Origin of the sequence: Acetobacterium tundrae (assembly GCF_008086615.1) — a bacterium.
Taxonomy (GTDB): domain Bacteria; phylum Bacillota; class Clostridia; order Eubacteriales; family Eubacteriaceae; genus Acetobacterium; species Acetobacterium tundrae.
The window spans coordinates 1-57671 of sequence record NZ_RXYB01000019.1 but is presented as its reverse complement, the minus strand read 5'-3'; the positions used below and the strand labels follow the sequence as shown (position 1 = coordinate 57671).

Genomic DNA, 57671 nt, shown 5'->3' with positions numbered 1-57671 from the left:
CAATGTAAATTCGGTCTCCGCCTTTAAAAGCTTCAGTCATTTGTGCCTTATCATCATAATTTGCCTCTTTTATGATAACGTCTTTTTCTTCCCAGTCTTTCGTTCTTTCTGGTCGTAAACGATTTAAATCCGGACATGTAAAAATAAGTTGATCTCCAGATACTTCTTTTAACATATTGGAAGCTACTCTTCCACCTAATTGTCCATCTGCTCCTGTAACAATATAACGCATGTTTTACCTCCATTAGTGGTGATTTAAGAGATTAATCAAATAATGAACTCGAGTTGCAATCCCAATTTGAACCATTCCTTTAATTAATGTCTTCATTGGTGACAGCATAACATGGTTTTTATTGGAACTGAAATTGAAATATGTTATCATTAATAAAAAATGCTTATAAATTCAGGAGGTAACGATTCATGCATATTAAACAAATCGAATGTTTTGTTCATTTGGCTGAAACCCTTAATTTTTCCAGAACTGCTGAATTTTTGTTTATCACCCAACCCACAGTTACCCATCAGATAAATAGCCTGGAAGATGAACTCGGATTAAAATTATTCGTCCGAACCAAACGAAAAGTCGAACTGACTCCGGCTGGTATTTCTTTTTATAATGATATGAAAGAAGTGCTTACAAAAACAAACATCGCCATTGCCAAAGCGAAGCAATTCGCACACACATTTGAATCGAACATATCCATTGGCTATGAGGGAAATGTAGAAGTTAAGTATCTTCCCGCCATTCTAAGAGCCTTTAGAGCTAAGTTTTCTCATGCCCATATCTACTTAAAAATAGCTGATCACAAAGAGAAAAGAAATCTGTTTACCAATAATAATTTTGATTTGATTTTCGCAGTAAAGGAAAGTATTGATGATCTTTCGGATGCAGTTTATGCAGAGCTCTTTACCGGAAGCTTCGTCTGTGTTTTGCCGAAAGACCATCCATTAGCCAGCAAAGCCATGATAAAAATTGATGATCTGAAAGATTATTCTCTGATTCTCCTGGACCCAATGAAATGCCCGACTGAAATGGCCCGAATCCAAAAAGATATTCAAATAAAATGTCCGACTTCCACCATTTATTTTGTGGATCATCCGCTCATCAGTTATACCATGATCAAAGGACAACTAGGGATTGCCGTTATGCCTGACTTTGTCTGTCCAGAGGATTCGGAGCTTGTCATTGTTTCCACTGAAATCACGGATATCATTTCATATGGCATTGTCTGGCATAAAAACAATCCACGTTCTGAGATAAAAGGATTCGTGTCAATTACCAAAGAAATTTACAAACGGCAAAACACGGATTAAGAATGTTTTATATTAAATAATAAAAAAACTTATCCGTCTGGAAAGATAAAGGTGCTATTTGGGATAAAACTAACACCGCATACTTTACACTGAATATCTTCTGGATCGATTAAACGGCGATAAAGTGTAGTGCTCACTTATTTAATGTCCATTCCTTTACTAAATTGATTTCTGTATGCTATACTTATTTGGTTATTAAATAATTACTTAAAGTTCAAGGAGTCACGATGAGCACTAACGATATAATTGAAGATATATCAACAAAGGAAAAATTATTGCAGACCGGAATGTCCGTCTTCGCAATATATGGTTATCATGGAACTACGACGCGGATGCTCGCATCTTCTGCCGATGTTAATCTGGCAACGATACATTTTCATTTTGGAAATAAGGAAACCTTCTATCACAGTGTTTTAGATTATGCCGCCATGCAGGTTTCTTTATTTTATGATCCACTTTACAACGAATTGCAAGATTTTATTAACAGTGCCAACAGCCAAAACAAAGATAATGTATTGGACAAAATCTGTAAACTTATCGAGCTACAAATGCATGCAGCCATTGATTTGCCAACTCCTGATATTATGAAACTATTATACTGGGAACCCTTTTCCTTCCCAGGTTCTCTTGGTCCTATTTCTCAGGTTGTCTATAATAAAGCAGAATTAATGCTTGCAAAACTCGTGATGATTTATATTGATAATTTGGATTTTGAATCGGCAATGATGCTCTGTCGAGTCATCAATGGAGGCATTATTTCTTTTGCTGAACACCCAGCCTTTGTCAAGCCACAGAAAGTTTATAATTCAAAAGAAGAATGGCGTGCGTTTGCAAAACAAATGATTAGTAATTTTATGTTAAACGGCATAAAGGCAACCAGCAATTATGAGGCTTAATCATTTAATTCTATGTATTTCCAAATTTTTATTAGCCGTTATCTCTGAAACATTCTTTTCGAGAATTTCAATGCTTTTGTACCAATAAAAATATGCTTCCGGATCAAACTTCATTATGGTTCTGAATTTTTTATATTCAGGATTCTTAATTTCCAGTGTCCTCAAATCGATCGTCTCATCAAACCGTTCAACTACAAATATGTCATATTTGATCAGCAGTGACAGGTATGCAGCTTTGGAAGCACTGTTCACAGCACTTTCCACAATATAATTCTTTGAGAAAATATAGTCTTTTATCCTGTTGACACCTGTCTGCAATAAAGCAAAGGTTGGTTTCTCAATGCGACCACGCTCACCAATGATTCTTGAAGTCTGAAAAACATCATCAAGAACGTCCTGATAGGTGCATTTGCCATCCATTTCTCGGTAAATTAATTCTTGCTGGACCATCAATATAAATGTATCTCTCACTACTTTTATATTTTCCATTTTGTCAAATAAGTTGGCCACATCAAACAGCTGTTTAATAATTTCTAATTCCTTATCTTTCCCGTAAGGAATTCCCATTGTGTTGGGAGCATAAGCAGTTAACTTATCCCCCAGAATACAATCAATGCTGGGTATATTGACCAATCTGAGTGGTTCTTGATAATCAATGAATTTACAGTTAATGTCTTTCTCAATAATATCAACATAATGACTCTTTTCAAACAGCACATCCAGTAGAACATAACTCTCAGTCTCATCTAATGCTGACGTATAAAAAAACTTATAATGAGCCTTTGGCACATCGTTACTTCCTTTTCTGGTATTTTCTTCAAATCGATTAAATATAGTGCTTCGTTCAACGATCTGCGACAGAATTGTAAACAGGTCTTCCTCATTTTTGTTGTTCTCTATGATGATATCAATATCAATTGAAAATCGATGCATTTCATCCAATAGGAGCAATAAAGCTGTGCCGCCTTTAAAGATAAACGATAAATCAGTTTGCGTTAAATTTTCAAGAAGGTGCAGTGCTTTTGTTACTTTTTCAATTAATGCGGGATCCGCCTTTCTCTTTCCGTGTTTGTATTGATTGCTTATTTTCTGAATCCATTCTTTGGTAAAGGTATTGTTCTGTATCATTTAGTCACCTCAAATATATATTTCATTCTGATCGATTTCCGTCTCATCTTTTAGAAATATTAAAAACCGCTCTTTTACTTTTCTTTTCGTTGCATATCTGTTCAGCGTGGACTGATTAATGCTAAAGGTCTCAAAAAAAGCTTCGTAAATATTTTTTAATTCCCCACCCTGATAGGTAACATACAATTGATCCTCCACAAACAGGTCGACCATTATTTTTTCAATCCTGGGTATGCTGATATCTTCTCTCATTTCAACTTGTGATTCGGCAACCAAGTTCTTAACAATGATATTGGCTTGTCCTGTGGTCATATAGGTTTTTATTTCGTGTTTACCAGGATTCAAGAATACATTTTTCATGGATTCCTGTAAAAATGAAAATACCGACGGCACCGCATCTTTATCGACTTCAATAATAATATTTCGGGTGAGTGGTTGATGCACCATGTAATCATTCAACCAGCTTGTATCCCATATGCTTATTTCACTATAAGGAAATTGAGCCTTGATCTTCTTGTATAAATTCTTCAGTTGCCTGTCTATAGGAGGGGTAAAGTTATTTTTTCTTTCTACGGTATACAAACCTCTTTTTAAACTACAAATGACATTTTCTTTTTTCAAATTAGAAACTCGCCATCTAAAAGTCGTTTTTTTCAAAGTTGGTTCTTCTTCCAAATAGAATCGATAGAGTTCATCGCTTGTAAACGGCCTATTTCCAAAGGATTTTCTCACTTCATCAATTTTTAATTTATCGTTCATTTTATTTCATCTCCAATTTAGCATTCCCAACAAACGGGGCCTTTTTAATTTAGGCCCCGTTTGTTGGTTTTCCTTTATGTGTAAATTATAGTCTTCAAGTCTTAAAAAATCAAGAGAAATAAAAAGCCAACAATTGGGGCATATTCTATAGAGCTTGCTGGATGCAACAGCCGTATACGACCGATGCCTTGATGCCCGACTACAAGCCAAACACAGCAGTTCTTGCATTACAAATTTATGTTAAAAATATTTTAGGGCATAAAAAAAACGCCTCGTATCGGCGTTCATATGCTAAAAGTGGTGATCCCGATTGGACTTGAACCAACGACCCCTACCATGTCAAGGTAGTGCTCTGCCAGCTGAGCTACGAGATCACTTTTACTGCTTGCTAATTTTACATGATTCTTTTCAAAAAGTAAAGTCTTTTTTAGAATGTTGTTTCCGCAAAGAGCGTGAAGTAATTTCTTTTTATATAAAACTCATTGTAACTGATTGGCATGCCGTCTTCCATTGAAATAATATTTTGAGATACCAAGAAGCAACTTTCATCATGATCGATTTTCAAACTTTCGCGGACTTCCAGTGGCGGATGGACAATATCAATGTTCAAGATTTTTTTAAGCTGAAATTGAAGTTTTCCCTTTTCCATGATGCCGTGAAAATTCGCAAAATTAATAACATCTTCGACAATGGGGTTTCCCTTTTGGTAAGGCAGATAAATCGTTGAATATTGAATGACCTCATCTTTTATCTGCACCGCCTTTTGAATCTTTATAACCTTTTCAAAAGAGCCTATTTTCAGCTCCCGCATAAGCTTTCTTCCTGGGGTAATAACGCCAACGCTGACTAATTTTACTTCTTCAATTTCTCCTTTTAAACTGTCAATTTCATCAAAATAAAACTGATATTGATTTGATGACGGTTCGCACACATAATTTCCTTTTCCGGGAATCGTATAAATATATTTCTCGTTGACTAATAATGCCAGGCTTTTTCGCAGTGTTGTCCGACTAACATCATATTGGTCAGACATTTCATTTTCTGAAGGTAACAGATCCCCAGGCCGCAGCATTCCTTTTTCAATTTTTCCTTTAATATCATTAACGATATCAAGATATAAAATTTTTTTCATCACTGATCACCTATGCATTGTTCCAGCCATTTTTTGCATATATTGACACCTTCAATGGCGTCACTGGAATAACCATCAGCTCCAACATATTTTGCATAATCCGTTCCTGCTAAAGCGCCGCCCAAAATAATTTTTAAATCCTGACGCAGCCCCTGGGCATTGATCTCATCAATGACTTCTTTAATATTTTCGACCACTGAAGTCAATATACCGCTGATTCCAAGAATCGCCGGTTGTTCTTTTTTGATAACTTCAATAAATTTTGCGGTCGGCACATCTGTCCCCAGATCCACCACTTCAATGCTCTCTGCTCTTAGCATACTGACAAAAATGTTTTTACCCACATCGTGAATATCGTCAAAAACAGTTCCAACCACAATTTTACCCAAACTATGTCCATTGATCAATTGGGGATTATCCATTCTCATCATTTTAAGGAGATTTGATACCAGTTCACCGGCCATGATAAGATCGGCGATATAGTACTCCCCCTCTTCGTATCGAACTGCAACGCGTTGCAACGCATAATTCAATTGATTAGAAATTTCTTTTTTGTCTTTTCCTAATTCAAGCGCTTTGGCAACCAGTTTCATTGCACGTTTTTCGTCAATGGCTTCTATTGCAGAAATAATTTTTGTTTCCATCATTTTTCACCTGTTTCACTTGTTTCAACTGTTTAAATGCAAAATTATAATTTGTCTCAATCACTAAACTGCAAGTTTATTATTATAATTTATTTTACCATGGAATAATATATTTGTCTTTATTAACGCGACTTATTTTTTTATGGCTTTTTAACCTTTTCAAGTGTATAATTGGGTCGTAAACATTTACAGTTTTTTAATTTTAAATTTAAGTTTAGAGGTCATTTTATGAATGGTTATACCAAAATACAACTTCAAGAAAATCAAAAATATTTAGAACTTTTATCCCAAAGCTTTCCCAATATTACCACGGCTGTCGGAGAAGTGGTTAATCTTAAAGCAATCCTAAATTTGCCCAAAGGCACTGAACATTTCTTAACTGATATTCATGGCGAACATGAAGCCTTTAATCATGTGATGCAAAATGCTTCCGGTACCATCAAACGCAAGGTACACCAGGAACTTGGAAATACCATTGCTTTTGAAGAACTCGAAGAATTATCAACTCTTATTTATTATCCCGAAGAAAAAATTGATTTAATTAAGCGTGAACGCAATCAGGAATCGATGGATAACTGGTATAAACTTACCATTTATCGGTTAGTCACCGTCTGCCGTGCGGCTGCTTCAAAATATACGCGTTCTAAGGTTAGAAAGGCTCTTCCTAAAGATTTTGCCTATATTATGGAAGAACTTCTCCAAGAAGATGAACACCGTTTTAACAAAAAGGAATACTACAATGAAATCATTGCAAGCCTTGTGAAATTGGACCGGGCGCAGCATTTTATTGTGGAAATCTCTGGTGTTATCAAGCGATTAACCATTGATCATCTTCATATCATCGGGGATGTCTATGATCGTGGTCCCGGTCCGGATGTGGTCATGGATACGTTGATGCAGCACCATTCTCTTGATATTCAATGGGGTAATCATGATATCCTCTGGATGGGAGCTGCCGCCGGCAATCCCTCCTGTATCGCCAGCACCGTCCGGATTGCGCTGCGCTATGCAAATATGGACGTCATCGAGGATGGCTATGGCATTAATCTGGTTCCGCTTGCCTCTTTTTCAAACCGGGTTTACAGAGATGATCCCTGTCTTGATTTCATTCCAAAAATTACTGAAGAGCAGCATACTTCTGATCAGGAAATCGCACTCATGGCAAAAATGCATAAAGCCATTTCCATCATTCAATTTAAATTGGAAGAAGCATTGATTGATAAACATCCTGAATACCATATGGAAAAGCGCCAACTACTAAGGTGCATCGACTTTGAAAATGGCACAGTTACCGTTGAAGGCGTCGTTTATCCCTTAAATGACAGCAATTTCCCCACTCTGGATCCGAACAATCCCTGTGAATTAACTGAAGAGGAAGCCCAAGTGGTGGATCGCCTCGTTTACGCCTTTCTCCACAGTGAAAGGCTTCAAAAGCACATTCACTTTATGTATGCCAAAGGCAGTATGTATAAGGTTTTTAATGACAATTTGCTGTTTCATGCCTGTGTTTTGCTTAATAATGATGGCAGTTTTAAAACCATCCGACTCTGCGGAAATGATTATTCAGGAAAACTTCTGATGGACAAATTTGATCAAATGGCAAGAGAAGCATATTTTGGCAGCACTAACTCTGATCATACTGAATCAGACATTCTCTGGTTTCTATGGTGCAACGAAGACTCTCCGCTTTTTGGAAAAGACAAAATGGCAACTTTCGAACGATATTTTATTGATGATAAAACGCCCCATAAAGAATACTATGCGCCCTTTTATATTTTAATTGATGATGATGATATCCTGGCTAAAAAAATACTCATCGAGTTTGGCGTTGACCCCGAGGAAGGACATTTGATTAACGGACATATTCCCGTTAAAATAATTTCAGGAGAAAGCCCAATTCGGGCAAAAGGCAAACAGCTTGTCATTGATGGTGGTTTTGCCCGGGCTTATCAGAAAACAACTGGAATTGCGGGTTACACCCTTGTTTACAACTCATATGGTCTGATTTTGATCAGCCATGATCCCTTTGAATCGGTGGAAAAAGCGATCGCCGATGGTGTTGACATCAATTCAACTTTATCGGTTGTTGAAAAATCAACCGAGCGAAAAAGAGTTCGGGACACTGATAATGGCAAAGCGCTGATGTCTCAGGTTGAAGATCTTGAAATGCTGATTTCCGCCTATCGTAAGGGGATTATAAAAGAGAAACTGTTTTAAAATATATAAAAAGGACGATTACAAAAGAAATTTTGCAATCGTCCTTTTCTATTCTAATTCAGTTTCAATTCCAGCTGACAAAGCAATATATTCTCCTGGTTAACAATATCGACACGATACAGTTTTTCGTTTAGTTTTTCGCATAAGGCTTCAATGGTATCGCCATAAAAGCACTGGGCTTTATAAGCGATCTTTGCTTCCGCTAAATCCATTGTTGCTGCCATTTCCATGGGCAAAACTTCGATGGCCCAGGCCAGATATTTAACATGGTTAACATGTTTATTGAAATCAATATCCAAGAAACGCACATTGAAGGTTTTTGCATAGTCTACCTTTTTTATTTTAGCAATCTTCTTAAATACCGGCTCACCTTTTTCATGACAATCATAAACATCAAATTGCGGATACTCATCCATGCGTTCCATTTTATCCGTTTCACGATTGACCAACAGCCATTGGGTATCGGCGATCACCATCACCTCGCCCTTTTCGTCTTCAAGGGTAAAACGTCGAATGGCACAGTATTTATCCATACCGATGGCCCTCGTCGTGGCGATGATTTCGTCTTTATAACGAGGATACTTATTAAACCGAATGACATATTTTACTAAAAACCACGCCAGATGATTTTCTTTTAAAAATTCACTTCCGATTTTCAAATCATCGCCCTGGTTTGTTGATACCTCCTGGAAATAATTCATTGCCGTCGTTGGCAGCATCTTTCCAGCATAATCCGATTCATAGCATGTAATTTTTCTTTGTTCTGACGCAATGGTGCTCATTATTCTGTCTCCTATTCAAAACTTCTACGGTATAAACTGATTCCATCAAGACTCCAATTTGGCTCTGTAAAAGTTCCTGGTTCAATTCGTCCAAGAGCCTGATCCATTGTGTACATGCGAGCATCAATCATATCGATGTGATGCAGCAGTTCCGCCTCTGGAAACATCGGTTTTTTAGGACTTCCATACTCAGGCTGGTAATGATGAGAGAGGATCATATGCTTTAAGAGCATTAGACATTCCGGATCGGTTCCCAATTCCTTGCCGACAATTTCAAGATCAACAATTTCCTGAGTAATATGTCCCAGCAGTTTTCCCTCTGGTGTATAATCTGAAACTGATCCATTTTCATCGGATACCATTTCATTTATTTTTCCAATGTCATGGAGGATGATTCCGGCATAAAGCAAATCCTTATTAATAAACGTATAGATTCCGGCTAAACTCTTGCCGATTCTTAGCATCGAATAAGTATGATACAGCAATCCGCCTTTGATGGCATGATGGTGTTTTTTTGCAGCTGGGAAATATGACAAAAATCCAACATGATCGTTGAAAATTCTTTGCGTGATGTCTTTGATATCCTTATTCGTAAAATCATCAATGGCATCATTGACATAACCAATCATTTCATCCGTATCAACCGGAACCGTTTCGATGTAATCATCAATGGACACCTCATCATTTTCATTCACCAAACGCATTTTATTCACAATCAGCTGAAGCCGATTATTGAATTCCTGAACTTTTCCTTTGATTTTCACCAGCTTTCCATTGATAAAAATCGCTTCATCTTCTGGCTTTACGTCCCATTTTTTGGCATCAATTTCGTCAAAATTCGCATCATTTAAAACCATATTGAAATATCGGCTCCCGTTTGTAGCCGTTTTTGTCATCTGTGACTTTATAAACAAAAAGCCAACATAATCCTGACCTTTTTCTACTGATTTAATTTCCAAATTATTCTCCTTATTTATTTATTTGCATACTTCTGGAAAAGCCAAACGATAGGCTTCCAATCCGTATTTCAGAATCGTCATTCCCTTGCGCATATCCTCACCATTAAGAACATAAGCGATTCGCACTTCATCGGCGCCATCCTCGGGATTTAAATAAAAATCGTTGGCAGGCGATAGCAGTACCGTTTCTCCCTGATAGTCAAAATCATTGATCATCCACTCAATAAAATGGCTGGCATCTTTTATTGGCAGCTTTGCCATGAAATAAAAGGCGCCCCGGGGTTCTTTGCAGATGACCCCGGAAATTTTTTGTAAAGCCTCATAAACAATCTTTCGCCGTTGGGTATACTCTTTCAAAATGCCATCAAAAAAATGTTCATCCAAATTCAGGAGGGAAATGGCTCCGATCTGATCGACGGTGGATACGGCTAACCGCATCTGACATAATTTTTTTAGCTGCCCCATCAGCACCTTATTCTTTGAGACGATAAAACCGATTCTTGCTCCACAGGCACTGTAGCGTTTGGAAATACTGTCAATCAAAATAAAATTTTGGGACAGTTCCTGGTACTGAGCCGGGCTTAAATAGCCTTGCTTATCATACACAAATTCCCGATAAACCTCGTCGGAAATAAGATACAAATTATGTTTTAAAGCCAATTTCACCATGACTTCAATTTCTTTTTTGGTAAAAACTTTTCCCGTGGGATTTCCCGGATTCGTCATTAAAATCGCTTTAGTTCTCGGGGTAATGGCGGCTTCTATCAAGCTTGCATCCGGTAAGGCAAAGCCATCCTCGGCATAAGTTTTAAATCCCACCAGATTTACATCCGTTGCTGCGGCCATTTCTTTATAAATGCTGTAAAGGGGTTCAGCGGTTAAGATTTCATCACCGGCGTTGCAAATCCCGATAAAGGTAAAAAGCAGTGCCTCGCTTCCGCCGTTAGTGACAAATAAATCATTGATATCATAATCCAGACCCAATCGTTCATAGTAACCGCAGGCCGCTTCCCGAAGCTCAGTGATTCCTTCCGGCGCCTGATAAGACAGTACTTTTTGGTCGATACCATTCACACTATTTAAAAAGCCTTCCGGTGTTTTAATATCCGGCTGGCCAATATTTAAAAAGTAAACTTTCTTCCCTTTCTTCTGGGCTTCATTGACAATGGGATAATATTTGAGAAGGGCTGGTTCCCTCATTTTTTTTATACGCTGCGATGTTTCCATTTTTTCTCCTGTTTTCTAATCTTCACTCTTACTTTAACATAGAAAATTATAAACTTTATTATGTTAAAATGCAAACTTCAACATTTTATTTCGTTGTACAGTTCTAATGAATAATGGTAAAATTAAAGTATTTCCTAATCCATCAACATATCGTGAGAGGTCCTTTATGAAAATATCAAAACCAAATCTAGCTGCTGAGCTAGAATTTACAGACGATTTAATACATCTAATTGAGTGGGCTCAAGAAGAAGAACTGGAAATAGAAGCAAAACATTTTAAAGATCTAGCCATGGTAGAAATTGATTTTTCCAAGCTGTCCTTCCGGGAATCGCTTTTCGAAAACTGCGAGTTTACACACTGTGATTTTGAAAAAATCGACTGTCGTGACGTGCGCTTTCAGTCCTGCAACCTCTCCAACAGTAACTTTGGCGAGGGATACTTCAACCGCTGCGAATTCAAATCCTGCAAACTGATTGGCGTCGATTTTTACCAGGCCCAGCTACAGAACATTCGATTGACTGACTGCAATTTGCAGTATGGAAATTTCGGCAAAGCCAAACTGAAGGGGATCGAAATTTCTGAATGCGACCTCAGTGATACCACCATTAGCGAGTGCAAACTGACCCAAATTGACCTTGATCGCGTCAATTTTTGTGGCGCCAGCTTTTTCAAAACCCCGCTAAAAGGCTTGGACTTTACCACCAGCCAGATCGATGGGCTGATTGTCTCCATTGAAGCCTTAAGTGGTGCCGTTGTCTCCACTTATCAGGCTGCCGAGCTGGCCAAATTATTAGGTCTGATTGTGCAATAATATAATAAAAGAAGAAGGGTGACGCGATGGAAACCATTCCCGCTAAAAACATGCTGACCCGGACTAAAAATAATTTCTGGTTTGGCACCGATTATAATATGAATATCTACCGGGGCTGCAGTCACGGCTGTATCTATTGTGACAGCCGAAGCGAATGCTATGAAATTGACCATTTTGATCAGGTTCGGGCAAAGGAAAATGCTCTGGCTATACTTGAAGATAATCTACGACGAAAAACCCTAAAAGGGGTTGTGGGCACCGGCGCCATGAGCGATCCTTACAACCCCTTTGAAAAAAAAGAGGCCCTAACCCGTCAGGCTCTGGAACTCATCAAAACACATGGTTTCGGGGTGGCCATTGCCACAAAAAGTCCCCTTGTTACCCGGGATAAAGATCTACTCTCAGCCATTCAAAAACGTTCTCCAGTAATTGTAAAAATCACCATTACCGCTGCTGACGACGCCCTGGCAAAAATAATTGAACCCCGAGCTGCACCCAGCAGCGAGCGTTTTGCTGCCATTAAAGAGCTGTCCCAAAGCGGTATCTTCGCCGGCGTTCTGCTGATGCCTATCCTGCCCTTTATCAATGACACTACTGACAATATTAGAAAAATTGTAGAACTTGCTGCCAAGAGCGGCGCCGATTTTATTTATCCAGCTTTTGGGGTCACCCTTCGGGATCAGCAACGCCTCTACTTTTATGACCAATTGGATAAACATTTTCCCGGCATCAAAAAAGAATACCTGAAACACTTTGGCAATGCCTACAGCTGCGCCAGCCCCAATGCCAAAAGCCTCTGGGCTGTCTTCGCCCGGGAATGCCAGCGGCATGGTCTTCTCTACAAAATGCCGGACATCGTCTCCCGTTATAAGCTGGAACACGGCAGCCAGCAATTATCATTTTTATTTGGCGATATTATTCCCTAATAATAGCAGCAGTCATCGGCCCATACCGGCGAGCTTCTGCTTATTATATATTTCTTTATGTAATATATACTTGATATTTTATCTTGTATATTATACTATATGCACAAAGGAGTGATCAGATGAAAAACTTGAAATTAAAAGTCGCCCGGGCCGAGTATGATATCTCCCAGGACGAGCTGGCCAAACGGGTCGGCGTGACCCGACAGACCATCGGTATGATTGAAGCTGGAAAGTTCAACCCTTCTTTACAATTGTGTATTGCCATCTGTAAAGCTCTGGGAAAAACGTTAAATGATTTATTTTGGGAGGAAAATAGTAATGAAAAAATTTAAAAAAGTAATTGATGAGCGCCAGGAAATGGAAATGTACAAAGTTGAGCATATCTGTTTCTGGATCGTTTTCTGGCTCCTTTTGGGAAGCATCATCATTCAGTCGATATTCTTAAGTGCCCCATTTAGCCAATGGGCTTTTGAATGGTTTATTTTTATGATTTGTTGTGTCGGCAGTTTTATCGGTTATTACCGTAAAGGTCAATGGGATTATTACAGCAAACCCACCACAAAAAACTATTTGATTTTCAGTCTCGTTGGTTCCGGTCTCTTTGCAATTATTTACGCGATCTCCTTGTATATGAAAAATGATTTTCTCAAAAATGATCTGGGCATTCTTTTGCTTCTGACCCTCATCATATTCGCCTTTCTTTTTGCCCTCATCTTTGTTGCCCTTTTAATCTGCGGTACCCTGGTGAAAAAGCGACAAAAAAAACTGGAAGATGAATTCAATGATGATTCTGCCAAATAATGTCTCAAGACTCAGTCCTGACATAATACCAACAACCAGCCCCCTGTTTTTACAGGAGGTTTTCTTTTTGGTAGTCACTTTTTCTTCGACTTCCCTATCCAAAGTCAAACTAATTTCTTTAAACCAATCATTTCTGCAATCGTTTTTCTGCGCGTTTTAATTTTAAATCAGTGCACTTTTTTATTTCTATGCTATACTACAACTAATTTTCACGCGATCCTATTTAAAATTGATTCAATCAAATGAGGTGAAGAAATGAAAGAAAACACCAATGTAATGGCAGTTTTTTGCAACGAGACCAACCGGATTTCCCGTTTTGATGAAATGACCTATTTTGTCTTCTACACAAAAGACGATTCTGTCTGGCGTCAATCTGAACCGGTTCCCTTTCATCCTGACCTGTCCGGCGGATTAACATCAGTCCGGGAGAATATCAACCGAATGCTTGTCTGCTTCAATACCTGCAAGATCATCATTACTAAATCGATAACCGGTATTCCCTACCAGGTATTTGATCAGTCCGGCTTTATTATCTGTGAATCCGAAGATTTTGATCTGGATTTACTGGATGCCATCGATGCTGATCTAATCCGTATTGAAGATGAAGCGAATAATGATGATTCACCGGTATCCAAAACCCCGGTGAAACTGGATGAAACCGGTCACTATTTTCTCGATTTAAACAAAGTACAGAAACGATATCCCGAATTGAGCTCGAAAAAGGTGCTTCTTCCTTTCCTGGAAAACACCACCTTTTATTCCCTGGAAGTGGTATGCAGCCATATTCCTCCTTGGTTTGATAATAAACTAGCGGAAATGGAGCTCACCTACTCCATCCAAAATGAAGATGATTCCGGCAAACATGTGGTCATTACCCATGTCTTATGCAAAGAATAGGAGCTTGAAATGAATAAAGTACAGACCGAAAAATATGGCACTTTAACAGATGTGATCTTTTCCGAAACTTATGACAACGGTGTTTTAAAAGGTTGCGCTTTTGACGAAAAGAACAATATTACCACCCCCATCGGAATTTTAGTGCCAAGTTATGGCCCCGCCAATATCAGAAATCGCGAAGGCCTGTCGCTGGAATTCTTTAAGAGCGGCGAAATAAAAAGCATCGATTTGGAAGCAGCGACGGAGGTCATTACCCCCCTTGGTCTCGTATCGGCAGAGCGGATCAGTTTTTATGAAAACGGCAGTATCCATCGACTGTTTCCACTTAACGGACGCATCAACGGATACTGGACGGAAGAAAATGAATACAGTCTTGCCAAACCCATGGCCTTTGATTTACCCATCGGTTCTTTTTCTGCCAAAGCAGTCAGTTTATGTTTTTATGAAAGCGGCGCTTTAAAAAGCTTAACCTTATGGCCTCAGGAGATCATCGAAATTGCCAGTCCGGATGGTTTAGTAAAAGTACGCTACGGTTTTTCACTTTATGAAAATGGTACTTTAAAAAGCTTTGAACCGGCTCTACCGGAACCCATATCCACACCGGTTGGGGTCATTATCGCCTATAACTGTAAGGCCCATGGCATCAATAGCGATGAGAACTCGGTGACCTATGATCCTCATGGTCAATTAAGATCACTGCTCACCTCAAACAGCGGCCTCCTGATTTCAACCGCAGCGGAAAAAAATTTGATTCAGCCACAGATGAAACCAGGCGAAATTGATCCGGAGATTATGATACCCGAACCCATGTCCATCATTTTTCACAAAGACAAACTCGAAATCATTCATGATGACATTATCGTTGTCGATCTTAACCTGAGTGAAGTCCGATCAATTTTAGTTCACGACCCTACGGAGAAAGCCTGCGGCAATTGTTCAGAGTGCTCACATTGCGGTTAATCTTTCTCTCTATTAAGAATTATTTAAGCAATCACAAGAATTATTTAAGCAATCAAATGTTCTGTTTTAATACAAAGCACTTATTGATTTTGTGAAATTGATTTCATCCAGTGTGATAGTCGTAATATCATCGTTGAAAATAAAATACAGTCACTGTTAAATTACCAAACCCGTTACAAAAAATTGACTGTATTTTCATCGTTAATAAAATATGAAAAGGGTTTACATTCAATACCGCTTGACTTTTCTATGCAATCCGTGGATAATTAGCTCATAGAAACAATGACAAACGGATTTATTACTTAGACGATGAAGTCTCGATCGGATACTATGATGTATCTAATCGAGACTTCTTTATTTTCTGGTTATAACGATCCGACTTAGACAAAGAAGTCTTAGTTAACCGCAATTTGTGTGGCTGATTAAGACTTCTTTTGTTTAGACCAAACTTATACCCCCAAGACGAAGAGGTCTTAGCTAACTACAAATTGATGTAGTTACCTGAGACCTCTTCTCATTTTATTTTGTTTGGAAATACATTGAATTCTAAAATTTATTTGGAGGAAAGATTATGAGACAAATCGCAATTTACGGTAAAGGTGGTATTGGTAAGTCTACCACAACTCAGAACTTAACTGCCGGACTTGGTCTAATGGGAAAGAAAATTTTAGTTGTTGGCTGTGATCCAAAGGCAGATTCAACACGATTGTTACTGGGTGGTCTGGCACAAAAAACAGTTCTCGATACGCTTCGTGAAGAAGGTGAAGAAATTGAACTGGATGCCATTCTAAAACCAGGATTTCGTGACATCATGTGTGTTGAATCCGGTGGACCAGAACCAGGGGTTGGATGTGCAGGACGTGGTATTATCACCGCTATCGGGATGCTTGAACAATTAGGTGCTTATACCCCCGATCTTGATTATGTTTTTTATGATGTCCTTGGTGATGTTGTCTGTGGTGGTTTTGCAATGCCAATGCGTGAAGGTAAAGCTCAGGAAATCTATATTGTTGCTTCCGGTGAAATGATGGCTTTATATGCTGCCAACAATATTGCCAAAGGTGTTAAAAAATATGCAACCACCGGCGGTATACGTTTAGGCGGAATTATTTGCAACAGTCGTAATGTGGATGGTGAAAAAGAACTGGTTCAAGCTTTTGCTGAAGAACTTGGCAGTCAGATGATCTATTTTGTTCCTCGTGACAACATGGTCCAACGGGCTGAAATTAATAAAAAGACCGTTTTAGAATTTGATGATACTGCCGGTCAAGCTCAGGAATACCGTAATTTAGCTACTGCCATCAATAACAATAAAATGTTTGTCATTCCAAAACCGATGAAACAAGATCGATTGGAAGAAATCCTGATGGAACATGGACTAATGGATATTTAATTAAATTTTAAACGTGAAAGGAAATATGAATATGTTAATGGTACGCGCAATTGTAAGACCTGAAAAAACTGGCATTGTTTTATCCGAATTACTATCCGGGGGATTTTCAGCTGTTACTAAATTAGATGTTTATGGCCGTGGAAAACAAAAGGGAATCAAAGTTGGCGATGTTTATTATGATGAACTTCCAAAAGTGATGCTTCTTTTAATAGTTAACGACGAAGATAAAGATGATGTGATCAGAATTGTCTTAAGAAATGCAAAAACAGGTAATGAAGGTGCTTTTGGAGACGGTCGTATTTTCATTTCTCCTGTAGAGGAAGCTTACACAATCAGTACTGGAAAATCTGGCCTGTAAAAGGAGGAATTAGATATGAAAGAAGTTATGGCTATTATTCGACAGAATAAAGTTAACCCAACTAAAGAAGCCCTGGTAAAAGAAGGCTTTCCTGCTTTTACCTGTTTGAAGGTTCTCGGTAGAGGAAAGAAAAGCGTTGATTTCTCGATCATTCAAGACATTGTCGAATCTGGAGAAATGCCAATTTCAAACATTGGCGAAGCTTTGACTGAACCATCCCGTTTAATTTCAAAGCGATTTTTTACATTAATTGTTGAAGATGAAGATGTGGACAAGGTTGTTTCCATTTTAATTGACAGCAATTCCACCGGTAACCCAGGCGATGGAAAAATTTTCATCCTCCCGATAGAGGACTCCATTCGTGTACGTAGCGGCGAGAAAAATGCTGATGCATTTTAGAAAGAGGTGAGTTTATTGGATTCAAGAGAAAAAATACTCGATAAATATAGTTCAAAAGTTTATAAAAACAGAAAAGAACATGTCATTACAATTGAAGAAGGGGAACCTAATGTCATTCAGGCTGATACAAGAGCCATACCTGGAATTATGACAAATCGCGGCTGCTGTTATGCTGGATGTAAAGGGGTTGTTCTCTCTCCCCTTAAAGATGTTGCAATCATTACCCACGGTCCAATTGGCTGCGGTTACTACACCTGGGGAACAAGAAGACATAAAGCAAAAGGCGACGAAAATACGCAGTCCTTTGGTGAATATTGTTTCTCAACTGATATGCAGGAAACAGATATCGTGTTCGGCGGAGAAAAAAAATTAAAAAAAGCCATTAAAGAAGTGGTTGAAATTTTCAAACCTAATTGTATCATGATTTGCTCAACTTGCCCAGTCGGTCTTATCGGTGATGATATTCATGCTGTCGCGGCTGAAGCTGAAGAATTATACGGCATCAAGATATTAGCTTTTAGTTGCGAAGGTTATAAAGGCGTCAGCCAGTCCGGCGGCCATCATATTGCCAACAATGGTTTAATGCGGTCTGTCATTGGCACCGGAGATGCCGAACCGATGAAGTATTCCGTTAACCTTTTAGGTGAATATAACATCGGCGGTGACGGCTGGGAAACCGAACGTGTTTTAAAACGAATCGGATATAACGTGGTTTCAGTTATGACTGGTGACGGCAGTTATGCTGAATTGAAAAATGCCCATACTGCCGATCTTAATTTGGTGCAATGTCATCGATCTATTAATTACATTGCCGAAATGATGAAAACCAAGTATGGCATCGATTGGATAAAAGTTAATTTTATTGGACTTGATGGTATTAAAAAATCGCTTCGGGACATGGCACTGTTCTTCAATGATCCTGATTTAATAGCCAGAACTGAAGCAGTCATCGCCGACGAAGAAGAAGAAATTGCCGAAGGCATGGCTCATTATAAGACCAGACTGGAAGGAAAAACGGCTGCAATTTATGTCGGCGGATCACGAACACATCACTATATTAATCTCTTAAAAACACTTGGTGTGGAAGTCGTTTTGGCAGGCTATGAATTTGGCCATCGGGATGATTATGAAGGCCGAGATGTTCTCCCTTCCATAAAACGCGATGCTGATTCTAAAAACGTTGAAAGCATCACCGTCGAAAAAGATCCTGAAAACTTTAAATCAATTCTTACTCCCGAACGTCTTGAAGAACTTAACAATGCCGGCGTTCACCTTGAAGAATACAATGGCTTGTGGTCAGATATCAATGATAATACGGTTGTTACCGATGACTACAATCATTTTGAAACGGAGGAATTCTTGAAGCTGTTAAAACCGGATATTTTCTTCTCGGGAATTAAGGACAAGTTCCTCATTCAAAAATCTGGTGTTCCCTCACGACAATTGCATTCTTATGATTATGCCGGTCCGTATGCCGGGTTCAGAGGTGCCTTGAATTTCGCCAAAGATATAACGATGGCCATTTATACACCGGCCTGGAACTTAGTTGAAGCACCATGGAAAAATACGCCCACATTAGAAGGCAGCTTAGGAGGTACAGAATAATGTTAGATTTAACCCCGAAAGAACAATCGGAAAGATCCGCCCTACGAATCAATCCGATTAAAACATGTCAACCAGTTGGAGCAATGTATGCTGCCCTGGGTGTTCATGCCTGTATGCCGCATAGCCATGGTTCCCAAGGATGCTGTTCATTTCATCGAATGTTTTTAACAAGGCATTTTAAAGATCCGGCTATTGCATCTTCCAGTTCGTTTACCGAAGGCGCTTCCGTTTTCGGCGGCGGCGCCAACTTGAAAACAGCGATTAAAAACATTTTTGACATTTACGATCCAGAAATCATTGCTGTTCATACCACCTGTCTTAGCGAAACCATTGGTGATGACCTGGTCGGTTATATCAATGATGCTAAAATTCCTGAAGGCAAAATTGTCGTTCATACCAATACGCCAAGCTATGTTGGTTCACATATTACTGGTTATTATAACATGATCACCGGATTTATTAAATACCTGGCTGAAGCAACTGGCGAAAAAAATAACAAACTTGCGCTCTTCCCTGGTTTTGTCAATCCTGGCGACATGCGGGAAATGAAACGTCTGATGACAATCATGGGGGTTGAGTATATCATGCTTCCTGACACCAGCGGCGTGATGGATGCCCCAATGACCGGGAGCTACAACATGTATCCCAAAGGCGGTACCACCGTTTCCGACATCAAAGACCTGGGCAACTGCGAATTGACTTTAGCACTTGGTGAACTGACTTCTGAATTTCCAGCGAATTTTCTGGAAAAGAAATGCAAAGTCCCTTATAAAACACTTCCGCTGCCCATCGGCGTTGAAAATACGGATGCGTTCGTGATGGCCCTGAATCATTTTTCTAAAAATGAAGTCCCTTATGAAATAGAAGAAGAACGTGGTCAATTAATGGATATTTTACTTGATTCACATCAGTATACTTATAATAAATCAGTCGCCATTTACGGCGATCCTGATACTGTCCTCGGGATGGCTGAAATTACGATGGAAATGGGGATGATCCCAAAATACCTGGTAACTGGCACCCCCGGCAAAATCTTTGAGGAAAAGGCTAAAATACTTTTTGATAAATTCGGCATTGAAGGCTGTGTTGCAAAATCAGCCGCTGATTTATTTGAGCTTCATCAATGGATTAAAAACGATTCCGTTGATTTACTCATTGGTGGCACCCACGGTAAATACGTTGCCCGAGCTGAAGATATTCCGCTTGTTCGTGTCGGTTTTCCAATCATCGACCGTTATGTCCATTCATACCTGCCCATCGTCGGCTACAAAGGCGCTATCCGCTTGGCTGAATTAATTCTAAATGCACTCATGGATCGACAGGATCGTGATTGCGAAGATGAAGATATGGAAATGGTTATGTAGTAAAAATGGGGAGGCTTTCCTCCCCGTTATTTAAAAGGAGGCTGTAACATGAAAAATGAACATGCTATTTTACCAGAAAGAACCCAATCCATTCGTTTTTCGGAATGCAGCGGAGACGGTAGCGGTATTAAGTGCGAATCCGAAAGCGTATCAGGAGCAGTCAGCCAACGGGCATGTGTCTTTTGCGGTGCCAGAGTTGTCTTAAACCCTATAACCGACGCATTCCATATCGTTCACGGTCCCATCGGATGTGCCAGTTATACCTGGGATATCAGAGGGAGCCTCTCCAGCGGTGAGGATGGATATCGGAATAGTTACTCCACTGATCTGAGAGAAAAAGATGTTATCTTTGGCGGCGAAAAAAAGCTGGCTGCAGCCATTGATGAGGTCATGGCCATCCATTCACCCAAAGTTATCTTTATCTATGCCACCTGCATTGTTGGTATCATCGGTGATGACATCGATGCAATCTGCCGAAATGCTGAAGAAAAATATGGGATACGGGTGATACCCGTTAAATCTCCAGGTTTCTCAGGAACCAAAAAAACCGGCTATAAAATGGCCTGTAATGCGATTATGAATTTAATCACCCCCGTGGAACTGCCTGAAAAGACAGTCGGCGTCAATATTCTGGGTGACTTCAACCTGGCCGGGGAAATGTGGATTATTAAAAACTATCTGCGAAAAATCGGTGTCACGGTCGTTGCCAATATTACCGGCGATGCCCAAGTCGACGATTTGAAAAATGCACCTACCGCTCAATTGAACTTGGTTCAATGTGCCGGCTCGATGACCTATTTGGCCAAACAAATGGAAGAGGTCTTTGACATTCCCTTTATCAAAGTTAGCTTTTTCGGTGTCCTTGATACCTCCGAATCTCTTTTGCGGATTGCCTATGCAGTGGGAAATACCGACACCATCCAGAAAGCAAAAGCCTTTATTGAAGAAGAAAAAAACAGAGTGACACCTCTTTTAAATAAATACAAAAAAAATCTTGAAGGAAAAAAAGCAGCCATCTATGTTGGTGGCGGTTTTAAAGCAATATCCCTGATCCGGCAGTTTAGCGAATTCGGCATGAAAACTGTGATGGTGGGCACGCAAACGGGAAGTAAAGAAGATTACGAAATGATCCAACATCTCGTTGATGATGATGCCATCATTCTGGACGATGCCAACCCTGCGGAACTGGAATCATTTATGAAAAAAATGGGTGCCGATATTTTAGTAGGCGGTGTGAAAGAGCGACCCCTTGCTTACAAACTAGGCATCGCCTTCTGTGATCATAATCATGAACGGAAGCGCCCATTAGCTGGCTACGAAGGCACCCTTAATTTCGCATCTGAAATCAATCTTTCCATGAACAGTCCTGTCTGGGAAACCATATCCCAAGGAGGTATGAAATATGTCTAAAAATTTAGTCAACTTAAATGTTAATCCATGTAAAATGTGCATGCCCATGGGAACAGCAAATGCCTTCTATGGTATTCAGAAGTGTATGAGTATTCTCCACGGTTCCCAGGGATGCAGCACCTATATCCGCCGCCACATGGCCACTCATTATAACGAACCGGTGGATATTGCCTCCTCTTCCCTAACCGAAGAGGGCACCGTCTACGGTGGTGAAAAGAATCTCATCATCGGACTTGAAAATCTGATTAAACTGTATGAGCCTGAAGTCATTGGTGTCTCCACAACTTGTCTCGCTGAAACCATTGGAGAAGATATTGAATACATTGTCAATAAATTTTATGAATCTCACCCGGACACCAACGTTAAAATTATCCCGGTTAAATCGGCAGGATACAGTGGCACACAATTTGAAGGCTTTATCCGGGCGCTGCGATCGATTGTTTCCCATGTGGACATGGATTCCACTAAAAACGATAAGATCAATATTATCACCTCGATGATTTCACCAGCGGACACCCGGTATCTTAAAGACCTTCTTGATCAGTTCGGGATTGATTATATCCTGTTACCGGACCTTTCGGAAAATCTGGACGGCGTCCATCAAAGCAGTTACAATCGGCTGCCAATGAACGGCACCCCGATCTCCGAAATCCAGAAAATGGCCGGTGCCAAACTTACCATTGAGCTGTCCGACACGATTAAACCGGAAGAATCGCCCGGGTTCTACCTCAACGAAAACTACGGTGTCCCTTACAAACGTTTGAATTTACCCATGGGCCTTCGCGACACTGATGCTTTAATGGATCTTTTATCCGATATTTCTAAAAAACCCATTCCCGAAAAAATCGAAAATGAAAGAGGACGTTACCTTGATGGCATGGTCGATTCCCATAAATATAATGCGGAAGGCCGGATTGCCATTTTCGGAGAACCAGACTTTGTGGTATCCGTTGTCCGACTCTGTTGTGAAAATGGTGTCATGCCGGTTATAGCCGCCACCGGTTCAAACTGTCCCGAATTAAAAGCGAAAATCGAAAAAGAAATCCAAAAATTAGCAGAAATCTTTTTCATCGATGATTATGTCATTTTAAATGATGTGGATTTTGAAACCATCGAAGAAGAAGCGCTTCGATTAGGTGCCAATATCATGATTGGCAATTCTGATGGCCGACGCATTGAAGAAAAACACCACATTCCACTGATCAGATGTGCTTTTCCCATTCATGATCAAGTTGGCGGCCAACGAATTCGGACCCTGGGCTATGAAGGATCGCAGATGCTACTGGACCAAATCACCAATACGATTTTAAAAACTGTGGAAGGTGGATTCAGAGAAGAGCTTTATAATACTTACTATAATGAAGGACCCAAATATAAATATGGGCTGGAAAAAAAGTCAACTGAAACCTTAAGTGTGCTGGAAAAGTCATATCCTCCAAAAACGCCAACAAAACCAATCATGACGATTGCGGAAAAAACTGCCAGTCATCCCTGCTACAGCTGTGGTGCTGCTCATGAAAACGCCAGGATGCACCTCCCCATCGCTCCCAAATGCAATATCCAGTGTAATTATTGTGTTCGTAAATTTGACTGCCCCAATGAAAGCCGCCCGGGCGTAACGACTGAAATTCTTTCTCCGGAAGCAGCCTTCGAAAAATACAAACTGGTTAAAGAAAAAGTTCCAAATCTTACCGTAGTGGGGATTGCCGGTCCCGGCGATGCTTTGGCAAACTTTGAAGAAACAAAAAAAGCACTGACCTTGATTCATGATTATGACCCAAATGTGACCTTTTGTGTATCCACTAATGGGTTAATGCTTCCCTACCACGCAAAAGATCTGATTAGGCTCAATGTTTCCCATGTCACCGTGACTGTCAATGCCGTCGATCCCGTCATCGGGGCCAAAATCTATAAGCATGTTGATTTCATGGGCCACCGCTACCATGGGGAGGCTGCTGCATCCCTCCTGCTGGCCAATCAGCTTGCCGGCATTAAACTACTCATTGATGAAGGCATCATTGTGAAAATCAACACTGTGACTCTGATGGGTATCAACGATGCTCATATTGAAGAAGTAGTAAAAGCCATGAAGGATCTGGGCTGTTTCATCTCCAACATCATGCCTTTGATTCCTGTTAAAAGCAGTGCCTTTGAAAATCTCACCATTGCGACAAATCAGGAAATCAATGCGATCCGTGATAAATGCGGACTGCATCTGAAGCAAATGTATCACTGCAAGCAATGCCGGGCTGATGCCATTGGCAAATTGGACAGCGATGTTTCCCTGGATTTTAGGTCCAAAACTGAGCCGGTGAAAGAACCCGTCTTTACCAGCCCGAAAAGACTCCGTTTTGCAGCGGTTTCCAAGGGCGGTATGCTTGTGGATCAACATTTTGGACTGGCTACCGATTTATATATTTACGACTATCTGGATAATGAGGTGCAGTTCAAAGAAAAACGCGTCATTAACCAATACTGTCTCGGCGTCGAAGAATGCGATGAAAAAGAAGATAAGTTCACCCGGATTTTGAATCAACTGCATGACTGCGACGGAGTCATCGCCATGCGTATCGGAGATGCTCCAACTCGGCGCTTGGAAAAGAAAGGGATCAAAATCTTTTCAACCTATGACCGCATTGAAGAAGCGGTGAAAAAAGCCGCTCAAGAATTAATTGAAGCTCAAAATTTATTGAATGTATCAGGAGGAATTTGACATGGTTAATCCCAAACACCATATTTTCATCTGCACCAGTTGCCGGATCAACGGCACTCAGAAAGGTTTTTGCTTTCAACAGGATTCAGTAAAGGTCCTGCAGACCTTTCTTGAAGAAATTGACGACCGGGAATTATCCGGAGACGTGATGATAAACAATACCGGCTGCTTTGGTATTTGCGAAAAAGGCCCCATTGTGGTCGTTTATCCAGAAGGAGTCTGGTATGGAAATGTGACCGTGAATGATGTTGAACGAATTATGGATGAGCACATTGAAGGTGGCCAGGTCGTAGAAGATCTTTTAATTTAACAAGTTATCTTCCAAACTACCGTACGATCAATTGCTAATTTGTTGCTTGTAGACAGAATGAACCGACTATCTCCGGTTCGTTCTGTTTCACACAACACAATGTTACAATTTTCGTTATTGCTTCACTTTTTTATTACCCTGAAAAATGATTTCATTGATACTATTACTGAAAGCGAGGTACAAAAATGGTTACCATTATTGATCGAACACTGACAACACTCGATACGGATCGGATTGACACTCAGGATCTCAACCATTTTTGTACCCTTCTTTTCACCTGCGGGGTCACAAAAATTGAATTGCCTTATGCGTTGGCCTCCCGTCTGAAGCCATTGTTTATTACTGAAGACGCTGGCAAACGGATTGATACCGATACCTGCTTTCTGAAACAAAATGATGATCACCGTCAAATGCCGATCTGGAAACTCGAGTCCAATGAATTTGTGGAAAAAGCCATCCTCCCGAGTCAAATAAAAAACCTTCGAAATAAAAAAATAAGAATCGTGGGTTGGGAGGATTTAATCACTCGGGACTACTTCACCATTTTTCAGGAACTTTTGAGCAACAGTGCTGACACTCTGGATTTATGTCCAAGTAATAAAATGCATTGCGCCACAGCCATCGCTCTTGAATGGATCCTGGCCGGCGGCACCAGTGTCAGCTGTGCTTTTGCCAACTATCATGACTTTCCCCGATTAGAGGAAGTATTGATGGGTCTCAAATTACGGGATCCTTCTTCGTTTAAAGGCGATTTATCTGTTCTTAGGCAGCTTAAAGTTCTTTATGAAAAAATAACCAGCCTTCCAATTTCAAAAACGAAAGCCATCATCGGTGAAGATATCTTCAAGGTGGAATCCGGCATTCATGTGGACGGTGTTATAAAAAACCCAGCCACCTATGAGCCGTTTAACCCGAAAACCGTCGGCAGTCAACGAGAAATTGTCCTGGGGAAACACTCCGGTCAGCAAAGTGTTCTCTATAAATTACGAGAACAGAATTTATCTGAAACCGCTGCTAAGTCCATACTCAAGCAAATAAAAGAGGGCTGCACCCAATTAGGACGCAATGTTTCCGATTTGGAATTACAGTCCCTTGTCAGAGAGGTGAAAAACGACTATGGAACAAAAATATATTGTTGATACTACCTTGAGAGACGGCGAACAGAGTCCCGGCGTTGCCTTTACTTTGAAAGAAAAAGTTACTATTGCCAAAGCTTTGGATGCAATGGGTATTCAGCGGATTGAGGCCGGCACACCGGCTATGGGCAAGGAAGAATGTCTCGCCTTCGAAAAAATTAAGGCGGTTTGTCAAAACGCCAAAATCATTGGCTGGAATCGCATGAATTTAAGTGATATCCAAAGCTCCATCAATTGCGGAGCGGATATCATCCATGTTTGCGTCCCTTCTTCTGATCTGCTAATCCGCGAAAAGCTCCGAAAAAGCCGAACTGAAGTATTGGAAAAACTGGAAGAATGTGCCGACTCCATTCATTCCGCTCACAAAGAACTGACCATCGGCCTGGAAGACGCCTCCCGGGCCGACTGGGATTTCATTACCCTGCTTATTGATACGGCCATACGACTCGGCGCCACCACCCTTCGTTTCTCAGACACAGTCGGCATTATGACTCCCAGCATTTGCAAAAACTACATCAGCAATATTTCGTCCAATATTGACATTGAAGTTCACATGCATAACGATTTGGGGATGGCGGTTGCAAACTCCATTCAAGGGCTTCGGTCTGGAGCAAAATACGTTGATTCCACCCTCTTTGGCATTGGCGAACGGGCCGGCAACTGCAATCTTGAGCATCTGCTTATTGCCACTATTGGGCAAATGGATTTTGGCATCTGCCTGGATGAGCTCCAATGGCGGCAGGAAAGATTAAGGCCTATCATTTTTAAAACTCATCCCAATAATATCTATCGCTTAAGCATCTGATATTACACCTTTATTGGTCAAATTTCATTCCTATCATGTGGGCATCTTTTTGTCGAGCAGGCTCAGCCTGTTCGATCTTGTTGCACATTCAACAATTATAAATTTTCTACTGATGTAAATCTTCTTTTGCGGCGTGTTGTCCATAGGAATTGTTGAATACTTGAATGTTCTTCTTCATTTCTTCTTCATCCAGAATGACCGGTTTTCCAATCGCCCTTGCCTTTACATACACTTCTGCACAATATTCAATCTGTTCTGCAATATTAAAAGCGTTCAGAACATCTTTTCCCCCGGTTAACAAGCCATGGTTTGCCATCAAAACGGCGTAACGATCACTCATCGCCGCAAACGTAAAATTAGCCAATTCCAGCGTTCCAAAAGATGCATATTCAGCACACTGCACATCTAATCCCGCATAAGCAACCAGGTAGCTGGATGCTGGAAGTGGCTGTCTCAAGGTAGCCAGGACAGTGGCATAAACCGAATGGGTATGGACCACTGCATCAATATCATCCCGTTTTACATAGAAAATTCGATGTAACGCATATTCACTGGAAGGCTTTCTTTTTCCCTCAACGATCTTTCCGTCAAGATCCATGACAACAATATCTTCCGGTTCTGTTTCAAAATAATCAATGCCACTGGGGCTGATGGCAATGAGTTTCTGTTCCCGATTATAAATACTGATATTTCCACCAGTTCCCTTGGTTAATCCTGACGTAATCATTTTTCGGCAATAGTCAACAATCTCTTCCCGCTCTCTTTGTAAAATCATTTATTTCTCCCTTTGATAATAATTTTCTCAATATTTAAAAAATACCCTGCATAATGCAGGGTATCAAGTGTAACCGATAAATTCAAGGAGTTGTCATACTTCTCCAAATCCACTTTTGATAAGTGCTATCAATGTTTCTACTGCATTCATCTCATCCTCTCCTTCAGCTACAATTTCAATGTCTGTTCCCTGAGCCAAACACATCGCCATAATGTTAATCATCGATTTTCCATTGCCCTCCTGGGGATCGCCGCCTAATTTTCTGACCGTGATTACGGATCTGAATTGAGATGCTGTTTTGTTAAACTCAGCTGCCGGTCTTGCATGCAAGCCAGTTGGATTAATAATCGTTACTTTTTTAGAACGCATAATTCACACCATTATAATGAATTTCTCATTCCTTTCCTTTTTCTTCCGGCCGGGATGAAAGTTAAATTCATCTCCGACTTCCGCATACGTGTTCATTTACCTGATCATTCATTGATTCTGAATTCTATTTTGCAATCGCCCTTTACACTTTATTTGTTCCCATTTATTTTCAGAATAAACACCTTCGCAAATGATTTCAAGCGTAAACAGCATCTTAATGATAAATATTTTCAGAAAATTTGTTATTATTTTTATTCATTATATTGTATTTAATAATAATGTCAATTCTTTTATCGGAATATTTTTTTTATTCAGAATTATAAAAGCTCAATGTATTTGCTTCAGCAAATACATTGAGCTTGATTGAGAAAAACTAAAAAGAAGATTTTTTCAACATTTAAACAGCGCCTTCGCCTCTTTCACCGGTTCTTATTCGAATACAGTCTTCGACTGATTTAATAAATATTTTTCCATCACCGATTTCTCCGGTTCGTACTGTATCAATAATAAGTTTAACAGTATCTTCTACTTTATCGTCAGTTACAACAATCTTGATTTCTATTTTGGGAAGCATATTCATCATGACTTCTGAGCCTCTGTTATGGGCTACCCAGCCATGCTGATTGCCACACCCCAAAATCTGCCGAACATTCATGCCTTTTATTTGAGCTTTCAGGAATGCATCCTTTAGGGGTTCTAGTTTTTCTGGACGTATAATCGCTTCGATTAATTTCATATCATTTTCCTTTCCTGAATCATTTAAAATTAAAATATACTGCTATACTTCAATACTTTAATTTCTAAAATTCTATTGGTCAATTCCTGAAAATGCAGGATAAGCCGATTCACTGTGTTCACTGATATCCAGACCAAGAGCTTCTTCTTCTGGAGATACGCGAATTGCCATAACCTTCTTAAGTACTAACATAATTATTCCGGTCATCACTGCAGAATAGACCACTGAAATACAAACTGCCATAATTTGTGCTACAAATAGTTTTGTGTCTCCGAAAAATAAACCATTCCATTGAGCAACTGGATTGATGGAAGATTGGGCAAAGAGTCCAGTAGCAATACCGCCCCATATTCCGCCAATACCATGACATCCAAAAGCATCCAAAGCATCATCATATCCAAATTTTTGTTTAACTTTTGTTATAAAGAAGAAACAAATCGGGCTAACCAGAGCACCTATTACTAAAGCTGCTCCAAACGGTACATAACCTGAACCTGGAGTGATCGCAACCAAACCAATAATTGCACCTGTCATTGCACCCATAAGAGTAACTTTTTTATAAAGAATTGATTCAATCAGCATCCAACTTAACATCGCAGCCGATGATGCAATCACAGTATTTCCAACTGCTTGAACAGCTAATCCATTGGCTGCCAAAGCAGACCCGCCATTGAATGCAAACCAGCCTACCCATAAAATTAAGCCGCCGGTGAAAAACATTGGAATGTTATGTGGATGGTAAGCTTGTATTCCAAACCCTTTTCTAGAGCCAAGAATAATACAGGCTACCAGACCGGATACACCAGAGCTAATATGAATAACATTACCACCGGCAAAATCGACTGCTCCCAATCCAGCTATAAATCCACCTACACCCCAAACCATATGAGCCAGTGGGTAATAGACAAGAATCAGCCAAACAGCTACAAAAATAAATATTGCTTTAAATTTCATTCTTCCTGATAAAGCTCCAACAAGAATCGCCGGTGTAATAATACAGAACATCAATTGAAAAATTGCAAACAATGCGGCGGGGATACTAGTGGAATATGGACCAGCATCAGTAGCACTGACGCCATTGAAAAATGCATTACTTAAATTTCCAATTACTCCAAGTCCCCCGGCATCTTCACCAAATGACATTGAATAACCAAAGGCAAACCACATAACAGTAGCCAACCCACAGCAAAATAAAACAGACATTAATGTATTGATTGCATTTTTTCTGCGAACCATTCCAGCATAGAACAATCCAAGACCTGGAGTCATAAAGAATACAAGCATTGAACTAATGAGAACAAATGCAACATCACCAGAATTAATCATGATAAATCCCTCTTTTCTTAATTATTTCGATCAGATTTTCTGATCATTTTTATATAAAACAAGATGTTTGACCAAACAAATATCTTATCTCAAATAACCAATTGAATTGCTGATTCTTTTTTTTATTTCCCTTTTTTCCTTTCTTTATTCATTTCTAAAAAAAGATGATAACAGTCATGGCTATTATCGTCATTGATAAATGAATTGAACTACTTACTATTTTATTTTTTTGCAAAAAAAATCAGGGATAACAGGTAAAACCTGTTATCCCCATTGATAAATTTGTTTGTTCTTATTCTTTTTTTGAATAAAAAGGCGATAACAGGAAAAACCTGTTATCGCCTTTGATAAATAACTTAGTACTAAGAATCATGCTTTAACAAAACTATCGCCATCGATACTCTTTGAACAATTTCTTAAGATGTTTTTGATTATAACATCCTAAAACGGCTCTGTCAATACAGATTTTTAACTTTTTTTGTAATAGCAGCTATGAAAACGATTTTCTTTTTTTTTCCTATGGTTCAAATAAGAAAAAAGGATTTGCGCAACAACTGTTCGTCCGCAAAGCCTCTTTATAAATTCAGAATAAATAATCGGCATTTAAAGAGCCTGATCGCCTCTTTCACCGGTTCTTATGCGAATACATTCTTCAACTGGTTTAACAAAAATCTTTCCATCACCAATTTCACCGGTTCGTACTGTATCAATGATGAGTTTAACCGTATCTTCCACTTTATCATCAGCGACAACAATTTTAACTTCTATTTTGGGAAGCATATTCATCATGACGGATGATCCTCTGTTATGAGCGATCCAGCCATGCTGATTGCCACACCCCAAAATCTGGCGAACATTCATTCCTTTTATTTGAACTTTCAGAAATGCATCCTTTAATGGTTCCAATTTTTCCGGACGAATGATTGCTTCGATTAATTTCATATTATTTTCCTTTCCTGACTCATTAAAAATTAAAATACTTTCCTAATAACTATATTCTAATCGATAATGCGCTATTGGTCAATTCCAGAAAATGCCGGATAAGCCGATTCACTGTGTTCACTGATATCCAGACCGAGTGCTTCTTCTTCTGGCGATACTCGAATCGTCATCACCTTTTTGAGTATTAGCATGATTGCTCCTGTCATGACCGCCGAATAAATCACTGAAATACCTAATGCCATCATCTGGGCATTAAACAATTTTGTATCTCCGAAAAACAAACCATTCCACTGAGCAACCGGATTAATGGCCGTTTGAGCAAATAAGCCAGTCGCAATGACTCCCCATATTCCACTAATGCCGTGACATCCAAAAGCATCCAATGCATCATCATAGGCAAATTTTTCTTTGACTTTTGACAAAAAGAAGAAGCAAATCGGACTGACAATTCCGCCAATGAACAAAGCAGCCTCAAATGGGACAAAACCGGCACCAGGTGTAATAGCAACCAACCCGACAATTGACCCGGTAATGGCCCCCATAACCGTGACTTTTTTGTAAAGAACCGTTTCAATCAGCATCCAGCTTAACATGGCGGCAGCCGAAGCAATCATTGTATTGACAATTGCCTGGACGGCCAATTCATTAGCTCCCAAAGCAGACCCGCCATTAAATGCAAACCAACCGACCCATAGAATTCCTCCGCCAATAACGAATAAAGGAATATTATGGGGATGATAGGATTGAATTCCGTAACCTTTTCGGGTACCGAGAATAATACAGGCTACCAGACCTGAAATTCCTGAGCTGATTTCAATAACGTATCCACCGGCAAAATCCACCGCACCGAGACCAGCAATCAGACCGCCATGACTCCAAACCATATGAGCCATGGGATAGTAGACGAGAATCAGCCATGCAGTTACAAAAACAAACAATGCTGAGAATTTCATTCTTCCGGACAATGAACCGACAACAATGGCCGGTGTAACAATACAAAAAACGAGCTGAAATACGGCGTACAGTGCGCCAGGTATGGTGCTGGCATAGGGACCGGGTTCTGTAGCACTGACACCATGAAAAAATACATTGCTTAAATTTCCGATCACACCGAATCCTCCAGCATCTGGACCGAATGATAAGGAATAACCAAAGACAAACCACATAACCGTAGCCAGACCACAGCAAAACATAACCGACATGATCGTATTGATGGCATTTTTTCTGCGAACCATTCCAGCATAGAACAGTCCGAGACCTGGCGTCATAAAGAACACAAGCATTGAACATATAGCAATAAATGCAATATCCCCAGAATTAAACATAATAATTTCCTCTTCTCTAATTTCTTTTTGGCAAATAATGCAAACGTTTTTTACCCTTCGCATCAACCTTCATTAATGAATAACCAGCAGTTATGGACATTATATTTATCAATCGTATGACAATTTCATTTTTTTTAACAGCTCCCCCTTTCTTTTTTTAACCATCTAATTGTTTCACTATTAACTAAAAAAAGGCAATAACAAGCAAGACTATTCACGCCTAGTCTTGACTGTTATCGCCTTTGATAAATGAATCCAATTATTATTTTTGCAAAAAAAAACGGGTGATAACAGGAAAACCCGTTATTACCTTTACAAACTTCTCAAATTTAATCGCAAACTCGATGAATATCTTCATTGATATTTACCGAACGATTTTTCAAATATTATTTATTATAGCATCAATAGCCTCATCTATCAATATAAAATTCACTATTGTTTTAGATCATCTTATTTTTTTCATACCATCTTCTTTGCGTTAAAATGATTGCCGTCTAGACTGCTTCTCCTCATTGATAAATTCGTTTAACCGCTTTTTTTGAATAACAAAAAAGTGATAACAGGATTTCCTGTTATCACCATGAGTGAACTTCGTAGGTCTTAAAATCATGTTTCAACAGATTTTATTCTCCTGCCGAAACTGTCACATTGGTTGTTAGTGTTTGACCATTTCGTTGATAGGTCACCGAAACTTTATCTCCAGCGTTTTTAGCATACAAAATTTCCTTCATTTTTAACATGGTATTTGTTTCTGTTCCGTCGATATCCAAAATAATGTCACCAACTGCCAATCCCGCATTAGCGGCACCGCCACCTGATTGTACCGATGCAATATAAATACCTTTTGAAAAATTAACCGCACTATCTGATAAATAGTAATTTGCAATTGCACGATCATATCCGGTAATTCCCATGACTGTTGAATTGAATTTTCCCGTCGCAACGATTTCGTTGAGAATTGGCTTAAGAATGTTAATTGGAATTGCAAATCCCATTCCTTCACCGGTTGTCAGCTTGTAGGAATTAATACCAATTACCGCTCCATCTTTATTAACAAGAGGACCGCCGCTATTTCCTGAATTAATAGAAGCATCTGTTTGAATCAAATCTTCAGCAATACCATTATCCAAAGGAATACTGCGATTGAGCGCAGAAACAATCCCAGAAGTAACGGTACGCTCAAAATTCAGTCCCATCGGATTTCCAACCGCCACGGCTAATGCTCCGACCACTACATTATCGGAGTCTCCCAGCTGAAGTGTTGGCAAACCTTTGGCATCAATTTTAATAATTGCCAGATCAAGAGTCGAATCAGACCAAATTAGCTTACCGTCATACGTATTCCCATCGGCCAATGATACCTTCATCGATGAGACACTATTTGAAGCAACATGCTGATTGGTTGCGATATAACCATCGCTTGTTAGAATAAATCCTGAACCAACGCCAGTCTCTTCTTGTGTTTGACCAAAAGTAGTCTTGGCTGTCTCGGTGGTTTCAATCCCAACAACTGACGGCGGCACAACCTGAGCAATCGCTTCTACAACCGTATCGGCACTGCCTTGATTAACAATAACTTCTTTCGTTCCACCCTGAACAACGGTATTGCCACTAAAATAATTAATTCCTAAGAATACTCCACCAACAATCAAACCGCCAATTACCGCTCCAATCAGACCAATCAATAAGGGTAAAAATTTCAGGGGGAAGTGTTTCTTTTCTTTGTTCAGATCAACTTTCTCAAGATCAGCTTTCTCAAGATCAGCTTTTAGATCATCATTCATTGGTTCACCTCAACTTTCGTTAAAGTTCTTACAGTTCTATTATCTCACTCACACTCGATCTTTTGGCAACAAAAAGATTGACATCTTCTTTTAGAATAACACCTGCTCCTGCAAGAATTCTCGCAGTCGTTTCATATGCAAGTAACGGATAATTGTTTTCCTCACTTAAATGAGCTAATATTAAATGTTTGGTCCCTTTTTTGACTAATGACAAAGCTAAATTTCCCGCAATTTCATTGGATAAGTGACCATAATCGCTTTTTATCCGCTGTTTTAGATAAAAAGGATAACTTCCAGCCTCAAGCATCGATACATCATGGTTGGATTCAAGGAGTGCCAAATCACAGCCAAATAAGGCTTTTGTCATTTCAGGTGTTATAATTCCAGAGTCGGTAGCAATTCCCAAACGTTTTTTACCATCATTAATAATAAACCCTGCTGAATCAGCAGCATCATGTGATGTTCTAAACGCCTCAATTTCTAAGTCCTCTACTGAAAATGGCTTATCAAATTCAAAGGTTTTAATATTGTGAGGAGCAATCTTTCCTAAATCATCAACCATCGCCTCCCAGGTCTTTTCATTCGCGTAAATCGGAAGGTCGAAGCGACGAGACAGTACCCCAAGTCCATGAATATGGTCTCGATGTTCATGAGTTACTAGAATTCCACAAACTTCATCTGATTTTTCCCCAATATCAGTTAAAGCTCTTTGAATTCGGATACCGCTGAGACCGGCATCAACAAGTAGTTTTGTATTCTTATTTGAGACAAATAGACTGTTTCCAGAACTTCCACTGTATAAACTACAAAATTTCAATCTTCGCTCCCTATATTCATTATTTCATTAGTTTAGATTATTCCATTCCGAATCTTCCAGAGCTCCGATTGCTGGATTTATCCTATCGAATTTTGCTTAAAGTTGACTTAACTCAGCTTTATTTTTTTAAGGTTAAACCCTTGCAATATCATTGTTAAATACCCGGATTGTCTTTTTCAGAAATACGCCGAATATCTGCTCCTAAATTACGTAAATTTTCTTGGAGGTTTTCGTAACCTCGATCAATATGTATGATATCAGTAACTTTTGTTTCTCCATCAGCAATCAGTCCTGCCAAGACCATGGCTGCCCCTGCTCGGAGGTCCGTTGTCCGAATCTTTGTCGCCGATAAAGCCTTAACACCAGTAATACTGGCGGTTCGGCTATTAATGGAAATATTTGCTCCCATTCTTCTTAATTCATCCACATATTTAAAACGACTTTCAAAAATGCTTTCAGTAATGGTGCTGGTGCCTTCCGCAATCGTCATTAAAACCGCCATCGGCTGCTGTAAATCGGTTGGGAATCCTGGATAAGGCATAGTCTTCACATTCACCGCCTTAAGCGGCCGCTTTCCAATAACCCGGATACCATCATCCTCTTCACGAACAGTCACTCCCATTTCGGTCAACTTCGCGGTGATTGCTTCCATATGTTTGGGAATAACGTTCTTGATTAGCACATCGCCTTCGGTGGCCGCTGCTGCCATCATATAGGTTCCCGTAGCAATCTGATCAGGAATCACTGAATACTCACAACCGTGCATTTCGTCTACACCGGTAATTTTGATAACATCCGTCCCGGCACCTTTGATATTTGCACCCATCAGATTTAGAAAATTGGCCACATCGACAATGTGCGGTTCTTTAGCAGCATTTTCAATGACCGTTTTTCCATCCGCTCGAACAGCCGCCAACATGATATTAATCGTTGCGCCAACACTCACCACATCCATAAAAATATGTGCACCTTTAAGCTCAGGTGCCTCCATTTTCACTTGTCCATGTTCAATCACAACCGTTGCTCCTAAGGCTTGAAAGCCTTTTATATGCTGATCAATGGGCCGATCCCCAATATTGCAGCCTCCTGGCAATGGCACAATCGCTTTTCTATAACGTCCCAACAACGCCCCCAAAAGATAATATGACGCCCTCATTTGCCCTGTTTCTTCTTCATAATCCGAAACATCATATGAAATTGGTTTTTCTGTATTAATTATAACGGTATCATTTTCTCTATATATTTCAGCTCCAAGCTTTTCAAGAATGTCAATCATTTTATTAACATCTTTAATATCTGGAACATTTTCTATTTTACTTGAACAAGCACAGAGTACTGCAGCTGGAATAATTCCCAATACAGCATTTTTCGCCCCGGAGATTGTAACCTCGCCTTGCAGCTGGTTACCTCCTTCTATAATAAAAACATCCATATTACTTTCCTTTCAACGCATGCATATATGCAATATCCAATTGGTAATTATATCATAAGTTCAAAGATTATCAAGAAATCTCTTCGTATTTATCGCAATTTTTTGCAGTAATTATTTTTATTTTTCACAAGCTATATTCACTGTGAAACTATATAATAACATAATTTTCAGATAATCTAAAGATTATCTGAAAAACAAAATAAAAAAAGCTCTTCATTCCCTTTTTGTTTTGGGTTTGAAGCGCTTATATTCTCGTTTATCCGCACAATCACAATTAAAAATACTGCTGATTGATTTTTATTAAAATCCCATCTTCTTGTAAATATCAAAACAATCCAATGTGGCAAAGTAATCCGCGGGTGTTTCCGCCCTGCGAATAAGTTCAACACTACCATCTTCTTTTAATAAAAGTTCCGCTGATTTCAACTTGCCATTATAATTATATCCCATTGAAGACCCATGGGCGCCGGTATCATGAATGACTAACAAATCCCCATTTTCAATTTCCGGAAGCATTCGATCAATGGCAAATTTATCATTGTTTTCACATAAAGAACCAACAACATCATATTTATGATCACATGGTGCATTTTCTTTTCCCATAACGGTAATATGATGATAGGCACCATACATTGCCGGCCGCATTAAGTTAACGGCGCATGCATCACATCCAATGTACTCCTTATGGGTATGTTTTGCATGAATAGCAGTCGTCACCAGGTGCCCGTAGGGTCCCATCATAAAGCGCCCCATTTCTGTATAGAGCGAAATATCTCCCATTCCCGCCGGTACCAGTACTTCTTCAAACACCTTTTTTACCCCGGCACCAATCACCCGAATATCATTCGGTGTTTGATCTGGTGTATAAGGAATACCAACCCCTCCGGAAAGGTTAATAAACTTGATAGCCGCACCGGTTTCGTCTTTTAACTTAACCGCTACTTTAAAAAGTTGTTTGGCAAGCATTGGATAATAATCATTTGTGACGGTATTACTGGCCAGGAATGCATGAATTCCAAAGTTTTTAACGCCTTTTTCTTTCATGATTTTAAATCCTTCAAAAAGTTGTTCCGTTGTAAACCCATATTTTGCATCTCCGGGGTTATCCATGATACCATTGCTGACAGTAAACACTCCCCCGGGATTATATCGACAACTTAACGTTTCCGGTAATTTTCCAAGTGTTTTTTCCAAAAAATCAATATGTGTAAAATCATCTAGATTGATGATCGCCCCAATTTGGTTGGCATACTCATATTCACCGGCTGGTGTTTCATTCGATGAAAACATGATGTCCTCGCCATTTAACCCCATCGCATTGGAAAGCATCAATTCTGTTAAAGACGAGCAGTCGCAGCCGCATCCATAATCTCTTAATATGTCAATCAAAAACGGGTTGGGTGTCGCTTTTACCGCAAAATATTCTTTAAATCCTTTGTTCCACGCAAAGGCTTCTCTTACTGCTTTTGCATTTTCCCTGATTCCCTTTTCATCGTAAATATGAAAAGGGGTTGGATATTTTTTTATAATTTCTGCCAATTGTTTTTTTGTCACAAACGGTTTTTTATTCATATCATTCGTCTCCTTGCTGGCTTCACTTTTTTATTTTTATAATTAGTAGTTCCTATTGGGAACACTATATATGTTTTAATGGAATTTGTCAATCATAATGATTGATTTCACCCAATATAATGTTGTTACCCCTTCAAGGCTCTGTTATTATCATCACCATAAATTTTTCAGGCATTTTTTTTATTTTTCTGTTCTTAAGGAAAAAATCAATTCCTCACAAATTATATTCAATGTGATATAATAGCAACATCATCTTTAGATGAACTGAAGAGTTTTAATATTTATATTACATGAGGTAAAAAATGAACCGTTTTGAATTAGTTTCCAGCCATGATGACTTGGGGGTAACGCCTATTGAAAATATTTTTATAAACCACTATATGCCGATGGCTCAAGGGGATTATGTCAAAGTCTACCTCTATGGACTGAAACGTTGCTTCAACCAGGGGTTGACCCCTATTAGCAACGAAGATATTGCGAAAGATTTAAACTTACTCGAAACCGATGTAAAAAAAGCCTGGGATTACTGGGCTTCTGAAAAAATCATCTCTATCGAATACACCGGGACCCGGGATGCTCTTGTACGGTTTTTTAACATCACCGGCACAATGCTCTATAAAAATGAGGAGGTTCCCAAAACAACGGTGCCTCGACATCAAAATTCCACCGATACCCTGGAAGACCGGATTGGCCGGATGTATGAAACCATTCAGGATATGTATGAAAGCCGAACGATTTCCCGTAAGGAAACTCAGCTTTTTAAACATTGGCTGAGCGAGTATAATTTTACCCCTGAAGCGGTGATTCTCATTGTGGAATATTCCCTCAATATGATCAATAAAAAAGACCGAACCTTTACACCCGCTCAGGTAATCAGCTATTTAGAAACTGTTGCCAAAAGTTTCTACACTGCCGAAGTTCGGGACCACCTGGAAGCGGAAGCCTATATTAAAGAGTCTGCTCAAAAAAGAAAATCTTACTATCAGATTTTCAAATACCTTGGCATTCAGCGCAATCCCATGGTTTCAGAACGTAAAATGATGGATATCTGGTTTTTCGACTATGGCTTCTCCATGGAAATCATTGTTCAAGCCTTGTCCCGAACCAATAAACCGAATCTGAAATACATCGATGGCATCTTAAAGAATTGGCATGAACAGGGCTTCAAGACCCTTGAAGATATTAAGAATGATAAACCCAAGCCGCGAAAAGCGGTAAAAGAGACTGTCGAACCCATGAGTGATTCCCGTAAACAGGCTTATCTGGATATGGAAGTCGCATTTACCGAAGATTTATGGCCGGAACTGGAGGTAGATGATGAAAACCTATAAAGCTGCGTACGCATTGCTGCTTGAGAAGCAAAACGCCTATCAGTTTAGGCAGCGCCAGAGAAAAGAGACCCTCTATAAAAACAAACCTGAACTTTCTACCCTTGACAGTAGCATCAATCATCAGGGCATTGCCCTGACCCGGGCAACCATTGCGCGTGACGTGGGAAAAGCCGATGCCATTCGAAACAAAATGAGTACATTGGAAGCAAGAAAGAAAGAAATATGTTTGGGCCATGAGGATCTCCTGTCCCATTCCTATTTTTGTCCCCACTGTAAAGATACCGGAATGATTGGTTCAGATATTTGCCAATGCCTTAACCAATGCCTGTCGGAAGTCAGTTTTTCAACCTACGATTTAAAGTCAAGAGCCCAGAAAGAAACCTTTGAGACTTTCAATTTTGATTATTATTCGGATATTCCCATGATCGAAGGCGTCCCCAGCCCCAGATCAAATGCTCAGACCAACAAAAAATTGATGCAAATATATTGTCAAAATTTTGATTCATTACAAGATCAGCTCCTGTTTACAGGACCTCCGGGTGTCGGCAAAACCTTTATGTCCAACTGTATTGTCAACAAGCTGGCAGAAAAAGGTTACGGCATTGTTTATGTTACCGCTGCCCATTTGGTCTCCAGCATTCAGGACCAGCTTTTCAAGGAAGGCAAAACATCCGAAGAGATTTTCAAGCCGCTGATTCTTTGCGACCTTCTGATCATCGATGACCTGGGGGCTGAATTTTCTTCTGAGTACAGCCAGAAACAGCTTTATGAAGTAATCGACAGTCGTCTCAATGCCGATAAAAAAATGATTATTTCGAGCAATTTGACCGTTATAAAGATACAGGAAATCTACGATGAACGTCTTTCATCGCGAATATGCGGAAATTTTAAAACCATCGCTTTTCACGGAGAAGATATCCGCATCTTAAAAGTAAAAAAATCCCGATAACAATTTCATCGTCCATTTCTAAAAGCTAATTCTTCACCCAGTTAACGGTTGAACTACAATAAATAATTGGCTTTAATTTTCAAAATTTTTCGAACTTAAACCGGAATAAATTTTTATTCCGGTTTTGTCATTCCATAGATATCATAAATTTCCTGTGTATACTGCCCTTCCTCATTGTAAACAATGAGGGGCGCATCTGTTTTCAACCCTGGTCGTCCGCTTTTTCGCCCTTCAATCAAGACAAGATTCGCCTCTTTTTTAATTGAAGGATAAACAAACTGAAGATGCTTGACCTCAATTTTATAAGTTCGCATGAGCGAAATAATATCTCCAAGGCGTTCAGGACGATGAACGAGAAATAACCGACCTCGATCTTTAAGCATCCGCTTGCTGAAAATAAGGATATCTTCGATATTACATAAAATTTCATGACGAGAAATTGTTTTGGTGTCCTGCTTATTTTTTAATCCCGCCTGAGCGCGCATATAGGGAGGATTACTCACCACCACATCATAAAAATTCGGTATAATTTCTTCTCCCGGTTTTGTAATATCTCCATGAATAATTTTTATTTGAGATGAAAGTCTGTTAAGTGCTATACTTCGCCTGGCCATTTCCACCAAAGGCTCCTGAATTTCCAACCCGGTAATGGATTGAGCCTGTGTTTTTCCATATAGCAATAAAGGAATAATACCTGTTCCCGTTCCCAAATCGATAATATGGATTGATCCTTTCGTCCGTTTTGAAACAAACCAGGATAACAAAACCGCATCCATTCCAAAACAAAAATACTCCGGATTTTGTATAATTTTGAGATTTTCAAGTCCTAGATCCTCGATTCTCTCTCCTTTTTTTAATAAGTTATCCACATTTAACTCCTCCATTGTGCACTATTTCATGATATTTTGGGTTTATTCACAATCTTTGTCCACAAAACATTGATTTTTATCCACTAATTGTGGATAAAATGTTATTCACTAGCATATTATCCTCAGAAACATCCGATAACATGGGATTTCAAGAATATCCTATTTATTCATAGACTGTTGATTGTTTTTTGCTATCTTATCCACATATGCACAAAAAAATGTTAACAAATTACATCAGTTAATTTAATTCCTTTAAAACAGCCATTTGAAACTTTTCTTACAAAAGAAAACAATCTAAACCCTGTTGATAAAAAAGAAATCCCTTGGAAGCTGGCATTTTTTAGTTTTTCCCTTTAATATATAAGAATTCTTTGCTATAATGGTAAGTCACAGAGGACTACTCCATGTTAGCTTTCTTAAGCATCCCTCTTTAAAACTTTCTTTATCATCCTCGATTATGATGATAAAGTCAATCATGAAATATAAATTGCAATGAAATATAAATGCGAAAGCGATGGATATATGATGGATAATGAAAAAATCCAGCCCAGTAAATTGGATATTATTCTTAAAAAAAAGAAAAATTTAGACGATACCATCAAAGAGTGCGAGATACGTATTGATAAAAAACTCGCATCCTTGGTTGAAGAAGGTATCATTTCTAAAGAAATGAATCCCAATATTTTTGAAACAAATTTTCAGGATTTAACTCAATCAGATGACCATTTTCTTTCAGGTATTGATATTTCTGATGACGATGCTTTGGATCAGGCTGTTCTTAATTCCCGACCATTTGATAATAAGGGCAATCAGTTAGCTTTTTCTGGAGATGATCTATTACTTAATAAAGCATCGAAAAGCAGCAGTATTTTTGATGCCAATACCACAGCTGGTGAAGAAGATGACGATGAAGAACTTCCGACACTTTCAAAAATTCTCGGCCGACCTTCTTCTTTTAGCGATAACTATGCCGAAGAAACCCTAGTGCCAAATGACTTGATTGCGCCAGATGCCCTTTCAAATATACAAGAAAAGCCTGAAGAATTAATTCAGACTTCGACTCGTCCTGATCCATCTGAAAGTGAAAAAGGCTCTTCTGATGCGTTCATATTAAATGAAGATTCGTTAGCGCCTGAAACAAAAGAAGATTTCCAAACCAAAAACAAAGCCGCAACAAAAGCTTCTAAATCCCCAGTTTCAAAAGAGAAAAAAGCCAGTCCTGTTAAGACTCCTATTCAAAAACCAAACTTAATTGACATGCTTATGCCGCTGATATTCTTTATTATTGGGCTCGCTTTCTTTGGTGTTTTTTTAACACTGGCCGCCTACACTTTTAATTTTGTGGATTACTCGGTGTTGTTTATACTATTCACCTGTTTGATTTTCACAATTGCCATGCCGGTTGGTGCCAGTATCTTTTTTATGATCCTTCTTTTGTTCAGCTATATCGTGATATCACTCATTTCTGTTTTTTATCTTGAAGTCCCCTTTGAGCTCTATCAAATCGGTTGGATTGTTGTTATTCCCCTGCTTTTATTGAGCAGTACCTTTTTGATCAAAAAGATACGTGAGCTTTTTGAATTCAAAAAATCTCTGGAGCGTCAGCTCGCTGCTTATGATAATCTGGAAGAAAGCCCGGGACTGACCATTGAAAAAGCACATTACAAAGATTTAAAGTATGCCATGGAGCGAGCTGCTAAAGGTGAGACCATTCTTACCCTTGAAATGATTTCTATTTCCCATTTAAAAACGCTTGAATCAATTAACGGTTCCCGTCTTTGGGATGAAATTCTTTTCAAGACTATGAAAATAATTAAGATGCATTGTTATAATACCCATCTTATTTATATTCTGGACGGAAGTATTTTTAGTATCATTATGGAAAACACCTCCGTAAAAAATCAATTGCTCATTAATCAAGGCATTACCGAAGCTTTTAATAACTTGATTTTAGAATACGATGCCATTGATGAACATGTTGAACTTATTATTGCACCTGTTCCTTATTCTCGAGATATAACCAATCCCTTTGATTACAGGGCTCTGGGTTTACGACATCTTAATAGCTGAAAGACCTACCTGACTGTTTATTATAAATAATGAAAAAAGCCCTTCAAGAGTTAAAACTTTTGAAGGGCTTTTTCATTATTTATGAAGCAGTTATTATTTATTCGACCATTGTTTTAAAAACAGGCATTTGATCAGCCTTGGCGTCGGTCTGATGGCTTTCTTTCTATTTATTGTTATATAAACTATCGTTGCGATGCTTTCGTTATTTCTCGTTAAAAAAGAAGATACAAAAGTATCTTCTCAAGTATCTTCTTTTTTAATTTACTTATTGATAAATAATATAAGCTTCCAGATTCTGGCGGCCAAACTGAATACATTCATTATAGGTATTCATGTAAATATCAACAATCCCCTCGGTAACAGCACCACCACGATCTTCAACTGTATATGTTATCCCCGTTGATGGAATATAGATCTTAGTACCAAGTGGTAATCCGCTCCATGCCGCTACTGTATGATTTGCTGTTGGCATCACACCTGATGCGGTTGCATTTCCTGTTGCAGTATAAGCTGTGCAATTTAAGACTGTCTGAACTGCGCCTGCAGGAATGGTTGTCGTTGTATCTACTGGCGGTGTTTCTGCTACTGGCGTTTCTACTGCTGGTGTTTCAACGACTGCTGGAGTTTCAACTGCTGGTGTTGTCGTTGCTGCTGGTGTCGTCGCTGCTGTTGGTGTTGTCGTTGCTGCCGGTGTTGTCGTCGCTGCCGGCGTTGTCGTTACTGCCGGTGTCGCATCAACAGCAGTTTCTTTTGTACCAACTTCGATTATTTCCTTAATTGGTTCTGTCACAATTGCTTGAGAAACAACTTCTCGCTTTTTTTCAACGCTATCTTCATAAAGAACTCGTTCAACCTGACTGGTTGTTCCATTAACGCCTACCTGAACAACTTTTGTTTTTCCAACTTCTAAATCAGGATTATCTTTTTTCTCAGTTGTATAAGCAATTGTCTGCAAACTTGGCAATTCTGATACTTTAACACGAACCACCTTAACCTGACTCACATCTTCCAATGCTGTTGACTTAGCTGGCTCAACGCGATCAAGATCTCCCAGTTCAATATTATTCTCTTCCAGTAAGTCTCCCACGGTTTCTGCATCCGTCTGATAAGCAATCGTTTCTCCATCAACTAAAAGATTTCCACTGACTTTGGCTTTTATTTCAATGTTGTCAACTGCATATAATGCGGTATTGGTATCGACACTAACTGAATAATCATCTCCGAGTTCAATTCCATTATCTTTAAGAACATCCCCCACATTTTCATAAATTCTGCCACTCATTACTTTTTGAGTATCACCAATCTTCACGGTCACTTCTTTAGCAAAAGCAAAAGAACATGTTGTTCCAATTATGCATGTTACGATAATACCGGTCATTCCTAGTTTAAGAACTGATTTTTTTCCTTTTGTAAGGCCTTTTGTCTGCTTTCCTTCCATAAAACCTCCATTTTCATTTCAATGATTACATTAATATTAATTTTCGTTACAATTTATTTACAAATTGATTGTACTTCATTTCTAAATATTTGTCAAGATTAGATTTTTTTGATTGACATTTCTTAAATTTTACTTTAAACTGAAATTCATTATAGATAGTTTCAAACCGTTGATGCGGAGATAACGGTGAAAAATGCACTTCCAGAGAATGAGGATTGGTGAGAACCTCACAGTACGCAATTCATCAAATGGACCGCTGAGGGCATGATCAAAGGTGTTAACTGAGTATTTCATGACGTGACAACTACGTAAGTGTTGAGGAATATAGTCGTATTCTGCAGAGACAGGTTTTATTCCTGTAAAAAAAGGTGGCACCACGAGTAATCAAACTCGTCCTTTACATTTTTGTTGAGGATGAGTTTTTTGTTTTCCCATAAACAGGTTTCTGTTTAAATATAATAAGGAAATAGAAAGGAAGTATTATTATGGCAACGATACCCTACAAGATTTATTTAAGTGAAGATGAGATGCCCAGATACTGGTTCAATCTCCGTTCAAAAATGAAAACACTGCCTGAACCTTTTGTTAATCCGGCAACCGGCGAATATTGCACCAAAGAAGATCTTCTCCCGGTGTTTTGCGAAGAACTTGTGGATCAGGAACTCAATGTAACCGATGAATACATTGAAATACCGGAAGAAATTCGTGATTTCTATAAAATGTACCGTCCCTCTCCTCTTGTTCGAGCCTATTGTTTAGAAAAAGCATTAGCTACCCCTGCGGAAATATATTATAAATATGAAGGAACAAACACATCTGGTTCACATAAGCTAAATTCTGCTGCCGCTCAAGCTTATTATGCCAAAAAACAGGGTTTAACTTGTTTAACTACCGAAACCGGTGCCGGACAGTGGGGAACGGCTCTATCCATGGCTTGTGCTTACTATAACCTGGATTTAACTGTTTATATGGTTAAAGTATCGGCTGAACAAAAACCTCATCGTCGAGCAGTCATGGAAACTTATGGCGCTAAAGTTATTGCTTCACCATCCAATACCACCGCGGCCGGAAGAAAAATTCTTGCAGAAACCCCTGATACCAATGGTTCCCTGGGTTGTGCCATCAGCGAAGCCATCGAGGTTGCCGTGACAACCGATAACTGCAAATATGTTTTAGGAAGTGTATTGAACCATGTCGGACTTCACCAGTCCATCATCGGTATGGAAACAAAAATCGCCTGTGACAAATATGGCATTAAACCTGACATCATCATTGGCTGCGCCGGTGGCGGTTCCAATTTATTGGGTCTCATCGCACCGTTTATGGCAGATAGAATTCAAGGGAATAATGACATCGACTTTGTTGCCGTCGAACCGGCTTCCTGCCCTTCCCTTACGCGTGGAAAATATGCATTGGATTTTGGTGATACCGGAAAAACAACTCCTCTGATTAAAATGTATACCCTGGGCAGCGGATTTATGCCTTCTCCCAACCATGCCGGGGGATTGCGCTACCACGGGATGAACCCCATTATTTCTCAGCTTTATCATGAAGGATACATTCGCGCAAAATCATATGTGCAAAATGACGTTTTTGAAGCTGCCGTTAAATTTGCCCGCATTGAAGGCATCCTACCAGCCCCTGAATCTTCCCACGCCATTAAGGCCGCCATCGATGAAGCTTTAGCCTGCAAAGAATCCGGCGAGAAAAAAACCATTATTTTCGGATTGACCGGAACCGGTTATTTTGACATGACTGCATATGCCAGCTACAATGCCGGAACCATGACTGACTATATTCCCACAGATGAAGATTTACAAAAGGGATTTGACAGCCTTCCCAAAATCGAACAAAAAAAATAAAAACGATCATTTTAACCCACCCATATTAATAAAAAAGTTAAGCTTATTGGAAAAGTTCAAAATGAAGTCCTGGAGACACGAGTAACATCAGTTGTCTCCAGGATGGTTTTATTTGCTGTCTCTTCTTATGTCACGCAATCTCCCCCGTTTTATTAGTTCCGCTTTAACGGTAGGATAAGAATCAAAATCCGTATGCGGTAAAAAGCGAGCCGCAAACATGCGCGTTAAAAAATCCGTTGCTGCCCCAAACTCTAAATATTCAATCTTTTCCTGAAGCATTTGAACCTTGTCCATTTTTTCAGCACTTATCAAAAGTGCATATGCCCCCTTTAGCGAACTATTACCCAATGAAACAAATCTATCTCTTGGCAAGTCGGGATAAAGTCCAATGGTGATCGCTGATTCCAAATTGAGGTAAGTGCCGAATGCGCCAGAAATATATAGGCGTTGAACTTCGGATGCTTCCACTCCCAATCGTTCCAGGAGATAAGCAACCATGGTATTTGCAGCCGCTTTGGCATCAATGAACTGGCCGATATCCGTTTGCGTAAAGACCAGTTCCTCTCCGCTTCCAGATTCTCCCTTCCAAGCATAAACAACCCCATATTCTCGATCTTTTTTGATAATCCGCTCTGAAATCTCAGGGTTAAACCTTCCCGAAAAATCAATCCATCCATTTAACAGCATCTGAGCTAAAAGATCCACAATCCCTGATCCACAAATACCCAGGGGTTTACTATCGGCTATCGTTGTCAGTTTTAACTGGTTCTCTTCTATTATAACGCTGTCAACAGCACCGCTACTCGCTTTCATCCCATTTTTACTGATCGCGCCTTCCAGGGCCGGTCCAGCTGCACCAGCTCCTGCTAAAAGGAAGCTTTTATTTCCTAGAACCATTTCTCCATTGGTGCCAATGTCGATAAACAAACCCAACTCTTCCTTTTCATGAAGCCCTGCAACCAATAACCCACTCACGGTATCGCCACCTAAATAGTTGGCGACGGATGGCATGCAAAAAACGACTCCTTCTATGGGTAACCCCAAGTCCCTGGCATTCATGAAACCAGTATGATTAAAAACTGGTGCGAAAGGATACTGAAAAATAGGCCAGGGATCAATCCCCAATAAAAAGTGAATCATTGTTGTATTTCCCGAAATAACCATAATATAAGATTCTTTAGGATCAATACCCGTTTTTTCTTTTAAACTATTCAATAATTCACTGAACGTTTCAATGGTGCTTTTCTGAATTTCCTTTAAATGGCTGCATTTTTTTTTAGTATAAAAAATACGACTTAAAATATCATCACCAAACTTAATTTGATGATTAAAAACGCTCGTTTGGTCAAGAATAGCTCCGGTATTTAGGTCAACCATTTCCATCGCAACCGTTGTGCTCCCCAAGTCTACCGCGATACCATAATGATAATTGGTACGATCACCAGCTTCCAGTCTGATGATCTCCCAAACTTTCTCATTTTCTATAAGTGTTAGTGTCATTTCCCAATTTGCTTCTCGACAGAAAGGATAGATCGTTCTTAACATCTGATAGGAGAATTTGACTTTTCCAAATTCCTGGCTCAAAGCTTTAATAATTCGCTCTTTATCTCCAATAATATCTCCATCCCCTGGCGGCGAAAGTTTTAGAAAAATCTTTTTGGTTAGGGCTTTTTCTCTAAGTTTTTCCATAAATACCTCCTCTGTATAATTTTATTTCTTATCATGTATCCAGTAGCTCAGCGATTTATCTGAATACAATTATTTTTACCGCTTAAAGAATTATTCTTAATTAAAAATTTCATGATAGTAAGTTTAACATAATAAAACATTACTTGTATATATTATTCTGTACTTATACGAATTATTTTTGAATTAATATCAACTATAAGAATTATTTAATCCGAACTTCTCGTGGTTTCCAGAAAATCGTCAGGCAACCTCAGACATTAATTTTTCCTGTTATCTTCATTAATAATAATAATTTTCAGCCATTAATCATAACCTGTTCACTTAATAAACACTTAGTAATATTACTCTATTTATATTATAATAGTACAAAGAGGTGAAATGAATGTATAAAATTTTAATTACCGACGATGAAGATAAGATTAGAACTTTAATAAAGAAATATGTAATTTTCGAGGGTCATAACGCAGTCGAGGCCTCAACCGGTATGGAAGCTGTTGAATTATGTCGCAAAGAGAATTTCGATATTATTATAATGGATGTTATGATGCCTGAGTTAGACGGTTTTTCCGCCGTCAGAGAAATCCGGAAAAGCCAGGATACTCCAGTATTAATGCTTTCAGCCAGAGGTGAAGAATATGATAAAATCCATGGGTTTGAATTAGGCATTGATGATTATGTTGTTAAGCCTTTTTCACCAAAAGAATTGATGATGCGTATTGATGCCATCATGAAAAGAACGACTAAGAAAAAGTCCCTTGAACATGAGCTCTTTCAAAAAGACGGTTTTTTAGCTGATTTCACAGCAAGACGAATCATTATTAATAATGAAAATATCGATATGTCACCTAAAGAGTTCGATCTGATCTTTTATTTTATACAAAATAAAAATATTGCCCTCACTCGAGAAAAACTGATTACAGAAGTTTGGGGCTATGATTTTTATGGCGATGATCGTACCTTGGATACACATATTAAACTGCTGAGAAAAAGTCTGGGCGAATATGCTGGGCTAATTACAACTCTTCGCGGGGTTGGCTATCGATTTGAAGGTTGAATCCATTGAAAAAGAACAATAAATCTACATCCAATAAAGCAAAAAATAGACTGAATCATATCAGCATAAAATGGAAAATTTTTCTTTTCCTGTTGGGTTTCTGCGGCGTTCTTCTAATTTTGCTTTGGCTTTTTCAGGTTGTTTTCTTAGATAGTTTTTATAAGAACATTAAAGTTAATGAAATAAAGACTTCAGCAAAAACCATCGAAAAAAACATTAATAACGACAATATTGAAACCATTATCTCCAATATTACCATCAGCAATGATATCAATATTGAAGTTTTGTCAAGCACCGGAGAGATTCTTTATTCATCCCACGTTCTGCGTGATAATTCTTCAACTTTTGATGAAAATTCAGTTTCTTCAGAAGTCGATAATAATAGTGGTGAGCTTTTTCAGTATTATAAGCACAATGTGACTACAGATGATACTTCCAGCACTGCAGATAATGTTCCTAATACGATTGATTCCACTCCAGAACTTGATGCGTTAACACCGGTTCCAAATAAATCTCATGGCGAACAAGAAACCATTGTTTATTCTAAAATCATTAAAGATGGAAACAATAATGATTTAACCCTTGTTCTCACTTCGCTTATTTCTCCCGTTAAGGCTACGGTTAATACCCTTCGCGTACAGCTGTATTACATCACCGCTGTTATGATTCTATTTTCGGTTATTTTGGCACTTATTATTGCAAAATGGATATCAAAACCCATTGAAGCGATTAATAATAGTGCAAAAATGCTGGCAACGGGAGACTACAACACCCGTTTTGAAGGAGGAGGCTACAAAGAAATTACTGAACTCTCAACTACACTTAACTATACTGCCAAAGAGCTCTCCAAGGTTGAAAATTTGCGCCAGGAATTGATTGCAAACATCTCACATGATCTCCGAACACCTTTAACCCTAATTAGTGGTTATGCAGAAGCCATGCGGGATTTGCCTGATGAAAATAATTCCGAGAATGCTCAAATCATCGTCGATGAAACGCAACGACTCACGACACTTGTTAATGATGTCATGGATATTTCGAAGCTTCAATCTGGCAATAACACGATTCGTCCGCAACATTACAATTTCACCTCCAGCATCCAGGAAACTGTCAACCGTATGAATAAGTTGATGGAAAAGGACGGTTACAACATTAGCTTTGAACCAGATCATGAATTAACCGTTAATGCTGATGAAACACGGATTTCCCAGGTGTTTTATAATCTATTGATAAATGCCATTAACTATACCGGTTCCAATAAAAAAGTTATTGTCACCCAAAGTACTTATAAGAATCCTGAAGATACTTTAAATGAGTGGGTTAGAATAGAAGTTGCCGATACCGGAGAAGGCATTAGCTCTGAAGATCTGCCCTACATTTGGGAACGTTATTATAAGGTAGATAAAACCCATAAACGAGCAGTCACAGGAACCGGTCTGGGCTTGTCCATTGTAAAATCTATCATCGACATGCATGGCGGCGATTATGGTGCTACCTCAAAAATAAATGAAGGCTCAGTTTTTTGGTTTTCCTTTAGAATTTAAAACCTTCTTTTTTTAACTTGCCAATATCCTTATTATGCGTTGAGGCGGATACCCAATTTGGGTATCCGCCTCAACGTGCGTCACTGGATAAATATTAGCTTTTTAATTTTTTAAGCGCGCTTACTTAAGCTTATCTGTTATTATGCGAATGTTTATAAGCAACCAAAGACTTTCTTAATCTTTGCACAATTTATGTTATGAAGTTCTCTATATAGATTTAGTGGCCTTAACTATATACTTTTTCGTTATTAATTTCAGTGTTTAATACAATACTTAAATTTCCGTTTCGGCATCGTAATTTATCAATGAATTCTTTTTGATTAATATCTTCCTTTAAACACAAAGTATAAACAATTTCAAATAGCGCACCGAAATCACAAGTTTTTACCCGTTGAACTTTGTAGCTCTGGGTATATTGCAGCAAGATATCATCAAAGCAATCCTGATAGTCCAGATCTTCAGGGATGGTAATTTTAAGCTGCATGTTGCGAGTTTTGGGTTTAGCATATTTTGTTGTGCTGAGAATAACCATGACGATACAAAGTATAATGGCAAAGAGTACACCATAAGCGATGTAACCCATGCCACAGGCAAGCCCAACAGCTAGGGTAAAAAAGACATAGGAAATATCGATGGGATCGCCGGGTGCGCTTCGAAAACGAATCAGACTGAATGCTCCGGCTAAACTAAAAGCACGGGCAATATTGTTGCCGACCAGCAAGATAATAATGGCAATGATAGCCGGGAGCATAATCAGTGTTATGGTGAAGCCGGGTGAATAACCGTCTTTCCCCTGGGTTTTAATATAAACGATACTGATAAATAAACCCATAATTAAGGACGTAAAGATAATTTTCAAAGTTGATCCTACGCTCAGAGTATCGGTAAGCGCTGATGCAAAAAGTATTTTTGACATAAATATTCTCCTTTAATTGCTGAAGTAGTATTTTAATTCGGTATTGTCGGAAATGGGCATGTTAATGATTTTGGCCATGCCTTGTCTGCGATATTCTGTATACGCGTTGCCGTATTTTGAAAAGCTGGAGCTGTAAATTTTTAAGCTTGATAACGCATGGGTGAGCCATACGGGAATCGCACCCAAAATCTTTATTTCCATAATATAACCGTCTTTAGGCAAAAGTTGATTTCCAAAGTCTCCCTCTTCTAAAGAAAGATTGTTTTGACGGTTTTTGATGTTGCAATCGAAAGTTACCCGGAATTCCGGATCATTTTTTCCAACAAAAGCAATGCGATCATAGCTGATATAGGCTTTGGGCTCAATGACGTGATGGTCTAAAAAATTATCAATTTCTTCAAGAACCAGGCGATTAATAGCGTTAGCTTCCAACGGGTATTCTCTTTTTGAGATGAAACGGTTGGCTTCATTCAGGGTCATGGTGGCCCGACGTTTGCTGACAATGCCGCCTATTTTCTTTTTTAATTCCAAAAAGACCTTGTCATCAGATGAAATTGGAATGGCATAGCTTCGAAGACGGAGCTTTTCTTTATAGTAGGGCTTCGAAAGAGAGTGCCGTATAATATCGTAATTTTCAGTGTCAAAATAGATATTATAAATCGAGTAGCCATTATTCTTTAATGTGAAATCATCTGGCATCATTTCTGCTAAAAGTATTGGCATCAGTTCTTTAAGCTGAAATTCATGTATCTGATATTTTTTTTCATAACGTTTAAATGTTGTTGTAATCATTATGATCCTCCAAATATTTAAGTCTTTTAAGTAAATAATAAAATTTTACATTCTACAATAAAAAGCGAAACAGCTTGAAATACTTCACTTATTCAAAATCTAGATAACTTCAATAAATATGATCAATTTATTACTTCACTATTTTCAGATAATACCTTAAAATTTATTTCATCATTTTTTAACACTGAGATCAGCTATATTCTTACCTTAGCTCAACCAAATGAGAATTAAATCATTATCTTTTTGTCATAAAAGATAAGCTTTGTATTTTCTCCTTTCCTCTGATAGTGACCGTTGTATTCTTCTGATCCGTCTTGATTTTCCCTGACTCCACAGATTTTGATTTAACTCTGTGAATTTGTCTAATATCTGTGATGTAAACTTATTCGTGCAATTATTATACAATATTCACAAAAAAAACACAAATTTAACAAACACTTAACAAATTGCTCTTGTATACTAATACCTAAGAAAGCCACCGGAAAACTCATAACCCGATTTTTTCTGTGCTTCACAGGTAGTTACCAAGTTAGTACAAGTGCTCGTTTGGATTTTTGCCTTTGTAAAAATAAAATATTTGGAGGCTTATGATGATTACAAAAACATTTAAACGCTATGAAAACAAATTTCAATTAAATGAATCTCAGTTTGAACAATTACTGCCCATTCTTTTAACCGAAATGGTACCGGATAGTTATACATCAAAAAATGACAGCTATTCGATCTATAATATCTATTTTGACACTGAAAATTACGATATTATAAGGCATTCCCTTTCGAAACCTTATTACAAGGAAAAACTTCGTCTTCGAAGCTACGCCATTCCAATTTCATCTGATGACAAGGTCTTTTTGGAATTAAAAAAGAAAATAGGCGGCATTGTCAGCAAACGTCGGGCCACCATGACCCTGAATGAAGCCAACCGTTTCATCTCAAAAAGAGAATACCCGTTGGAAGCTAACGCTATTAATCGCCTGGTTCTTGAAGAAATTGATAATTTTTTAGACCATCACATCATTGTGCCCAAAGCCTATATCAGCTATGAACGCAGTGCCTACTTTGGGAAAAACGATCCGGAATTCCGGGTAACTTTTGACCATAATATCAAAAGCCGTCAAAATAATCTTTCTTTAGAAAAGGGAGACTTTGGAAATCAACTTTTGCCTAAAGACGGTTATCTTATGGAAATAAAGATTTTGGGTGCGATTCCCGTATGGCTCACCCATGCGCTGTCAAGCTTAAAAATTTACAGCTCCAGCTTTTCAAAATACGGCAACGCGTATACAGAATACCGCAGACAAAGCATGGCCAAAATCATCAACATGCCCATTTCCGACAATACCGAATTAAAATATTGCATCAGCAACTAAAGGAGAATCTAATGTTAGAAACACTTTTTGCATCAACGCTTACCGATACCCTAACTTTAAGTACCACTTTAAATGTCATCTTTACTTCCTTAATCATGGGCTTATTCATCAGCATTGTTTACATTAAAACCCAGGGGAGAGACGGTTATTCACCCGGCTTCACCATAACACTGATCATGCTGCCAGCTATCATTGCCATCATTATCTTGCTGGTCGGCAACAATATTGCCCAAGCATTTAGCTTAGCCGGCGCATTCAGTCTGATACGTTTTCGAAGCGCACCTGGCAATCCGATTGATATATCCTACGTCTTTTTCACCCTGGCTGTTGGCCTTGCCTGCGGCATGGGTTACATCGCTTATGGTATAATCTTTGCCATCATGCTTTGTGTCGTTATGGTCATTCTTAGTATAACAAAATATGCTAAACCCAAAATTCGCAACATGCAGCTTAAAATTACCATCCCTGAAGATCTGGATTACCAGGATTGCTTTGACGATATTTTGCAGCACTATACCCAAAGTTACAAAATTCAACGGGTTAAAACCAGTGATTTTGGGGCATTATTTGAAATTGTTTACACTTTGTGTTTAAAGGAAGATATTAATCAAAAAGAATTCATTGATAAATTACGATGCCGGAACGGAAATTTAAGCATTGTTCTAAATACTGAAATCATTAACGAAAAGATTTACATTTAAAAATTCAGTTTTTGCATAGAAAATTATTGTTGGCATTTTATCAATATGTACAATACTTTTCAGCACCTCTCCCTCAGAAATTACCAGACCTACCTACCAGAATAGAAAACAGCACCCCCTATGGCTTCATTCAATTCCATAGAGGGTGCTGTTTTTCTATTTTATCAACAAAATTCAAACTGACATAAAAAAATCAATTTGGACATTCTTTTATTGGAACATGATTTATGCTTTTTTACCATAGGTTTTAATAATCTGTTCCGCAACTTTTCTCGGCGACGTTCTCATATCCATTGCCTTTTTTTGAATATAACGATGTGCTTCATCCTCTGTCAAATTCAAATATTCCATCAGAAATAGTTTTCCTCGAAAAACGATGCTAAGATCATCTAATTTTGCTTTTAGTTCTCTGTTCTGATTTTGCAAGCGTTGGAACTTTTCCCGCGACTGACAAACAAAACGCACATTTTGAACAAGCAATTGACGGTTAAATGGCTTCGGTATAACAAAAGCCGTGGTATCGATGAGTTTTTCTTCGATACTATCTACTAAATCACTTTTCACAATGAGTATAACCCCAACCATGAATTTTTCTGAAATATCGATAGCAAAATCGGTGCCAAATTCATCACCTAAGGGGGTGTTCACGATTACTAGATCATACTCTATTTCCTGAAGCCGTCGGCGCCCTTCTCCAGCAGATGTTGCTGAATCAATTAATTGAAAATTCATTGGGCGTAAAACATCAGCAAGCACTCGAATTACGTCATCTTGTTTGCATACCAATAATACACTGCTCAAGGCTTCTACCTCCTGCCCTTTTCATTTTAATTATCTGGCTTAATAAGTCGACAGGTAGCGATCAATTTCCCATGGATGAACGGTCTTTATATAATCCATCCATTCAACAGTTTTAAGCTCAATATAGTTTTTAGCCAAATTTTCTCCTAAAATCGTTTTAATTAGGGGATCTGCTTTCATGGCGGCAATAGCTTCTATTAAAGTAATTGGCAGTTCTTCAATGCTTTCATTAATTTTGGTATTTTTTATGATTTCATTTTCGCCCGTTGCCAACTCATCCATAAGTGACAATTTTTTTTCAATGCCTTCAAGTCCTGCTTCTAAAATCAGGGCAAAGGTTAGATAGGGATTGCACGTGGGATCAGGGCTTCTAAGTTCAAACCTAAAATAATTATCTATCAATTCCGGTATACGAATGAGCGATGAGCGATTTCCAATTCCCCAACTAATAAGTTGAGGAGCTTCCTGACCTCCCGTCAGACGTTTATAACTGTTGACCAGTGGATTTGCTACTGCAGTTATCCCCTTAATGTGAGCTAAAACACCAGCAATAAAATACTTGGCTTCGTCGGAAAGGATATTGTTTTTGTTTTCAAAAACACTCATTCCGTCTTTTTCCAATGAAATATGTATATGCATCCCACTTCCTGGTTCATCCACAAGTGGTTTAGGCAAGAATGACGCATGAATCCCATTTCGTTGTGCGACAGTTTTTACCACCGTTTTGAAGGTCATAATATTATCCGCAGAAGAAAGCGCATCATCATATTTAAAATCTATTTCATGCTGACCCCGCCCTGCTTCATGCCGTGAACTCTCAATTTCAAAGCCCATATCTTCCAAGGTCAGACAAATCTCCCTTCGGGTATTTTCTCCACGATCATAGGGGGCCAAATCAAAATACCCAGCTTTATCGGTTGGTATGGTTGTGGGATCTCCATTTTCATCCTGTTTAAAAAGATAAAATTCGCATTCAGCACTGGTATTAAACTGAAAACCCTTTACCGCTGCACGTTCCAGTGTTTCTTTTAATATCCGACGACTATCCGATTCAAAAATATCTCCATTAGGATATCGGATATCACAAATAATTCGTGCAACCTTTCCCTGTTGTGGCCTCCAGGGCAAAATTTGAATCGTACTGATATCTGGACATAATAGCAAATCCGAATAATTGGATTCGGAAAATCCTACTACCAATGATGCATCAAAGGGAATTCCACTGCTCAATGCACGTTCAATTTGCATCGGTGTAATTGCAATATTTCGATTCTGACCAAAAAGATCGCAAAATTGAAGTCTAATAAATTTGACATCATTATCCTCAATAAATTCCATCGCATCAATGGTTCTTTTCGCTAAGCTCATTTCATACCTCCATTTTTTAAATTATGTACCTAATTATTCTTATTCCGATGGGATCAGTATCGATTCCAGCTCTTATATATTTTTCAATTATAACATAAGCTTTAAAAGAAAAATAAAAAAGAACAAACTAAATCAATCCCTCTGAAATTAAAATTTTTCAGGAGGACCAAACGCCATTGTTCTTTATAAATATTCTTATTTAATTTTTTGTATACACTATACTTTTTCTATATTAAAACACATTTCTACGTGATATTCAATTTTTATTTTTATGATTCTGCCTGATAAGGATTTCATCTTTTAACCTTATCTACACTATATAATTGGGATAATTAAGGAATCAGAAAAGCTATATTAACCTTTATTTTTCTGTATCTTGATAACCTTTACATCTGAATTCATAAAAATTTCTCTTTACAAAATATTTTTCATGATCTATAATAAACACAATTTAAAAAGTGGCGATTGCCACACAAAAAAAATAGCAATGGTGCTTTTGGAGTGTTCGTATACGCTTCTGAAGGCACCTTTTTTACTTCACACTGGTTTTTATACCCTGTTTGTCTATTATGATACATGGGATTTATAATTCAAAATACAAATTTAGGAGGACACTCACGTGCCAGATGTTACACATGAAAATATAGCCGATATTTTTGGATCTAAAGTTTTTAATTCAGGTGTCATGCGAAAGCGCCTGCCAAAGCACATTTACGCTTCTCTTCTTAAAACAATGAAAGAAGATCTACCGCTGGAAGAAAATGTGGCTGAAGTTGTCGCCAACGCCATGAAAGATTGGGCCCTGGAATTGGGTGCCACCCATTTTACCCATTGGTTCCAGCCAATGACCGGCATCACAGCTGAAAAACATGATGCCTTTATCAACCCCACCG

At 38.8% G+C, this 57671-nt stretch carries 53 protein-coding genes and 1 tRNA gene (1 of these 54 running past the window's edge); 28 read left to right on the top strand and 26 right to left on the bottom strand.

Annotation, left to right across the window (positions count from 1 at the left end; genetic code table 11):
- A protein-coding gene (locus FZC40_RS13585) for an NmrA family NAD(P)-binding protein (protein ID WP_148605263.1) crosses the window boundary here: on the bottom strand, positions 1-232 show its beginning. 734 nt of this gene lie to the left of the window's left edge; the window shows 232 of its 966 coding nt (coding positions 1-232); it begins with the start codon at positions 230-232; its stop codon lies beyond the left edge, outside the window.
- A 188-nt stretch (positions 233-420) separates the two neighbouring features.
- On the opposite strand from FZC40_RS13585, the gene FZC40_RS13580 reads away from it, so the two are divergent.
- Together FZC40_RS13580 and FZC40_RS13575 are read left to right on the top strand one after the other, a co-directional pair.
- Positions 421-1314, top strand: a complete 894-nt coding sequence (locus FZC40_RS13580) for a LysR family transcriptional regulator (protein ID WP_148605260.1) — start codon at positions 421-423, stop codon at positions 1312-1314.
- A 227-nt stretch (positions 1315-1541) separates the two neighbouring features.
- Entirely contained in the window at positions 1542-2210 is a 669-nt protein-coding gene (locus FZC40_RS13575; protein WP_148605258.1) for a TetR/AcrR family transcriptional regulator, read from the top strand.
- On the opposite strand, the gene FZC40_RS13570 is transcribed toward FZC40_RS13575, so the two are convergent.
- The 5 genes from FZC40_RS13570 to FZC40_RS13550 form a co-directional block, all read right to left on the bottom strand.
- Positions 2211-3338: a nucleotidyl transferase AbiEii/AbiGii toxin family protein gene (locus FZC40_RS13570; RefSeq protein ID WP_148605256.1), complete on the bottom strand. Its 1128-nt coding sequence runs from the start codon at positions 3336-3338 to the stop codon at positions 2211-2213.
- 9 nt (positions 3339-3347) lie between these two features.
- Positions 3348-4097 carry a DUF6577 family protein gene (locus tag FZC40_RS13565; protein WP_148605254.1) on the bottom strand — a complete coding sequence of 250 codons (750 nt, stop codon included), beginning with the start codon at positions 4095-4097 and terminating at the stop codon, positions 3348-3350.
- A gap of 298 nt (positions 4098-4395) precedes the next feature.
- Positions 4396-4471: transfer RNA gene (locus FZC40_RS13560), tRNA-Val, on the bottom strand.
- A 53-nt stretch (positions 4472-4524) separates the two neighbouring features.
- Positions 4525-5229 carry a GntR family transcriptional regulator gene (locus FZC40_RS13555; RefSeq protein WP_148605252.1) on the bottom strand — a complete coding sequence of 235 codons (705 nt, stop codon included), beginning with the start codon at positions 5227-5229 and terminating at the stop codon, positions 4525-4527.
- A complete protein-coding gene (locus FZC40_RS13550; protein ID WP_148605250.1) occupies positions 5229-5873 on the bottom strand; it encodes a cobalamin B12-binding domain-containing protein in 645 nt (214 codons plus the stop codon). The genes FZC40_RS13555 and FZC40_RS13550 overlap by 1 nt, the downstream gene beginning before the upstream one ends.
- A gap of 228 nt (positions 5874-6101) precedes the next feature.
- On the opposite strand from FZC40_RS13550, the gene FZC40_RS13545 reads away from it, so the two are divergent.
- A complete protein-coding gene (locus FZC40_RS13545; protein WP_148605248.1) occupies positions 6102-8090 on the top strand; it encodes a fructose-1,6-bisphosphatase in 1989 nt (662 codons plus the stop codon).
- Between the two features lie 53 nt (positions 8091-8143).
- On the opposite strand, the gene FZC40_RS13540 is transcribed toward FZC40_RS13545, so the two are convergent.
- The 3 genes from FZC40_RS13540 to FZC40_RS13530 are packed head-to-tail and all read right to left on the bottom strand — an operon-like array spanning position 8144 to position 11058.
- Complete coding sequence (locus tag FZC40_RS13540; protein ID WP_148605246.1) at positions 8144-8872, bottom strand: acyl-[acyl-carrier-protein] thioesterase; 729 nt, start codon at positions 8870-8872, stop codon at positions 8144-8146.
- 11 nt (positions 8873-8883) lie between these two features.
- The gene (locus FZC40_RS13535) at positions 8884-9831 is read right to left on the bottom strand and encodes a 3'-5' exoribonuclease YhaM family protein (protein ID WP_148605243.1); all 948 of its coding nucleotides are present in this window, start codon (positions 9829-9831) and stop codon (positions 8884-8886) included.
- A gap of 18 nt (positions 9832-9849) precedes the next feature.
- Complete coding sequence (locus tag FZC40_RS13530; RefSeq protein ID WP_148605241.1) at positions 9850-11058, bottom strand: pyridoxal phosphate-dependent aminotransferase; 1209 nt, start codon at positions 11056-11058, stop codon at positions 9850-9852.
- 166 nt (positions 11059-11224) lie between these two features.
- Between FZC40_RS13530 and FZC40_RS13525 the strand changes: the two genes are divergently transcribed.
- The 16 genes from FZC40_RS13525 to FZC40_RS13450 all read left to right on the top strand — a co-directional run bounded on the left by FZC40_RS13525 (position 11225) and on the right by FZC40_RS13450 (position 26946).
- Positions 11225-11869: a pentapeptide repeat-containing protein gene (locus FZC40_RS13525; protein WP_186843780.1), complete on the top strand. Its 645-nt coding sequence runs from the start codon at positions 11225-11227 to the stop codon at positions 11867-11869.
- Between the two features lie 26 nt (positions 11870-11895).
- Entirely contained in the window at positions 11896-12795 is a 900-nt protein-coding gene (locus tag FZC40_RS13520) for an SPL family radical SAM protein (RefSeq protein WP_148605236.1), read from the top strand.
- A 119-nt stretch (positions 12796-12914) separates the two neighbouring features.
- Positions 12915-13127 (top strand): helix-turn-helix transcriptional regulator, encoded by a 213-nt coding sequence (locus FZC40_RS13515; protein WP_148605234.1) that lies wholly within the window; start codon positions 12915-12917, stop codon positions 13125-13127.
- Positions 13114-13596 carry a DUF6773 family protein gene (locus tag FZC40_RS13510; protein ID WP_148605232.1) on the top strand — a complete coding sequence of 161 codons (483 nt, stop codon included), beginning with the start codon at positions 13114-13116 and terminating at the stop codon, positions 13594-13596. Before FZC40_RS13515 ends, FZC40_RS13510 begins: the two co-directional genes overlap by 14 nt.
- Before the next feature lie 255 nt (positions 13597-13851).
- Positions 13852-14493, top strand: a complete 642-nt coding sequence (locus FZC40_RS13505; protein WP_148605229.1) for a Fe-only nitrogenase accessory AnfO family protein — start codon at positions 13852-13854, stop codon at positions 14491-14493.
- A 9-nt stretch (positions 14494-14502) separates the two neighbouring features.
- Positions 14503-15453, top strand: coding sequence for a hypothetical protein (locus FZC40_RS13500; protein ID WP_148605227.1), 951 nt, complete (start codon positions 14503-14505; stop codon positions 15451-15453).
- Between the two features lie 571 nt (positions 15454-16024).
- The gene (gene nifH, locus FZC40_RS13495; RefSeq protein ID WP_148605226.1) at positions 16025-16846 is read left to right on the top strand and encodes a nitrogenase iron protein; all 822 of its coding nucleotides are present in this window, start codon (positions 16025-16027) and stop codon (positions 16844-16846) included.
- Between the two features lie 31 nt (positions 16847-16877).
- On the top strand, positions 16878-17204 hold the full coding sequence (locus FZC40_RS13490; RefSeq protein WP_148605224.1) for a P-II family nitrogen regulator: 327 nt from the start codon (positions 16878-16880) through the stop codon (positions 17202-17204).
- A gap of 15 nt (positions 17205-17219) precedes the next feature.
- The gene (locus tag FZC40_RS13485) at positions 17220-17603 is read left to right on the top strand and encodes a P-II family nitrogen regulator (RefSeq protein ID WP_148605221.1); all 384 of its coding nucleotides are present in this window, start codon (positions 17220-17222) and stop codon (positions 17601-17603) included.
- A gap of 15 nt (positions 17604-17618) precedes the next feature.
- Positions 17619-19208 carry a nitrogenase molybdenum-iron protein alpha chain gene (nifD, locus tag FZC40_RS13480; RefSeq protein WP_148605219.1) on the top strand — a complete coding sequence of 530 codons (1590 nt, stop codon included), beginning with the start codon at positions 17619-17621 and terminating at the stop codon, positions 19206-19208.
- The gene (nifK, locus tag FZC40_RS13475) at positions 19208-20572 is read left to right on the top strand and encodes a nitrogenase molybdenum-iron protein subunit beta (protein WP_148605217.1); all 1365 of its coding nucleotides are present in this window, start codon (positions 19208-19210) and stop codon (positions 20570-20572) included. Before nifD ends, nifK begins: the two co-directional genes overlap by 1 nt.
- A gap of 48 nt (positions 20573-20620) precedes the next feature.
- Positions 20621-21982 carry a nitrogenase iron-molybdenum cofactor biosynthesis protein NifE gene (gene nifE, locus FZC40_RS13470; protein WP_148605215.1) on the top strand — a complete coding sequence of 454 codons (1362 nt, stop codon included), beginning with the start codon at positions 20621-20623 and terminating at the stop codon, positions 21980-21982.
- Entirely contained in the window at positions 21975-24695 is a 2721-nt protein-coding gene (gene nifB, locus FZC40_RS13465; protein WP_148605213.1) for a nitrogenase cofactor biosynthesis protein NifB, read from the top strand. The genes nifE and nifB overlap by 8 nt, the downstream gene beginning before the upstream one ends.
- 1 nt (position 24696) lies before the next feature.
- Entirely contained in the window at positions 24697-25005 is a 309-nt protein-coding gene (locus FZC40_RS13460) for a 2Fe-2S ferredoxin (protein WP_148567432.1), read from the top strand.
- Positions 25006-25190: 185 nt separating this feature from the next.
- Entirely contained in the window at positions 25191-26144 is a 954-nt protein-coding gene (locus tag FZC40_RS13455) for a homocitrate synthase/isopropylmalate synthase family protein (RefSeq protein ID WP_148605211.1), read from the top strand.
- Positions 26122-26946, top strand: a complete 825-nt coding sequence (locus tag FZC40_RS13450) for a beta/alpha barrel domain-containing protein (RefSeq protein WP_148605209.1) — start codon at positions 26122-26124, stop codon at positions 26944-26946. The genes FZC40_RS13455 and FZC40_RS13450 overlap by 23 nt, the downstream gene beginning before the upstream one ends.
- A 106-nt stretch (positions 26947-27052) precedes the next feature.
- Here the strand turns inward: FZC40_RS13450 and FZC40_RS13445 are convergent, their stop codons facing one another.
- The 10 genes from FZC40_RS13445 to FZC40_RS13400 form a co-directional block, all read right to left on the bottom strand.
- Positions 27053-27721, bottom strand: a complete 669-nt coding sequence (locus FZC40_RS13445; RefSeq protein ID WP_148605207.1) for an L-fuculose-phosphate aldolase — start codon at positions 27719-27721, stop codon at positions 27053-27055.
- Between the two features lie 93 nt (positions 27722-27814).
- Entirely contained in the window at positions 27815-28090 is a 276-nt protein-coding gene (locus FZC40_RS13440; protein WP_148605205.1) for an HPr family phosphocarrier protein, read from the bottom strand.
- Between the two features lie 397 nt (positions 28091-28487).
- Positions 28488-28826 (bottom strand): P-II family nitrogen regulator, encoded by a 339-nt coding sequence (locus FZC40_RS13435; RefSeq protein ID WP_148605203.1) that lies wholly within the window; start codon positions 28824-28826, stop codon positions 28488-28490.
- 72 nt (positions 28827-28898) lie between these two features.
- On the bottom strand, positions 28899-30155 hold the full coding sequence (locus FZC40_RS13430; protein ID WP_148605200.1) for an ammonium transporter: 1257 nt from the start codon (positions 30153-30155) through the stop codon (positions 28899-28901).
- A 600-nt stretch (positions 30156-30755) separates the two neighbouring features.
- A complete protein-coding gene (locus FZC40_RS13425) occupies positions 30756-31094 on the bottom strand; it encodes a P-II family nitrogen regulator (protein WP_148605198.1) in 339 nt (112 codons plus the stop codon).
- 71 nt (positions 31095-31165) lie between these two features.
- A complete protein-coding gene (locus tag FZC40_RS13420; protein WP_148605273.1) occupies positions 31166-32422 on the bottom strand; it encodes an ammonium transporter in 1257 nt (418 codons plus the stop codon).
- 620 nt (positions 32423-33042) lie between these two features.
- On the bottom strand, positions 33043-34203 hold the full coding sequence (locus FZC40_RS13415; protein WP_148605196.1) for a S1C family serine protease: 1161 nt from the start codon (positions 34201-34203) through the stop codon (positions 33043-33045).
- A 28-nt stretch (positions 34204-34231) separates the two neighbouring features.
- Positions 34232-35020 carry an MBL fold metallo-hydrolase gene (locus tag FZC40_RS13410; RefSeq protein WP_148605194.1) on the bottom strand — a complete coding sequence of 263 codons (789 nt, stop codon included), beginning with the start codon at positions 35018-35020 and terminating at the stop codon, positions 34232-34234.
- A gap of 154 nt (positions 35021-35174) precedes the next feature.
- Positions 35175-36452: a UDP-N-acetylglucosamine 1-carboxyvinyltransferase gene (locus FZC40_RS13405; protein WP_148605192.1), complete on the bottom strand. Its 1278-nt coding sequence runs from the start codon at positions 36450-36452 to the stop codon at positions 35175-35177.
- Between the two features lie 300 nt (positions 36453-36752).
- A complete protein-coding gene (locus FZC40_RS13400) occupies positions 36753-38024 on the bottom strand; it encodes a diaminopimelate decarboxylase (protein ID WP_148605189.1) in 1272 nt (423 codons plus the stop codon).
- 302 nt (positions 38025-38326) lie between these two features.
- On the opposite strand from FZC40_RS13400, the gene FZC40_RS13395 reads away from it, so the two are divergent.
- Positions 38327-39355, top strand: coding sequence for a DnaD domain protein (locus tag FZC40_RS13395; protein WP_148605187.1), 1029 nt, complete (start codon positions 38327-38329; stop codon positions 39353-39355).
- A complete protein-coding gene (locus FZC40_RS13390; protein WP_186843724.1) occupies positions 39342-40304 on the top strand; it encodes an ATP-binding protein in 963 nt (320 codons plus the stop codon). The genes FZC40_RS13395 and FZC40_RS13390 overlap by 14 nt, the downstream gene beginning before the upstream one ends.
- Before the next feature lie 113 nt (positions 40305-40417).
- Here FZC40_RS13390 and FZC40_RS13385 read toward each other — a convergent pair whose 3' ends face one another.
- On the bottom strand, positions 40418-41173 hold the full coding sequence (locus FZC40_RS13385) for a tRNA1(Val) (adenine(37)-N6)-methyltransferase (protein ID WP_148605183.1): 756 nt from the start codon (positions 41171-41173) through the stop codon (positions 40418-40420).
- Between the two features lie 525 nt (positions 41174-41698).
- Between FZC40_RS13385 and FZC40_RS13380 the strand changes: the two genes are divergently transcribed.
- Positions 41699-43243 carry a hypothetical protein gene (locus FZC40_RS13380; protein ID WP_187389069.1) on the top strand — a complete coding sequence of 515 codons (1545 nt, stop codon included), beginning with the start codon at positions 41699-41701 and terminating at the stop codon, positions 43241-43243.
- A gap of 265 nt (positions 43244-43508) precedes the next feature.
- On the opposite strand, the gene FZC40_RS13375 is transcribed toward FZC40_RS13380, so the two are convergent.
- On the bottom strand, positions 43509-44681 hold the full coding sequence (locus FZC40_RS13375; RefSeq protein ID WP_148605179.1) for a 3D domain-containing protein: 1173 nt from the start codon (positions 44679-44681) through the stop codon (positions 43509-43511).
- 485 nt (positions 44682-45166) lie between these two features.
- Here FZC40_RS13375 and FZC40_RS13370 point away from each other — a divergent pair, with 485 nt between their 5' ends.
- Entirely contained in the window at positions 45167-46543 is a 1377-nt protein-coding gene (locus tag FZC40_RS13370) for a TrpB-like pyridoxal phosphate-dependent enzyme (RefSeq protein WP_148605177.1), read from the top strand.
- A gap of 108 nt (positions 46544-46651) precedes the next feature.
- Here the strand turns inward: FZC40_RS13370 and FZC40_RS13365 are convergent, their stop codons facing one another.
- Positions 46652-48232: an ASKHA domain-containing protein gene (locus FZC40_RS13365; RefSeq protein WP_148605174.1), complete on the bottom strand. Its 1581-nt coding sequence runs from the start codon at positions 48230-48232 to the stop codon at positions 46652-46654.
- A gap of 382 nt (positions 48233-48614) precedes the next feature.
- Between FZC40_RS13365 and FZC40_RS13360 the strand changes: the two genes are divergently transcribed.
- Together FZC40_RS13360 and FZC40_RS13355 are read left to right on the top strand one after the other, a co-directional pair.
- Positions 48615-49286, top strand: a complete 672-nt coding sequence (locus FZC40_RS13360; RefSeq protein ID WP_148605172.1) for a response regulator transcription factor — start codon at positions 48615-48617, stop codon at positions 49284-49286.
- 5 nt (positions 49287-49291) lie between these two features.
- Entirely contained in the window at positions 49292-50830 is a 1539-nt protein-coding gene (locus FZC40_RS13355) for a sensor histidine kinase (RefSeq protein WP_148605170.1), read from the top strand.
- Positions 50831-51056: 226 nt separating this feature from the next.
- Here FZC40_RS13355 and FZC40_RS13350 read toward each other — a convergent pair whose 3' ends face one another.
- Together FZC40_RS13350 and FZC40_RS13345 are read right to left on the bottom strand one after the other, a co-directional pair.
- Complete coding sequence (locus FZC40_RS13350; protein WP_148605168.1) at positions 51057-51746, bottom strand: DUF4956 domain-containing protein; 690 nt, start codon at positions 51744-51746, stop codon at positions 51057-51059.
- A gap of 12 nt (positions 51747-51758) precedes the next feature.
- Complete coding sequence (locus tag FZC40_RS13345; RefSeq protein ID WP_148605166.1) at positions 51759-52538, bottom strand: polyphosphate polymerase domain-containing protein; 780 nt, start codon at positions 52536-52538, stop codon at positions 51759-51761.
- Positions 52539-53128: 590 nt separating this feature from the next.
- Between FZC40_RS13345 and FZC40_RS13340 the strand changes: the two genes are divergently transcribed.
- On the top strand, positions 53129-53908 hold the full coding sequence (locus tag FZC40_RS13340; protein ID WP_148605164.1) for a polyphosphate polymerase domain-containing protein: 780 nt from the start codon (positions 53129-53131) through the stop codon (positions 53906-53908).
- 11 nt (positions 53909-53919) lie between these two features.
- Entirely contained in the window at positions 53920-54609 is a 690-nt protein-coding gene (locus FZC40_RS13335; RefSeq protein ID WP_148605162.1) for a DUF4956 domain-containing protein, read from the top strand.
- 225 nt (positions 54610-54834) lie between these two features.
- Here the strand turns inward: FZC40_RS13335 and FZC40_RS13330 are convergent, their stop codons facing one another.
- Together FZC40_RS13330 and glnA are read right to left on the bottom strand one after the other, a co-directional pair.
- Positions 54835-55410 (bottom strand): ANTAR domain-containing response regulator, encoded by a 576-nt coding sequence (locus tag FZC40_RS13330; RefSeq protein WP_148605160.1) that lies wholly within the window; start codon positions 55408-55410, stop codon positions 54835-54837.
- 39 nt (positions 55411-55449) lie between these two features.
- Complete coding sequence (gene glnA, locus FZC40_RS13325) at positions 55450-56778, bottom strand: type I glutamate--ammonia ligase (RefSeq protein WP_148605157.1); 1329 nt, start codon at positions 56776-56778, stop codon at positions 55450-55452.
- A 685-nt stretch (positions 56779-57463) separates the two neighbouring features.
- On the opposite strand from glnA, the gene FZC40_RS13320 reads away from it, so the two are divergent.
- Positions 57464-57671: glutamine synthetase III domain-containing protein (locus tag FZC40_RS13320; protein WP_243135819.1), on the top strand; the 208-nt coding region annotated here is incomplete at its 3' end.

Bases quoted from the DNA above. Each gene is read 5' to 3' on its own strand.
- FZC40_RS13580 (WP_148605260.1), top strand. From the start codon at position 421: ATGCATATTAAACAAATCGAATGTTTTGTTCATTTGGCTGAAACCCTT.
- FZC40_RS13575 (WP_148605258.1), top strand. From the start codon at position 1,542: ATGAGCACTAACGATATAATTGAAGATATATCAACAAAGGAAAAATTA.
- FZC40_RS13570 (WP_148605256.1), bottom strand. From the start codon at position 3,338: ATGATACAGAACAATACCTTTACCAAAGAATGGATTCAGAAAATAAGC.
- FZC40_RS13565 (WP_148605254.1), bottom strand. From the start codon at position 4,097: ATGAACGATAAATTAAAAATTGATGAAGTGAGAAAATCCTTTGGAAAT.
- FZC40_RS13555 (WP_148605252.1), bottom strand. From the start codon at position 5,229: ATGAAAAAAATTTTATATCTTGATATCGTTAATGATATTAAAGGAAAA.
- FZC40_RS13550 (WP_148605250.1), bottom strand. From the start codon at position 5,873: ATGGAAACAAAAATTATTTCTGCAATAGAAGCCATTGACGAAAAACGT.
- FZC40_RS13545 (WP_148605248.1), top strand. From the start codon at position 6,102: ATGAATGGTTATACCAAAATACAACTTCAAGAAAATCAAAAATATTTA.
- FZC40_RS13540 (WP_148605246.1), bottom strand. From the start codon at position 8,872: ATGAGCACCATTGCGTCAGAACAAAGAAAAATTACATGCTATGAATCG.
- FZC40_RS13530 (WP_148605241.1), bottom strand. From the start codon at position 11,058: ATGGAAACATCGCAGCGTATAAAAAAAATGAGGGAACCAGCCCTTCTC.
- FZC40_RS13525 (WP_186843780.1), top strand. From the start codon at position 11,225: ATGAAAATATCAAAACCAAATCTAGCTGCTGAGCTAGAATTTACAGAC.
- FZC40_RS13520 (WP_148605236.1), top strand. From the start codon at position 11,896: ATGGAAACCATTCCCGCTAAAAACATGCTGACCCGGACTAAAAATAAT.
- FZC40_RS13515 (WP_148605234.1), top strand. From the start codon at position 12,915: ATGAAAAACTTGAAATTAAAAGTCGCCCGGGCCGAGTATGATATCTCC.
- FZC40_RS13510 (WP_148605232.1), top strand. From the start codon at position 13,114: ATGAAAAAATTTAAAAAAGTAATTGATGAGCGCCAGGAAATGGAAATG.
- FZC40_RS13505 (WP_148605229.1), top strand. From the start codon at position 13,852: ATGAAAGAAAACACCAATGTAATGGCAGTTTTTTGCAACGAGACCAAC.
- FZC40_RS13500 (WP_148605227.1), top strand. From the start codon at position 14,503: ATGAATAAAGTACAGACCGAAAAATATGGCACTTTAACAGATGTGATC.
- nifH (WP_148605226.1), top strand. From the start codon at position 16,025: ATGAGACAAATCGCAATTTACGGTAAAGGTGGTATTGGTAAGTCTACC.
- FZC40_RS13490 (WP_148605224.1), top strand. From the start codon at position 16,878: ATGTTAATGGTACGCGCAATTGTAAGACCTGAAAAAACTGGCATTGTT.
- FZC40_RS13485 (WP_148605221.1), top strand. From the start codon at position 17,220: ATGAAAGAAGTTATGGCTATTATTCGACAGAATAAAGTTAACCCAACT.
- nifK (WP_148605217.1), top strand. From the start codon at position 19,208: ATGTTAGATTTAACCCCGAAAGAACAATCGGAAAGATCCGCCCTACGA.
- nifE (WP_148605215.1), top strand. From the start codon at position 20,621: ATGAAAAATGAACATGCTATTTTACCAGAAAGAACCCAATCCATTCGT.
- nifB (WP_148605213.1), top strand. From the start codon at position 21,975: ATGTCTAAAAATTTAGTCAACTTAAATGTTAATCCATGTAAAATGTGC.
- FZC40_RS13460 (WP_148567432.1), top strand. From the start codon at position 24,697: ATGGTTAATCCCAAACACCATATTTTCATCTGCACCAGTTGCCGGATC.
- FZC40_RS13455 (WP_148605211.1), top strand. From the start codon at position 25,191: ATGGTTACCATTATTGATCGAACACTGACAACACTCGATACGGATCGG.
- FZC40_RS13450 (WP_148605209.1), top strand. From the start codon at position 26,122: ATGGAACAAAAATATATTGTTGATACTACCTTGAGAGACGGCGAACAG.
- FZC40_RS13445 (WP_148605207.1), bottom strand. From the start codon at position 27,721: ATGATTTTACAAAGAGAGCGGGAAGAGATTGTTGACTATTGCCGAAAA.
- FZC40_RS13440 (WP_148605205.1), bottom strand. From the start codon at position 28,090: ATGCGTTCTAAAAAAGTAACGATTATTAATCCAACTGGCTTGCATGCA.
- FZC40_RS13435 (WP_148605203.1), bottom strand. From the start codon at position 28,826: ATGAAATTAATCGAAGCGATTATACGTCCAGAAAAACTAGAACCCCTA.
- FZC40_RS13425 (WP_148605198.1), bottom strand. From the start codon at position 31,094: ATGAAATTAATCGAAGCAATCATTCGTCCGGAAAAATTGGAACCATTA.
- FZC40_RS13415 (WP_148605196.1), bottom strand. From the start codon at position 34,203: ATGAATGATGATCTAAAAGCTGATCTTGAGAAAGCTGATCTTGAGAAA.
- FZC40_RS13405 (WP_148605192.1), bottom strand. From the start codon at position 36,452: ATGGATGTTTTTATTATAGAAGGAGGTAACCAGCTGCAAGGCGAGGTT.
- FZC40_RS13400 (WP_148605189.1), bottom strand. From the start codon at position 38,024: ATGAATAAAAAACCGTTTGTGACAAAAAAACAATTGGCAGAAATTATA.
- FZC40_RS13395 (WP_148605187.1), top strand. From the start codon at position 38,327: ATGAACCGTTTTGAATTAGTTTCCAGCCATGATGACTTGGGGGTAACG.
- FZC40_RS13390 (WP_186843724.1), top strand. From the start codon at position 39,342: ATGAAAACCTATAAAGCTGCGTACGCATTGCTGCTTGAGAAGCAAAAC.
- FZC40_RS13380 (WP_187389069.1), top strand. From the start codon at position 41,699: ATGGATAATGAAAAAATCCAGCCCAGTAAATTGGATATTATTCTTAAA.
- FZC40_RS13375 (WP_148605179.1), bottom strand. From the start codon at position 44,681: ATGGAAGGAAAGCAGACAAAAGGCCTTACAAAAGGAAAAAAATCAGTT.
- FZC40_RS13370 (WP_148605177.1), top strand. From the start codon at position 45,167: ATGGCAACGATACCCTACAAGATTTATTTAAGTGAAGATGAGATGCCC.
- FZC40_RS13365 (WP_148605174.1), bottom strand. From the start codon at position 48,232: ATGGAAAAACTTAGAGAAAAAGCCCTAACCAAAAAGATTTTTCTAAAA.
- FZC40_RS13360 (WP_148605172.1), top strand. From the start codon at position 48,615: ATGTATAAAATTTTAATTACCGACGATGAAGATAAGATTAGAACTTTA.
- FZC40_RS13350 (WP_148605168.1), bottom strand. From the start codon at position 51,746: ATGTCAAAAATACTTTTTGCATCAGCGCTTACCGATACTCTGAGCGTA.
- FZC40_RS13345 (WP_148605166.1), bottom strand. From the start codon at position 52,538: ATGATTACAACAACATTTAAACGTTATGAAAAAAAATATCAGATACAT.
- FZC40_RS13340 (WP_148605164.1), top strand. From the start codon at position 53,129: ATGATTACAAAAACATTTAAACGCTATGAAAACAAATTTCAATTAAAT.
- FZC40_RS13335 (WP_148605162.1), top strand. From the start codon at position 53,920: ATGTTAGAAACACTTTTTGCATCAACGCTTACCGATACCCTAACTTTA.
- glnA (WP_148605157.1), bottom strand. From the start codon at position 56,778: ATGAGCTTAGCGAAAAGAACCATTGATGCGATGGAATTTATTGAGGAT.